The sequence below is a fragment of the Synechocystis sp. FACHB-383 genome, assembly GCF_014698605.1.
Lineage (GTDB): Bacteria > Cyanobacteriota > Cyanobacteriia > Cyanobacteriales > Microcystaceae > Synechocystis > Synechocystis salina.
In genome coordinates this window covers 1-54,878 of sequence record NZ_JACJTJ010000012.1, presented here as the reverse complement: position 1 = coordinate 54,878, position 54,878 = coordinate 1, and the positions used below count along the sequence as shown (strand labels likewise).

Here is a 54,878-nt window from a genome sequence, read left to right as displayed (position 1 = left end):
TGGTTGATTCCATTACCTGCGACCGTCTTTTGGTGCACTGATGCAGAGCTGTTAAGCTTGACTAACTTGGATGCCTTTGGCCAACTTTTAATCTATCCTCTTGGCCTTCCCACTCAAGCTCCGATTGGGGTGGGTAGACTGTGAACTTTTCTGCCCTCAGCGGTGAGTTCTCTGCAACCAGTCTAAAAACGGGGAATTTTGGGGGCTCTTCAAACCTATTTTTATTTACATTTATCTCAATTAACTGTTGATACTTTAATGGATGCTTTAGCCATTCTTCCCCCCACCAGAACCCTTTGTCCTTACTGCGGGGTTGGCTGTGGCTTGGAAGCCGTTGCTAGTCCCCAGAAATCAACGGTTCAGTCCCACAATAGCTATAAAATAAGAGGCGATCGCCAACATCCTTCTAGCCAAGGCATGGTCTGTGTCAAAGGGGCTACGGTAATGGAGTCGATGGATAAACAGCGCTTACTTTACCCCATGTTTCGGTCAAGTTTAGACCAGCCTCTGCAAAGGATTAGTTGGGAAAAGGCTCTGGAAATTATCGTCGATAAAATTCAGCAGGTTAAGCAGACTTTGGGTGTGAGTGGCTTATGCATGTATGCCTCTGGGCAAATGCAAACAGAGGACTACTATATCGCCCAGAAGTTATTTAAAGGTTGTTTGGGTACTAATAATTTCGACACCAACTCCCGTCTTTGCATGTCTTCAGCGGTCTCAGCCTATGGTTTGAGCTTTGGTTCCGATGGCCCTCCCTGTTGTTATGAAGATTTAGAATTAACCGATTGCGCTTTTTTAATTGGCACCAATACCGCCGATTGCCATCCCATTATTTTTAATCGTTTACGCAAACATCATAAACAAAATCCCCACGTCAAATTAATTGTGGTGGACCCCCGTTGTACTGCCACCGCCGAAGTGGCTGATTTGCATTTAGCGATCAATCCAGGCACTGATATTTCTTTGCTCCATGGCATCGCTTATTTACTAAAAAAGTGGAATTTAATTGACCAGGAATTCATTGATAATCATACCCAAGATTTTGAGCAGTATTGTCAAGTTATTAGCCATTATCCCCCGGACAAAGTTACCCAAATTTGCGGTATTAGTTTGGAACAATTGGAAACCGCTGCTCGCTATTGGGGCAATGCCAGAACAGTGCTTTCCCTTTGGTCCATGGGTCTAAATCAATCATCCCAAGGCACCGCTAAAGGTCGTTGTTTAATTAATCTCCATTTACTTACTGGTCAGATTGGCAAACCAGGCAGTGGGCCTTTTTCCCTCACTGGCCAACCCAACGCCATGGGAGGTCGGGAAGCTGGGGGACTATCACATTTATTGCCTGGTTACCGTTCCATTCAAAATGCCCAACATCGCCAAGAAGTGGAACAACTCTGGCAAATTCCCCTCGGCCGCATTGATGCTCAGCCTGGTTTGTCGGCCTGGGAAATGTTTATGGCACTGGAAAATCAACAGGTTGGTTTGCTATGGATTGTGGCCACCAACCCAGTTGTCAGTATGCCAGATTTAGAAAGAGTTAAAAATGCCCTGCGGCGATCGACCTTTACAATCCACCAAGATGCATATTTCCCCACTGAAACGGCGGCATATGCCCATTTAGTCCTGCCAGCGGCTCAATGGAGCGAAAAAACGGGTACAATGACCAATTCAGAACGGAGAGTTACCCTTTCTCCTGCGTTCCGTTCTCCCCCAGGGGAAGCCAGACCTGACTGGGAAATTTTTGCTGAAGTGGGGCGTAGACTAGGTTTTGAAGAGCAGTTTAACTTTTCCGATTCAGCGGCTGTCCATTCAGAATATGTGCAATTAACCGCCGGTAGATTGTGTGACCAATCGGGCATTAGTTACGGCGCTTTGGAAAGATTTGGCCCCCTACAATGGCCCTGCCCTAGTGCTGAGCATGAAAAGGAAGTCTCAAGTCCCAAAAGACTATACACGGACCATAAATTTTGCACAGAAACTGGTCGGGCGAACTTTTGCTTAGACCACAGTCAAGGATTAGCTGAACCGGTCGATCCTGACTATCCTTTTGTCCTCACCAACGGTCGTCTTTATGGTCATTGGCACACCCAGACCCGTACTGGCCACATTGAGAAAATCAAAAAAATGCATCCCAAACCCATATTGGAAATGCATCCTAGGGACGCAGAAAAATTGGGCATTAAAAGCCAAGATCTAGTGGCGATTAAGTCTCGGCGGGGTTCCGCTCAGCTAGAAGTTTTAGTTACTAAGGCCATTGCCCCTGGTACGGTTTTTATGCCCATGCACTGGGGCTTCTTATGGCAAGATAACGCAGAGGTTAATAGTTTGACCCATCCCATTGCTTGCCCCATTTCTAAACAGCCGGAACTGAAAGCCTGTGCTGTTAATGTGACGCCGATTTATCGTTAGTTGAGGTCGAACCTCTGCAAGATAATCTGCTGTCAAGTGTTCCAATGGAGCATTTTATTTTACAATCTTACACAACTTCATTTTAATCTAAGTTAAATTAACTAATAAATTTAGCTTTTTAACCATAACCTAAAGATTGATCAGTTATCGGGGTAAAAATCTAAGTTTAAAATTTGGTCAGGAACGTATGGACATTGTTGGGGAAATATTTCTTCTGGCAAGTTAGTTTCTCCCATGGCTAGATCTCTACCATTGTCATAAGCATCTAGTATGGTCTCTAATAAATGGGCTTTTAAGCTAGGATTTTCCTTAATCAACTTTAAAATATCCCGTCGTTGTACCCGAATTGTTGCCAGCCAACTACGACTTCTTTGTTCCGATTGATATTGCCATTTGAGGAGGTGACCAAGCAAAATTGCTAGACGGCTTCTTAATTCCTGACGTTGTTGTCTCCCCAAACTCTCTATTTCCTCGATCAAATTTTCAACATCTAGTTTATGCCATTGCTGGTTACTTAGTATTTCAGTTTGTTCTTTTGTCCAGGCATAAAAATCGCTGTGATAAGTACTGGGGGAAGACATTGAATTATATCCTTGCTCAACATCAAATGTTAACATTATAGGCTAAATTAATTTAACTGCAACAACAATGTTTTTTCAATTTGAAACTGATTTTGTCGACTCCCTCCGCTGTATTCCCATGGTTGTCCGCTATAAACTAGACACCTGTGGTGTTAAATTAAAACTAAGTCATTGGCATCAACTGAGTTTGGACCAAAGGCAGTATTTAACCGAAGCTAGCTGTGAAACAACGGCAGAAGTTAGCCAATATGGTGAAAAGTTGCAAAACTGGGTGACGGAATTAACTGGTCAGCCGGCTTCTACATTGTCAGTCCCGGCCTTACCCGAATGGTTAAATGCTGATCAAATTCCAGTTCAGATATTAACGGAGTTAGGTAATAAGTTACCCTCTCTAGCATCTCCCAGCATAACCCTGAGTCAATGGCAAAGTCTCACTCCTTTACAAAGATTTGCGCTGATTAAACTAAGTAGAACTGGGCACGAAAATCGTAACTTCCTACCGGCAATCAAAGAGTTTGGTCTTATGCCAAGTCAAGAAAAAGTTACAATTAGTTAATTTGCTTCTCATTAAGTTAGTTAAGATCAACTAGTGCGTATTGAGTTACCTATTTACTTGTAAATTCCTTGCTCCGATTTGCGTGGATAAAATTTCAAGGCGATCGCCGTAATGATTAATGCTAACCAAGCAAGAAAACTGATCAAGTTGGCCCAGATTAGGCCGGTGAATTTGACTCGGATTTGGTGTTTGCCCGGACTTAAATTAAGGCTGAGTAAATTAAAGTCTCGATAATTAGTAAAAAATCCTGCCGTCGGTTGATTGTCTACTACAACTTGTTGCATTGCAGGATAGTACAAAATGGGTAGCTGCACTGTGCGAGCTTCTGCGGTCATTTCAACTTCGCAGTTAGTCACAATTCCCTTTTGGTTACACATTTCCTTAGTTGCATGGACAGGTAGAAGGGTATTTGCGGCGGAAAAATCATCAAAGTATAGATGGTCCATTCTGATATAGAGAGGATTCCCATCTGTGGTTTCCCCATCGACAATGAATTTTAACTCAAAGGCATTGCCAGCCAATTTAACGTCAGTGAAAGGAATTTTTACTTTTAATTCTTCCTGGGTCAACGGAATGGAAGTTAGGGGCTGTTGATCAACAAAAATGATCAAATTAGCTTGGTTTTTAATTTTATCCATGGGAACTCTACCCTGTAAAACGAGAGTGGGTTTTTCCGTTTCTGGCCAGGCAGGATAGGGAATATCTACGTCAATGGGTAGGGGACCATTAATGAACACATCCCAGGAAAGATAACCAGGAATCCAGTCGGGATGGAGCAGTTGCAACTCAGCTTTACCATATATATTTTCCACCGCTGGTTGGGATTTTGTGCTCACGGGAACGGATTTGTTGGGCAAGCGATAGAGATAATCCAAAGCGCCGGAATAACGAAAGAGGGGATCTTGTAATAACTCTTCCACCGTCACTGTGCCCCGGGGAATGGGTAACCAAGGACGGCTGGCAATCACAATAATTAATATTCCTAAAATTAAATGGCGACTGCGTAATCTTTCTCGGAAAATTAGCATAATGGCCAATGTAGTTAACAGTGCGCCAGACCACATCACATGGGTCAAAAAACGGAAAGTAAATTGGGTGACCCACAACTGTCTGGGTAAAAGATTCCAAATGTTAATGGGACTCCAAGTGAGAAATAGGGCTAGTATAAATACGCTCAGTAGAGGAGTCAGCCAGGGTTGCGATCGCCATAGGCGTCGGGGTAAGGATTTACCAGCAAAAACAAAGTAAATTACCGTGCCAAAACCAGCCAAAAGGATCCAACCGACAGCGGGATGGAAACCGTAGGTGGGGGCGATGCCCAGTTCCGTTGGTTGATGGGGGAGGGAGTCCGGGGCTAGTAAATTGGCGATCGGGGTGATATCTGTGGTGTTGAAAGGATTAATGGCTTGAATTTGACGACGAATGGCCAAACTACTAGATTCCAGAGCCACAGGAGCTAAAAAGTACAGCGCCAGCAACCAGGCCCAGATGTAACTTAAGCTAATGTAAATAGTTCCCTGTTGCCAATGGCTTGGCCTACTTTTGACTAAGAAAATACCGCCCAATAAAGCAATGAAAATAGTCGTATAAACAAAGGTAATAATGTGGGTTAATCCCAGGGCACACCAGGCTAAAGCCCCCAAAATTAAATGGCGATAATGGGGATAATAAAAAGTTTGAATAACGTAAAATAAAACGATGGCTAAAATTCCCTGGGCGATCGCCTCGGTGAAGGCTCCCCTAGCATGGACATTATTGAGAAAGTAGGGGGCAGACATATAGGCCACTCCCCCCAAAATGGCAGCAATTTGGGAACGGGTGAAGAAGAACCCCAGACGATAGATGAAAATCCCCCCCAACCAAAGGGCAGACCAAAGCAAAATTTTATAGGCAGTGTAGGGATTGGTGGGAGTCAAAAACTTGTAAATTATTGCTCCAAAAAAATAGGGCAGTTGACTATAAAATTGAAAACCAGGATAGCGGAAACCAAAATTTTCTAGGGGGGCCACCAGCAGGGGAAATTGTCCTTCCTCTAGGGCCATTCTGCCTTGGACAATGTAACCAATGTGGGAAGTGTGGTCATTAATGGAAAAAATTATCTTTGCCGATGCCATGGGGGCCATCCAAGCCAAGGCAATCAGGGCGAACAAAATATAAGTGAGAATGGCAATGCGATTTCTATAGTTAAAACCGCGAATTTTTCGCCAAATTGCCATGGTGGTAACGGGCTTGAGCCAATTAAGCAAATACTGACGAAAAGTTACTCCGAAAAGTAATAGGCTGAGAATAACTAAGTTACGTCTTAAAGCTTGCAAATCCGCCGCACTGAGCTTCGGTTCTAAAATGCCCCAATAGCCTACTAATCCCAAGGCTAGTCCTAAAACAAGGCATAATAAAGCCAGGATAAAAAAGGGATTATTTTTCTGAATAATAAGGAATTTTAAGTTTTTAAAAATGCCAACTTCCTGATAGAGCAAAAAAAATCCAATCAATAAAATAACAGCTAAACCAAAGCCGATTACAGGAATTAGCATTAGATCCAAGAATGACTCAGTTGGGGGTATTTGGGGCGACCAATAACGCCACATAATATCACAGGGGATTGCATTTTTTAGCTGGCCCTAGATGGGGCTGATTTTTGTGGGAGAATGTTAGCCAACCTGAGGATAAACCATCGGATTTTTTGGGAAACGCCCCTATGCAAAAATTTTTCAAACAATTACGTCGCAAGCTTTTTGGCCTAGATGAGCAGGAAGCGGCCATGATCAAAGCCATTGCCGACACCAACGATTTAATTGCCGGTTTGCAAAAATCCTTTGACCACCTCCATCTGGACTACAGCCGTGCTTTGGTGGAAGTTGTGGCCCAAGCCCAACCTCAAACTACCCTAAGCTGTGAAATCAATGGGGTCCCCCTCAGGATACCGGTGGAAATTTTACGGGCCTATGCCCATTGTTTGGAAACTTCCCAGGAGTTTAGTTTCACCTATTGCATAGAAAGTCACTGCGTCCATTGGTTGGGGCAACATCTACGGCCGGGGGATGTGTTTTTCGACGTGGGGGCAGCCTATGGGGTAATTAGTATTCCTTTAGCTGAAATTGTGGGTAGTACGGGGCATATTTACGCCTTTGAACCGGCTCGTCAAACCCGCCATAGCCTGGAGCAAATTATTAAGGGTAATCATCTGGACCAAATCACGGTACTTCCCCTGGCGATCGCCGACGAAACGGGAGAAGCGGAATTCATTGAATACAGCACGGATAACCGTTTTTCCTGGGCGGCGGACACATCTACCCTAGCTAAGGACGTGGAGCCGAGCTTGGATAACTATGCCACCTATGCGGTGGAAATCACCACCATTGATAAATTTGCCAAGGAAAATAATCTTCGTCCCAAGGCGATCAAAATTGATATTGAAGGCTTTGAACTGTACGCCCTCCAGGGGGCCATGGAAACCTTGAAAACCTGCCGCCCCTACCTTTGCATTGATATCCATGCCGATGTGAAAACCAAAAAATCAGCCCTATTAGGGGTTCGACCGTTGTTGGAAGGCCTGGGTTACCGTTGCGACAGCGATGGCCATACCCTTTTCGCTAGTCCGGCGTGATGATGGCATCTCGGCAAGACGTGGGGTCCATATCCTTTGTATGCGGGGCAAACTTGCGGAGGGACAACCGGCCAGATAGAATTAGCCCCAGTTCTGAGAACCGCCTCAGCAGGCCTTAATCAATACCCTAAATTGTCCGGGTTGGGGAAAATTGGCACTCTGCGACGTTCTCTCAGCCCATTTTTACCAAAATTTTAGCTAAATTAACGGTGTCAACCTCCTTTTCCAGTGCCTATCGTTTGGCGGTGCTAGTTCCTTGCCGTAATGAAGCGTTGACCATCGCTCAGGTTGTGACTGATTTTCGCCAGCAGTTGCCCAATGCCGCTGTCTACGTTTATGACAATTGTTCCACCGATGACACCGCCACCGTCGCCCAGCAAGCAGGGGCCATTGTCCGTTACGAAAAACAACCGGGCAAAGGCAATGTGATCCGCCGCATGTTCGCCGATATTGAAGCGGATATCTACATTTTGGTGGATGGAGACAATACCTACGAAGCCGGCGCGGTGGGTCGCCTAGTCGATCGCCTGATTAATGAGCAATTGGATATGGTGGTGGGGGCCAGGCGATCGGAATTTAAGGATAAGGAAGCCTACCGTTTTGGTCATCGCAGTGGCAATCAGTTCCTTAAGGGCATTGTGGAGTTACAATTTGGAGCCCGGCTGGACGATATGTTATCGGGCTACAGAATTTTTTCCCGTCGCTTCGTCAAGTGCTTTCCGGCCATTTCTAACGGTTTTGAAATTGAAACGGAATTAACCATTCATACCCTGGAGTTACGGTTGCCCTTCGCTGAGGAGCCGGTGTTGTACCAATCCCGCCCTTCCGGTTCTGAAAGCAAGTTAAACACTATTAGTGATGGTTTTCGGGTTTTGGGCACTTCATTTTTGTTGATGAAGGAAACCAGGCCGTTCTTGTTTTTTGGTGTTTTCTTTGCCCTATTTTCCGGAGCGGCGATCGCCTTAATGTTACCGGTGTTGTGGACTTATCTAGAAACGGGGCAAGTGCCTCGATTTCCCACTCTGATCATTGCCGCTTCTCTGATGTCCCTAGGCTTTGTATTTTTTACCTGTGGCTTAATTTTAGATTCCGTTGCCCGAGGACGGCGGGAACTGAAGCGCATGGCCTATCTCAGAATTCCCAGGGTGGAAATTAAGGAAATTTAGGGGCCAATTAGTTAACCAAATCACCTCAGCCATTAGCCCCTAAGAAAAAATTGCGTTGGCCAGAGATCAATCCTCAGCGCTGGCTTCCTGATTTTTCAATAACGGGAAAGCAATGACATCCCGAATGCTGGGGGAATCCGTTAGCAACATCACCAGGCGATCGATGCCAATGCCCAAACCACCGGTGGGAGGCATGCCATATTCCAAAGCAGTGAGGAAATCTTCATCGACGCTGTGGGCTTCTAAATCCCCTGCCGCTTTTTTGGCCGCCTGAGCTTCCAAGCGTTGACGTTGATCAATAGGATCTGTCAACTCAGAAAAGCTGTTGGCCAATTCCCGACCGTAAACAAATAACTCAAATCGTTCCACTAGCCCTGGCTTACTGCGATGGGGTTTGGCCAAGGGGGAAATTTCCACCGGAAAATCGGTAATGAAAGTTGGTTGCATTAACGTTCCTTCCACTTTTTGCTCAAAGGCCTGGTTTAACAAATGCCCCAGGGAAGGACAATCTTCGGCCACGCCAATGCCTGCTCCGGCGGCGGCTTTTTTAGCCGTTTCCAAGTCAGTGAATTGACTAAAATCTACCCCCGTTGCTAACTGCACTGCTTCGTGCATAGTGATGCGTTTCCAGGGAGGGGTGAGGTCGATTTCTTCCCCTTGGTAGGTAATTTTCAGTGTGCCTAGTACCGATTGGGCGGCGGTGGTAACGAGGGCTTCCGTCAAAGCCATCATCTCGTTATAATCCACATAGGCTTGATAGACTTCGATGGAAGTAAATTCAGGATTATGCCTGGTGGAAATCCCTTCGTTGCGAAAAATACGACCGAGTTCAAAAACCTTTTCAAAGCCCCCTACTACCAGTCTTTTCAGATGTAATTCCGTGGCAATGCGGAGATACAGGGGCATATCCAGGGTGTTGTGGTGGGTGATGAAGGGTCTTGCTTCTGCGCCGCCCGATTCCCCTTGCAAGACTGGAGTTTCAATTTCAATAAAGCCCTGTTCATCTAAGTAACGGCGGATGACGGCAGTAATCTGGGCCCGACGACGGAACGTTTGACGCACGGTGGGGTTAACAATTAAATCCACGTAACGTTGACGATAACGCTTTTCCGTATCGGTTAAACCGTGCCATTTGTCCGGTAGGGGCAATAGAGATTTAGTGAGTACGGCATAGGTTTGCACATAAACTGATAATTCTCCTTTCTCCGTGCGCTTCAGGGTGCCCGTCACCCCTAAAATATCCCCCACATCGGTGATTTTCTTCAGCAAATTAAAAGCGTTTTCCAACTCCGGCATATTTTCCGTCAGCCGTTGCTTTTCCAAATAAAGTTGGATAGTGCCGCTCTCGTCCTGGAGGGTAAAAAAGGCCAATTTTCCCATGACCCGCCGCGCTAAAATTCGACCGGCGATCGCCACTTTGAGGTCTACTTCTTCACCATTGGCCAGGTCTTGATAGGCTGCTTGAAGTTCCTTTGCTTGGTGGGTAACATCCCAGGTGTAGGCGTAGGGATTAAGGCCGAGTTGTCGTAATTGTGCCGCTTTTTCTAGGCGGGTGGCACGGATTTCTTCGAGGCTGGAGTGGGAATGGGAATCGGCCATGGTGACGCAAACGGGAAAAATTAGAAATTAAATACTTTTGAGCTATTTGTTGGTTATTTCATGTTGGCCCTGGTGTCCTGCACCGCAATCCAAAAGAAGATGGCCGTCAGGGGAATGCTACCCAGCAAAATGGCCGTGGTGGTGGCACTGCCTAATTCCGGTTGCCCCGATGACAGTTCAAATACGCAGCCCACAGCGGCGATCGCCGACACGCAGGAAAGGAGCAAAAGAATACTACTTTTGGGAGTCATAGAAAATCAACCTCCGGGACGAATGAACAGTCAACAGTCCAGTTTACCGTTAAGGGGTTGTCGGAAAGGTCTTAAATTTCCCCTCTACGCAGCGGTCAGATCTCCGGAAAGAGGGTAAATTCCCATCGGCTTCCCTCCCTATCTAAAGTTACGGAGGCCTGTAAAAATAGACCCCCAGACAAAATGGAGTCCATTAGGCTATGTTTACAGGGCCAGGCTAGGCCATGGGCTTCACAGCCTGCATGGAAAAACCTTCTTTCTTCAAAGATTCTGCCAAAGCCAGGGGATTGTCCACCCGGTCCACAAACATAACACCATTGAGGTGGTCCATTTCGTGTTGAATTACCCTAGCGGTTAGCTCAGCAAAAAGGCGTTTTTGGGGGCGGCCATGCTCATCCTTGTAGGTCACTTCGATCGCCCTGGGTCGGGTAACATCCATATAAACATTGGGCACACTCAGACAACCCTCTTCCACTACACAAAGTTCTTCGCTAGTGCGGGTAATCTGGGGATTGATCATAATGAGGGGCGGTTCATCAGGCTTATCCTGTTCACAATCCACCACCAATAATTGTTTGTTAACCCCCACTTGGGGCGCAGCTAAACCAATGCCGTTAGCACTGTACATGGTCTGCAACATCTCCTTGGCCAATTTGCGGATACTGTCATCTACCTTGGCAATGCGCTTGGCCGGTTGTCGGAGCACCTTATCTCCCAGGTAATGGAGTTCCAAAGGGGGATGATCAACTTTTTGCTTTTCAACGAGGAGGGTGGCAGTCATGGACGTTCTACGGGCCTATCTCAACAATGGGGTCTCAGACTACATCTTAACAAAATCACGGCCTGGACAATTTTCGCTATGGTTTAAAGGGCTTGTTTAGCTTTGCCAGTTTGATTAGTGCTTTATCCTATGAATTTTTTGCTCACCAATGACGATGGCATTGATGCCCCTGGTATTGAAGCTCTCTACGAAGCCCTTGGTAAACGGGGTGTGTGGGTGGCCCCAAAAAATCAACATTCCGGCTGTGGCCATAAGGTGACCACAGACCAGGCGATCGCCGTGGAGCAGAGGGGCAAAGACCGTTACGCAGTGGACGGCACTCCGGCGGACTGTACCCGTTTAGGGGTGGTTCATTTTTATCCAGAAGTGGACTGGGTCATTGCGGGCATTAATGCGGGGGGCAATATGGGCATCGACTCCTATCTCTCCGGCACAGTGGCGGCGGTACGGGAGGCCGCGATCCTTGGCCACAAGGCGATCGCCATTTCCCATTGGATCAACAAACCCCGCACCATTGATTGGGTCTGGGCTTCCCACTGGGCCAATGCTGTCTTCAATACCCTTTGGCAACAGGATTTACCCCCCCAACATTTTTGGAACGTTAACCTACCCCATTGGCAAAGCGGCGATCCGGAACCGGAATTGATTTTTTGTGAACCCAGTCGAGATCCCCTGCCCGTAGCCTTCACCATAGAAGGGTCAAATTTCTTTTACCGGGGAGAATACAGCCAGCGACCACGACAACCTGGATCCGACATTGACGTTTGCTTTTCCGGCAACATTGCCATCACCCAGCTCAAAATTTGATTGGGTCAGTCCCAATATCGAGAAAATGGTCAACGTATTTGGATGGGAACTTGTTGAGTGAGTTGTGCCCAGCCCCTTAAATTTTTGTCCTAAAGCTCTAGGCTACTCTGGGGTTTTCCCCTTTGAATTAGGGGTCAGGGGAATTCTTGAAACACATTCTGGATAAATTGCCAAACGCGGCTCCTAGGGATTTCTGAGTAAAATACAGGGGAAGTTGCCCGTTTTAGGAAACTTAAGCAAATGGTTATAGCTCCCCATCGCACCATTATTTATGCCGACAGCGACGGCCAACCCATGGCGGATAATACAGAACAGTTTCAATGGATTGTTTTACTCAAGGAAAATCTGGAATGTCTTTTTGCCCAAGATGCCAACATTTTTGTGGCGGGGGATTTACTCTGGTATCCGGTGGAAGGACATCCCGAAATTCGTGTGGCCCCCGATGCCATGGTTGCCCTAGGGCGACCCAAGGGAAAACGAGGCTCCTATCGGCAATGGGAGGAAGATAATACTGCTCCCCAGGTGGTCTTTGAAATCCTCTCTCCCGGTAATCGTGCCAAGGAAATGATTCGCAAATTACAATTTTATGAACGCTACGGAGTGAATGAGTATTACGTTTATGACCCTGATGACAACGAATTAACTGGACTGCAGCGGGGAGAAAACGGATTAGAGATGATTGAGACCATAGAAGATTGGACTAGCCCCCTCCTGGGCATTCGTTTTCTACTTACCCCCGATACCCTAGAAATTTATTATCCTGACGGCCGCAAATTCCTGACTACGGTGGAGTTTAATCAAGAGATGGCCAAGGAAAAGCAACGGGCTAACGAGGAACAACAACGGGCCGATCGCCTGGCGGCCAAACTAAAGGAATTGGGCGTTGATCCTGAAGAAATTTAAGTTCTTGGCCGTGATTTTCCCTCCCATAAAGAGATTAACTTCTAGTGAACTTAGCCTGTCCCATCCCCCTTGAACGTTATCCCCAGGTGCTGTTGGCCCACGGTGGGGGCGGTAAGTTGAGCCAACAATTACTCAAGCAAATTTTTCTACCGGCCTTTGGCGCTTCCGAAACAGGCAGCCATGACGCGGCGGTGTTTACAGTTAACCCTGGATCCTGGGCCTTCACCACCGATTCCTACGTAATCAATCCCCTCTTTTTCCCTGGGGGCGACATCGGTTCTTTGGCAGTCCACGGCACTATTAATGACCTGGCCATGGCCGGCGCTACTCCCCGTTACATTAGCGTTGGTTTTATCCTGGAAGAAGGATTGTCGATGGAAACCCTCTGGCGGATAGCCCAATCCCTGGGGCAAGCGGCGAAAAATTGTGGCGTGGAAATTATTACTGGCGATACCAAAGTGGTGGACCGGGGTAAGGGGGACGGCATTTTCATCAACACTAGTGGCATTGGTTCCCTTGACCATCAACAAACTATCCATCCCAATCAGGTACAGGTGGGCGATCGCCTAATTATCAGTGGGGATTTGGGTCGCCACGGCATGGCCATTATGGCGGTGCGTCAAGGATTGGAATTTGAAACCACCATTGAGAGTGATTCAGCCCCGGTTCATCGGCAAGTGGAAGCTTTATTGTCAACAGGAATACCGATCCATTGTCTGCGGGACTTGACCAGGGGGGGGCTGGCCAGTGCGGCGAATGAAATTGCCCAAACCGCGGGAGTGACCATGGCTTTGCGGGAAAATTTGATTCCGGTGGAGACAGAAGTGCAGGCCGCCTGCGAACTATTGGGTTTTGACCCCCTTTATGTAGCCAATGAAGGACGATTTTTAGCCATTGTGCCCCCAACAGCAGAGCAAAAAACCCTAGAAATTTTGCAAACTTTCCATCCCCAAGCCACGGCGATCGGTACAGTTACAGGCAAAAGTGCACGGGCTTTGGGGTTAGTCACCCTAGAGAGTCGCATTGGTGCCCCCCGTTTACTGGACATGATCAGTGGGGAACAATTGCCCCGTATTTGCTAGATTGCCAGCCCCCAAACCCTAGGCTGAAAGCCATAGCGCAGAAATATCACCTTGGGTTAGGGATATGATGGGGAAAGGCCGATTGACTAGATCGCCAGATTTTTTTGTTTAGTTACTCTCCTCCAAACCCATGGCCATCAAACCCCAACCCCAATGGCAACGTCGCCTTGCTAGCGTTTTGCTGTGGGGTGCCACCATTTACCTATTGGTGAACCTGCTTGCCCCAACATTATTTGGTTCCCAACCCCCCCAAGTACCCTACAGTCTTTTCATTGACCAGGTGGAAGGGGACAAAGTTGTCAGTGTTTATGTGGGCCAAAACGAGATTCGCTACCAACTTAAGCCGGAGTTAGGGGATGAGGGCAAGGAAAAAGCGGCCGATGGACAGATTTTAAGAACCACTCCTATTTTTGATCTGGAGTTACCCAAGCGCTTGGAAGCCAAGGGCATTGAATTTGCCGCCGCTCCCCCAGCAAAAAATTCTTGGTTTGGCACCCTTTTAAGTTGGGTCATTCCCCCGCTGATTTTTGTTGGTATCTGGTCATTTTTCTTGAACCGTAATAATAATGGTGCCCCCGGCGGGGCTTTGGCTTTTACTAAAAGTAAGGCAAAAGTCTATGTGGAAGGGGATTCCACCAAAGTTACCTTTGACGATGTGGCCGGGGTAGAAGAGGCCAAAACAGAACTGAGCGAAGTGGTGGATTTTCTCAAATTTCCCCAACGTTACACTGCCCTGGGGGCAAAAATTCCTAAGGGTGTCTTGCTAGTGGGGCCTCCCGGCACAGGTAAAACCCTGCTCGCTAAGGCCGCCGCGGGGGAAGCAGGGGTGCCATTTTTTATCATTTCTGGTTCAGAATTTGTCGAACTCTTTGTGGGGGCAGGGGCCGCCCGGGTAAGGGATTTATTTGAGCAAGCCAAAAAGCAAGCCCCTTGCATTGTCTTCATTGACGAATTGGACGCCATCGGTAAATCCCGAGCCAGCGGTGGTTTGATGGGGGGCAACGATGAGCGGGAACAGACTCTGAACCAACTGCTGACGGAAATGGATGGGTTCAGTGCGGCGGGGGCGACGGTGATTGTGTTAGCGGCTACTAACCGCCCAGAAACTTTGGACCCAGCTTTACTCCGTCCTGGGCGTTTCGATCGCCAGGTGTTGGTGGACCGGCCAGATTTGGCAGGCAGGCTGAAAATTTTAGAAATTTATGCCAAGAAAATTAAATTAGACAACGAGGTGGAGCTAAAAAATATTGCCACCCGTACCCCTGGTTTTGCCGGGGCTGACTTGGCTAATTTAGTCAACGAAGCGGCACTGCTAGCCGCCCGCAATAAGCAAAATAGCGTTATTGAAGCCGATTTCCGCGAGGCGATCGAACGGGTGGTGGCCGGCTTGGAGAAGAAAAGTCGGGTGCTGTCGGATAAGGAGAAAAAAATTGTTGCCTACCATGAAGTGGGCCATGCGCTAGTGGGGGCAGTGATGCCCGGCGGTGGTCAGGTGGCGAAAATTTCCATTGTGCCCCGGGGGATGGCCGCCCTGGGTTATACCCTCCAAATGCCCACAGAAGACCGCTTTTTGTTAAACGAGTCCGAACTACGGGATCAAATTGCCACCCTGCTAGGGGGAAGGGCCGCCGAAGAAATTGTTTTTGACAGCATCACCACTGGCGCGGCCAATGATTTACAACGGGCCACGGATTTAGCAGAGCAAATGGTCACCACCTACGGCATGAGCAAGGTTTTGGGACCCCTCGCCTACGATAAGGGTCAGCAAAATAATTTTCTGGGGCAGGGCATGGGCAATCCCCGGCGTATGGTCAGTGATGACACTGCCAAGGAAATTGATCTAGAAGTCAAAGAAATCGTTGAGCAGGGCCATAACCAGGCTTTGGCAATTCTCGACCATAATCGCGATTTACTGGAGGCGATCGCCGAAAAAATCCTCGAAAAAGAGGTCATCGAAGGGGAAGAACTGAATCAGTTTTTAGGCCAGGTACAAGCCCCCGCCACCGTAGCGGTGTAAAAAATTTTCTTGCTTGCCATCTTTAACCTTTACAGGCAAACACTCTCCTTCCTCATCGGCAGATTTGCTGCTACAAGCAGGGAGGAGTAGTTCACCACTGGTTAAAGATCAAAGTTTATTGTCCAAATTACCCTGGGAAAATAGACGACCAATGATTTCTTCGATGGGAGGGTCAGACACGCTTAAGTCTGATACCGGCAACTCTGCTAACAGCTTGGCGATCGCCGTGGTGAGGCTTTCCCGTTTGAGCAAAAAGCGCACCAGTAAACCCTCCACACTCTCCACTTCCCCATAGATCTCTAATTTTTCCAGAGTTATGGGAGTAGATAATTCCACTGCCACTTGCCGGTAAGGGGAAAATCTTTCTACCAGGGCTTCCAGATCACCGTCATACATCAATTGTCCCTGGTGAATCAATAGCACCCGCTCACAAAGGGCGGTGATGTCTGCCATGTAATGGCTGGTCAGTAACACGGTGGCCTGGTAACGCTGGTTGTATTCCTGTAAAAACTGCCGCACCGCCACTTGGGCATTAACATCCAGCCCCAAAGTGGGTTCATCCAAAAATAAAACGGTGGGGTGGTGGAGCAGGGCGGCTAACAATTCCGCTTTCATCCGTTGCCCCAGGGAAAGTTTCCGCACTGGTTGTTTTAATTCCGTGGTTAAATCGAGCATTTCGCTCAATTCCCCCAGCCGTTGTTCAAAGATTTGGTCAGGAATTTCGTAAATTGCCCCATTGATGCGGAGGGAATCCAGGGTAGGTAAATCCCAGATTAATTGTTGCTTTTGCCCCATTACTAAACTGGTGCGCCGTAAAAAGGCCGTTTGTCGACGGAAGGGATCAAAGCCCGCCACCCGCACTTTTCCTCCGGAGGGCTTAATCAGCCCTGTAAGCATTTTCAATGTGGTGGTTTTGCCGGCTCCATTGGCACCGAGGAAGCCCACCATCGCCCCGGGGGGAATGGTAAAGGAAATATCCTGCACCGCAAGAATTTGGCGGTAACGTCTTTGCCAAAAATGTTGCAATGTTCCCTTCAGACCAGGGGATTTGAGGGCAATGGGATAAACCTTGCTCAAATTTTCCACCACAATGGTGGGGGCAGACGTTGATACCAATGGAGTTGCTAACCTGGACAAAGCGCTGTCACCTATGCCAAAAGTTCTAAATTGGTGAAGCTGAAATCGGTAAAGGTTTTTTCTCCACCAGCGGCGATCGCCTCTACGGTCTGTTGGGTGGGTAGATAATAACCCCCTAGTTCCACATAGGCTTCGGTGAAGTCCCTTTTACCTTTGAGGGTATCAGTTTTAGGATCTTTGAAAATAGCGTTATATTTAACGGCAATGTAGCCGGAGCCGGTATCCAAACTTTCTTCAGTGTTAATGGTGAAAGCCACAGGCCCCATCACTCGGCTGACCTGGCAAATTTCCGTACCCCGGATTTTATAGTTCGATCCCATGGCATCTCCCTTCACATCAATGGCGATCGCCCCGGAAGCATCGGTTTCCCCAAAGCTAAACTGATTCTTACCATGGGACTTTTCAAAATTTCCCTGTTTACGGTGGGTAACAATGTCTCGCATTTGGTTATAAACGCTTTCCTGCACAGTTTCGTCGCTGAAACCAGTTACGGTAACGGTGTAGTCCGCCTTCACTTCCACTTCCCCTGTGTAGCGTTCATCCCCTTGGGTAACGGTGAGGTGGGCTCGATAACCGGGAAAATCTTCGTTCCAGGTGTAGCGGTTTTCATAGGCAGCTCGGAAAGCTTCTTGGGCAGTAACAGTGGCAGTCATAGGATGAGGTAAGAGATTAATTAAGCTATAACCAGCATTACATAGGAGCCGGTACTTTGTGCAAAGGGATGCAAAAACAGTATATTTTTGTCTTCAACTACCGCCAGGTCTGAAATTAGAGTAATCCGACTAAATTATTGATTGCGTAAATACTTTCAGCCATAGCCTCGACATTTCATTGAAATTTTTAATTAAATCCTTCCATTTAGCACAAACTGAACTGTTCAATTTGGCTACAAGACAAAAAGTTTCGTTTTCTAAAGACATTACTGTTTCCTTTAATTTGCTCAATAAACAACGGAAACTATTCAACAGCTGAGAATCAGGGAATGATCACAGAATTGTTCCTAGACTGGCTGAAAATCTGGATTTTCCCTTTTCAACACCCTGGTTTACAGAAAAATCCGACCACTCCCGAGGATCATGGCCAGTTAAAACTAACTCCGGAATAGTCTAGTGTATTGACTTTCATGGCCCATGCTAGCCAGAGCCAACCCCCAACTGCAACTGTACAGATCATCATCCCCCAGTAATAAAATTCTCTGCCATTGATGCAAAATGGTGGGTGTTAAATGCAACAACAGTTTTTGACCTGTCGTCTGTCCCAACGGAATCAGTCTTATCCCGGCTGAAATCAAGTTATTAGCCCAACTGTGGAGATAGCCCAACCCACTCTGATGGAGATCAATGCCCCAAAAAGCGGCCCCTACTCCAAAGGCGATCGCATAGTTACAGGGTTGTGTGGAGGGAATCGGCTCAAACCAAGCCTGCACAGCCGGGTCTAAATCCACCAACAATTTTCGCAGGGATCCTCCCATTTGCAAGCTCTGCTCTCTTAGTTCTCGACTCTCCCTAGTGGCCGTTAACCATTGATTCCAATAAGATAAATTTTTAACAGTGGGGTTGGGTGCAATATCGGTTTTGGCAAGTTGGCCAGTAAGCCGATGGGCCCGAGCCATGATAGCTGTGTCCACTGCAATGGAACCCTGGCCTAACTCTTGGGTAATCCATGCCCCCAGGGTATCAGCATTAGTAATATTTCCCCGTTCGATTAACCATTCCAAGCCTTCAGAATAGTTGTAGGCTCCCACCGGCAAGGTAGGGCTGACCAATTGCAATAGTTTTAACTGGGCAGATCCTGACAGCAAAGGTAAAAAGTTATCAGCCAAAATGATTGCTTAATCCATTGTTGAAGGGGTTAGAAAAAATCTCTTCCGCCTCAAAGATCATAGCCCGAAGCCACAATCATCGAACCAATGCCCAAATCAGTGAATACTTCCAGCAACAGGGCATGGGGCAAACGGCCATCAAGGATATGGGCTGCTCTCACCCCTTGGGCTAGGGATCGCACACAACAGTTGACTTTGGGAATCATGCCCCCCGCCACTATGCCGGAGCCAATCAATTCCCGCGCCTGTTGAATATCTAACTTGTGGATTAGGGTGGAGGGGTCTTGATAATCTCGCAAAATACCTCTGGTATCGGTGAGGAGGATTAATTTTTCTGCCCCTAGGGCCGCCGCTAATTCCCCAGCACAGGTATCAGCATTAATATTGTGGGCTTGACCGAATTCATCCGCCGCCACACTGGAAATGACGGGAATGTAACCGCTTTTTACCAAGGTTTCCACCACCCGAGCATCAACGGAACTCACCTCCCCCACAAAACCAACGTCTTTATTGGTCATGGTGCGGGCAGTCATTAATTGGCCGTCTTTGCCGCAAAGTCCCACCGCTTTACCGCCGGCTTGGTTAATTAAATTGACCAATTCTTTGTTAACCCTACCCACCAGCACCATTTCAACAATATCCATGGTGGCCGCATCGGTGACCCTTAATCCATCTTTAAATTGGGGTTGAATGCCTACCTTATCCAACCAAGTGTTAATTTCTGGCCCTCCGCCATGGACCACCACCGGGCGAATGCCAACGGAGGCCATAAAGACGATATCGCGGATCACCTTGTCTTTGAGGTTGCTGTCCTTCATGGCAGCTCCCCCATATTTGACCACCACAGTGCGGCCAGCAAAGTGTTGAATGTAGGGCAAAGCTTCACTAAGGATTTTGACTCTGGTGGCGGCTTCCTCGCCGATATAATCTTGGGTACTGCTCATGGCGATCGCTAGGTGAATGGTCGAGATGGGCTTTAGCTCCGGGGAGCAAAACTGCCTGTCAGTTTAAATGCTAAAGGCAATGTGAAAACTGTTCAGGGCTAACAGTTGCCTTGGAGGGGCGAAAATTTTTGGCCATACCCTTGGGGATCGGGCCGGGTTATAGGTAATCAATCGGTGCAGCAGATGTGCATGCTGATTATTTCCTTCTATCCTGATCAACATGACAGGTAGATAGCAACAACGACTGACCAATGCGGGGCATCGACTGCAACTACCCTGGTCTAGCCTTTCAAGTTATCGTTCCAGACTTGTTCCGCATCCTGTAGGGCCTGGTCTACAGTTTTGTTGCCCACCATTGCCGCCCCAAGGTTTTCGTAGATGATGCGCTTGAGCTGATTGAGGTTGGCCATGGGGGGAATTAAAACCTCCGCTGTGGGCAATTGTTCCAATGCGACCCGACGGGCATTTTCCAAGGAACTGGCGTTGCTGATTTTTGCCAACTCTTCTCGATACTTATCGACGGCACCAATGGTGGAGGGTAAGACATTGGCCTGTTTGATAAATGTAAATTGATTGTCCGTGTTGGTGACAAATTCGGCAAATTTAATTGCTCCGGTGGGATTTTGGGTGCTCCGGGGAATGACTAGATTCATCACTGCCACATTTCTTTTACCAGTTTCCCCGACAATTTGGGGCGCGGCCGCGGAAACTTTCGCAATGCTGGGGGCATTTTTTTCCAAACTAGCTAATAGCTCTGGCCCCGCTGATAAAAAGGCGATCGCCCCGGACTGATAAAGGTCTCCGGCCCGACGATGTCCTTCGGTTAAAACTTCCGGTGGCAGTAATCCCTGCTGATACAGATCTACCCAATATTGAAAGGCCACTTTGCCGGCGGCACTGTTAAAGGCGGCTCGGCCGTCATCGTCCACCAACCGCACTCCCATTTGCACTAGACTTTCTAGGGCCTCGGCGGAATCGGAGGGGGAAAAAGTGATGAAAAAACCATACTTACCGGTGGTTTCCCGAATTGCTTTGGCTGCCACAGCTAACTCCGCAAAGGTGGCTGGAGGGGCGGACAACCCCGCCTGTCGTAGTAGATCCTGGTTATAGATGGTGATGCGGGTGGTGAGATACCAGGGGAAACCAAACACCTCCCCTTCCCTAAGACTGTTGGCTTGCCAAATACTAGGCAGATAGCGGGCCTTAACTTCGGGCCTCACCTCCTGTTCCAAATTGAGCCAGGCATTTTTACTGGCTAATAAAGAAGCAAAAGTGGGGTTGAGGTTGACTACGTCGGGGGCTGTGTTAGCCGAGACAGCGGTGAGAATTTTGCTCTCCATGGCATTCCAGGGAATATCCACCCAATTTACCTGCTCCGGTGGATTTTCTCGCTCAAAGGTACCAATCAATTCGTCAAAATACTGGTTAAATTTTGGTTGTAGTTGCATGGTCCAAAAGCTGACTTTCCCCTCCATGCTCTGGGGTTGTCTGCCCTGGCAACTGATTAACCCACTGAGCAACAGTCCCAGACACGCAAACAGAAACCAACGTCTTGGCGATCGCCATCGGCACCATGAAACCATCGTAAAAGCTGGGGAAATTATAAAAAAACGGTGGGCTAGGAATGGGACTGCCATGGCCCCTCCACAAACCTAGCCAATTCTAGCTTGACCGTAACTTTGACAGATTGTCTTTTGACTTTGTCTTGATCGCCTCCCATAATACCTTCGCGTCTTGAAGACTTTATCCTTGAAAGGAGAACTAATGTTTAAATTGTTCAACCAAGCTAGCCAGATTTTTTGGGGCATTGCCCTTCCTTGTCTAATTTTCCTGGGGGGTATTTTTTCCCTAGGTAACACCGCCTTAGCCGCTGACCTAGCCCATGGTAAAGCTATTTTTGCCGGCAACTGTGCCGCTTGCCACAATGGGGGGCTTAATTCCATCAACCCCAGCAAAACCTTGAAAATGGCCGACTTGGAAGCCAATGGCAAGAACTCCGTGGCAGCAATTGTTGCTCAAATCACCAATGGTAATGGAGCTATGCCCGGCTTTAAGGGTCGCATCAGTGACAGCGACATGGAAGATGTGGCGTCCTACGTGCTTGACCAAGCAGAAAAGGGCTGGTAGATATCCCAGTTTCTAATGGTTTGATCAGGGAGAATCGGGGGCTGGGGAGCGGAATGGGTCTCCCTGGCCCATTTCTTTGTCAATGCAATGGGAGCTCGTGGATAGCCATGTAACTGAGCAACCAATTAACCGCTGTGGCTCGGCGGGTGTGGCGGGGGGTGAACTCGCCAATTTTATAACCAGTAAAACCCAACTGTTCCTTGAGCAATTGTTTATTTTCCGGGGGAATAGACCGGGTCAGCTTGACTGTGGGGGGACGATTTTCGATGAAATTGGGAGGTTCGGGATACTCCTGGGCCCAGCTTGACTCCACTTCTCCCAGTTCCCACCGTTGGCGATCGCCGTCGAATCGATAACCGAGATAATAGGCTAGGAGGGCGTTGACCACCTCATCACTGATTTCCTGGTGAATGATGGCACAGAAGGTGGCTTTGTTGAGGGGAGGGAGATTGTTGGGGGTAACGGCAGCCATGGTCTGAAAGAAAATCGGCAAGTCTGGGGACAAATTCCCATGGTAGTTTTAACTGGCCATTGATGACTAACCATCCCCACTACTCAATTGCTTACCTAACATTGCACAGGGTCGAGCCCAAACTTGCGCCACAGGCCTGCTGCTCCGCTGGGGTCAAATTTGCTTCCCTCAGGTCTCGGCGGATTACCCGGCCATTATGGCCCAAGAGAAACCGGGGTAAGGATTCCAGTCCCACAGGGCTCAAATCCTTCATATCGTAGGTGGTGTATTGCACTTGATCCGGTTGATCAAACGTGAAATCTAAAATGGTTAACGTCTTTGGCGATCGCCGTTCTTGGCCAATTAAAGCTCTGGGGCCCGCCCCCAGTAATCCTGTGTGGAGTAATTCTAAGTTCCCTCGCCGGCCAGGATAGTAAGCATGTTGGTGCCCACTGATATAGGTATGAACTTGGTACCTTTCCAACAAAGCTCTTAACTGTTCAGCATTGGCCATCACTTCCCCCGGTTTATTGCGACCTTCCGCCACCCCATAGAGGGGTAAATGGCCGATCGCCATTCGTAACTTGGCATTTTGGGCGGGCGCACTGGCCAGGGCCCTTTCCACCCAAGCCAACTTTTCTGGGGGAATTTGGTGGGTAGAACCATCCCAAACTAGGAAAAAAACACCATTTTGAGTAAAGGTGTAGTAGAAAGGAAAATCATTTTTATCCAGGAAAGTTATGCCGGGATCGTGGGCTGGATTGCGCCAATAACCGGCGGCCAAATCCCGTTCATTTTGGAAACGAAAACGACGATTTTGATCCAGAGCACCGGAAGCATCATGGTTCCCCATAGTGAAACCAAAGGGAATCTGGGCCTGTCGTAGGGGCCTAGCTACCACCTGGTCAAAGGCGTTCCACATGGCTTGAATTTGGGCATTGGTTAACTTAGGACTCTGCCCCGCCACCATGTCCCCACTACAAAGAACAAGGTCTGGTTGCAAATTGGGGATAAGCTCCAACGCTTTGTGTACCTCTGGCTCATAGCTGGTAGAACCATAGGCGCTGTTGAGGTCACTAATCACGGCTATGCGCAAGTCCCCCCTGGGTGGAAGGGTTTGTCCCAGACCCACTGATTCCCCTGGAGAAGTCAACCATGACCCGGTAATGATCCCAACAAAAACGGCGATCGCCAGGAAACAGAAAGCCCACCTCCTTAGCTTGAGTTTGTTATCATCGAAAAAGTCACGAAAATGTAAAGTTTTGTAACGCACAGGCAATTCCCCTTGAACCTCTCTCCGGCCGTTTCCCCTTCCCTTGCTTGGCATTCACTGGACCTACTCTGGCAGGGGGATCAACACGACGTTAGGCATGGTTTGCCCCACAGCATCCTGCCCCCCCCATGGCAAATCCTCATCCTTGGGGACGGTTCCCCCACCAGGCACCTGCAACTACTCACCGGGGAGAAGACAGAGGTAGATGTGATTGACATGGCCCCGGTGGGCCCCAGGGATGACGGCGCCCCCCCCCAAATTAACACTGTACCCAGTCCCCATCTGCGGCGACAGGTGTGGCTGAGGACCCAATCTGGCCAAAGGCTAGCCTATGCCGTTTCCTGGTGGGATGCCAGCCATGTGGACGAATATTTGCAAAATCGCAATTTACCCATATGGGACAGCCTTTCCCGATTACATACCGAGTTGTATCGGGATATCCAGGCCATATACTGTGGCCACAACCGTGCCTTAGCCGATGCCTTTGGCCAGGAAGGGCCTTTTTGGGGTCGACATTACCTTTTCTGGCATGACCGTAAACCCCTAACCCTAATTTACGAAATTTTTTCTCCCTACCTATCCCGCTACCTGGGGGAATTGCCCAGGGCGAAATTCCAGTAAAGTTTCAGCCAGGAATAGGTAAAACTGCAGCCTATTTATTCATGGCACGCAACATCCAAGCCGTCTTCTCATGGACCCGCATCCGGTCCGAAGCCAAGGCAATGGTGGATTCATCATCAGCGGGTTGGGAAAACTTGAGCACATCTCGACAGGACTGGACAATGGTTTCGTGGCCCTTGGTCAAAATGTCGACCATTTCTTTGCTGGTGGGGATGCCATCCACTTCTTGAACAGAACTCAGCTTGCTAAATTCCTTATAGGTGCCGGGGGCAAAAACATCCAAACTGCGGATACGTTCAGCAATGTCATCCACCGCCAGAGCCAACTCATTGTACTGTTCCTCAAACATGAGGTGTAGGTCGCGGAATTGGGGGCCGGTAACATTCCAGTGGAAGTTATGGGTTTGTAGATAGAGGGTGTAGGTATCGGCCAACAGTTTTTTGAGGGACTCGGCAATTTTGACGCGGTCCGCTTCAGGAATGCCGATATTAATCGTAGCCATACAGGAATATCTCCATTTAACAAAATTTAACACAGTACCATTTTAACGAAATTTGCGCGTCAGCGAAAGAATGCTTGTTCTTACACCTCCGAGGGGATGCCCTGGCAGGAAAATTAGTTTGACGGGGGTTCCCTTTATGGCTATGATGGTTAATCGCGGTCAAAACTGGATATTAGATCGAGTAATATCAAAACGTTAAACTGCTATTTTTGAAGACCCCCTGCAGATACTGGAATGCCATAGGGTTTCTAAGTCTGACCAGGAACTAGGGTTATCCACCTTCTGGGCCCATGTAGGACTAACTCTCCCTACCGCTAGGACACAAGGTGGTCTCTCAAGCCAAGCTTGATTGAAACGCTCCATCGACGTAACTAAATCAGTTATTTATCGGGCTCAAAGCCATTGACCAGAGGCATTTGTCTGGGGTCTCTGCTTTATGTCTGGAGTGTTTCCTGTTTGTTTATTCACATTAATTATTTAGTGCAGAGGGTTGACCGTGTCTATCGGTATTTTAGGAACTAAGCTGGGCATGACCCAGATATTTGATCAAGAAAGCGGCATTTCCATTCCTGTGACGGTGGTGCAAGCCGGGCCCTGTCCCGTTACCCAGGTTAAAACCCAGGACACTGATGGCTACAATGCCGTACAGGTGGGTTTTTTGCCCGTTAAAGAAAAGGCCTTGTCCAAACCCGAACTGGGCCATTTGAAAAAATCCAACACTGACCCTGTCCGCCATTTGAAGGAGTACCGTTTGACGGAAGCTCCCAGTCTACAGGCTGGGGATGCGGTCACAGCGGACATTTTCCAAGCTGGAGACCTGGTGGATGTGGCTGGCCAGAGCATGGGTCGCGGTTTTGCCGGTTACCAAAAGCGCCACAATTTCCGTCGGGGTAACATGACCCACGGTTCTAAAAACCACCGCTTGCCCGGTTCCACTGGGGCTGGTACCACCCCTGGTCGGGTCTATCCCGGTAAAAGAATGGCCGGTCAGTATGGTGCGTCCCAGGTTACGGTGCGCCGTTTAACGGTGGTGCGAGTGGATGCGGAACGGAACTTGCTGATCATCAAAGGGGCCCTGCCCGGTAAGCCCGGCACTCTTTTGAATATCACCCCCGCTAAAACCGTTGGTCGGGGCTAGGTTGCCTTTTCTATCCGTCACTGCTGAAGGAACAAAACTATGGTTGATTGTATTGTAAAAAACTGGCAGGGGGAGGAGGTAGGTAATGCCTCCTTGACCCTCAAGGTTGCTAAGGAAGAAAATGCGGCCCACATTGTTCACCGGGCCTTGGTGCGACAACAAAATAATGCTCGTCAAGGTAATGCCTCCGCCAAAACCCGAGCTGAAGTCCGGGGGGGCGGTCGCAAACCCTGGAAGCAAAAAGGTACTGGTCGGGCCCGGGCGGGTTCGATCCGTTCTCCCCTCTGGCGGGGTGGTGGGGTAATCTTTGGTCCCAAACCCCGGGACTATAGCCAAAAAATGAACCGCAAGGAGCGGCGTTTGGCCCTGAGAACGGCGATCGCCTCTAAGGCAGAAAGCTTTGTGGTGGTGGAAGCCTTTGGGGACCAGTTCAGCCAACCCAAGACTAAAGAGTTGGCTACGGCCTTGACTCGCTGGGGTGCTAAACCGGAAAAACGGGTGTTGTTAATCCTGGATGAAATTCCGGAAAATGTGTTTCTTTCTGGGCGCAACATTCCCTATTTGAAAATTTTACGGGCAGATAACCTCAATATCTACGACATCCTCGTTGCAGACACCATTGTGGCCACCGCCACTGCCCTCGAGAAAATCCAGGAGGTTTACGGTGAGTAAGGTAATTGACCAACGTTGTTTGGCGGACTTAATTATTAAGCCGATTGTGACGGAAAAGGCCACCCTACAGCTCGAAGACAATAAATATGTCTTTGACGTGCGCCCCGAAGCCACCAAGCCGGAAATTAAAGCGGCGATCGAGCTACTGTTTGACGTCAAAGTAACAGGCGTTAATACGGCTCGCATGCCCCGCAAACAAAAACGGGTGGGTCGTTTCATGGGTTTTAAAGCCCAAGTAAAACGGGCCGTTGTCACCCTCAAAGAAGGGGACAGCATCCAACTGTTCCCCGACGTGTAAGCCACGTTTAGACCACCACTGCATTAACTGTTATCTAAACCCATGGGTATTCGCAATTATCGGCCAATGACACCAGGAACTCGGCAGGCAAGTGTCTCCGATTTCACTGAAATTACTAAAAGTACGCCGGAAAAGTCATTAACCACTAACCGCCACGACCATAAAGGTCGCAATAATCGCGGGGTAATCACCAGTCGGCACCGGGGGGGAGGCCATAAACGGCTTTACCGGATTATCGACTTCAAACGCAATAAGCAAAATATTCCGGCCCGGGTGGCGGCGATCGAATACGATCCCAACCGCAATGCCCGCATCGCCCTGCTGTTCTACACCGATGGGGAAAAGCGCTATATCCTCGCCCCCGCTGGACTACAGGTGGGTATGACCGTGATTGCCGGAGAAGATGCTCCCTTTGAAGTGGGCAATACCTTGCCCCTAAGCCGTATTCCCCTGGGTAGTGAAGTACACAATGTGGAATTGGTAGCCGGTCGGGGTGGCCAAATGGTGCGCTCCGCTGGAGCTTTTGCCCAAGTGGTGGCTAAGGAAGGGGACTATGTGACTATTAAGTTGCCTTCTAAGGAAGTGCGCATGGTTCGGAAAGAATGTGTGGCTACCCTTGGTCGGGTGAGCAACGCCGAATTCCGTAACCTCAAACTTGGTAAAGCCGGTCGTAAACGTCACCTAGGTCGTCGTCCCCATGTCCGGGGTAGCGTGATGAACCCCTGTGACCACCCCCATGGTGGTGGAGAAGGCCGGGCTCCCATCGGTCGTTCTGGCCCCGTATCCCCCTGGGGTAAACCGGCTCTGGGTGCTAAAACCCGCAACAAGAAGAAGCGCAGTAGTGCTCTGATTGTCCGTCGCCGCACCAAATAATTATTTTTGTTTTTATTCGTTGGAACTGAACTATGGGTCGTTCACTGAAAAAAGGTCCTTTTGTGGCAGCTTCCTTGCTCCGCAAAATTGACAAGCTCAATGACAAGGGGGATAAGCAGGTGGTTAAAACCTGGTCCCGGGCTTCGACAATTCTTCCCCAGATGGTGGGCCATACCATCGCCGTCCACAACGGTCGCCAGCATGTGCCAGTGTTTGTCTCTGAACAAATGGTGGGGCATAAGTTAGGGGAATTTGCGCCGACTCGCACCTTCCGCAGTCATTCTAAAAGCGATAAAAAAGCGCGTAAGTAACCAGAGGTAAGCAGTATGACAAAACTTGATACGACGGCCGAGGTCAAGGCGATCGCCCGTTACGTGCGGATGTCTCCCCTAAAAGTGCGGCGGGTGCTAGATCAGATCCGGGGGCGCTCCTACCGGGAAGCCCTCATCATCCTGGAATTTATGCCCTATAAAGCCTGTGAGCCGGTGCTAAAAGTACTGCGTTCCGCCGTGGCCAACGCTGAGCATAACGAAGGTTTGGAACCCACGGATCTAGTTGTCAGCCAGGCCTTCGCCGACGGTGGCCCCAGTTTGCGACGTTTTCGCCCCCGAGCCCAGGGTCGTGCCTACCAAATTCGCAAGCCCACTTGCCACATCACCGTTGCCGTTGCCCCGGCCTTGGCAGATAACTAACATCGCTGTTCACGTCACGCATACAAAACATGGGACAAAAAATACATCCAGTTGGCTTCCGCCTCGGCATTACCAAAGACCATAAATCTTGCTGGTATGCCGACCCCAAGCGCTACCCAGAGCTTTTGCAGGAAGACTACAAAATTCGTCAATATATTGAGAAAACCCTCAATAATGCTGGTATTTCTGATATCCGCATTGAACGTAAAGCCGAACAGATCGAATTAGGCATCCACACCGCCCGCCCTGGGGTAGTGGTAGGAAGAGGTGGCTCCGGTATTGAGCAACTACGTACCGGTCTGCAAAACCTCCTTGGGGGAGCCCGGCAGATTCGGGTCAACGTCATTGAAGTACCCAATGCTGATGCCGATGCGGCTTTGATGGCCGAGTACATCGGTCAACAGTTGGAGCGTCGGGTTTCCTTCCGCCGAGTGGTGCGCCAAGCATTGCAAAGGGCAGAAAGGGCTGAAGTTAAAGGTATCAAAATTCAAGTTAGCGGTCGCCTGAACGGGGCAGAAATTGCCCGGACAGAATGGGTACGGGAAGGTCGGGTGCCCCTTCATACTCTGCGGGCGGACATTGACTACGCCTATCGTACGGCCCTCACCACCTACGGCATTTTAGGTATTAAGGTCTGGATTTTTAAAGGGGAAATTATCCCTGGGCAAGAAGCGGCCGTGGTCGCTCCCCCCAGCCAACCCCGTCGTAAATCCCGTCGACAACAGTTTGATGACCGTTCCAACGACGGTTAAGCTCCATTCCTTTGGCGATCGCCAATCATTAACGCCTATTCGTTAACGCACTATGTTAAGTCCTAGAAGAACAAAATTCCGTAAACAGCAACGGGGCAGGATGCGGGGTCTAGCGGAGCGGGGCAGTACCCTCAACTTCGGTGATTTCGCCCTCCAGGCCACCGAACCCTGTTGGATCACCTCCCGGCAAATCGAAGCCGCCCGTCGAGCCATGACCCGTTACATCCGTCGGGGTGGGAAAATCTGGATCCGTATTTTTCCCGACAAACCCGTCACCATGCGTCCTGCTGAAACTCGGATGGGTTCCGGTAAGGGTTCCCCGGAATATTGGGTAGCGGTGGTTAAACCCGGTCGGGTCATGTTTGAACTAGCCGGAGTCTCCGAGGAAGTGGCCCGGGAAGCCATGCGCCTCGCCGCCCAGAAATTGCCCATTAAGACTAAATTTATTACCCGTCAGGAGGATTACATTTAACATGGCTCTTCCCAATATTGCGGACGCAAGAAAACTCGGCGACGAAGAACTGGGCACGGAAATCCTCGCTACCAAGCAAAGATTATTCCAACTCCGGTTCCAACAGGCCACCCGTCGTCCCGAAAATCCCCATGAATTTAAACATGCCCGCCATCGCTTAGCCCAACTATTAACGGTGGAAAGGGAACGACAACTTGAGAACAGTCCTTCCGAGGAGGAATAGAAACACCATGGCGATTAAAGAACGTGTGGGCATTGTGGTCAGTAACAAAATGGATAAAACCGTCGTTGTTGCTGTGGAAAGCCGTTCTCCCCACCCCAAGTACGGCAAGATTGTCGTCAAAACCAAGAAATTTAAAGCTCACGACGAAGAAAACCAGTGCCAAGAAGGGGACAAGGTTCGCATCCAAGAAACCCGCCCCCTGAGCAAAACTAAGCGCTGGCAAGTAATCAACATTATGAGCCATTCATCCTAGTCTGATTTTTTTAGGAAAACGCCGTGATTCAACAACAAACCTATCTCAACGTCGCGGACAACAGTGGGGCTCGCAAGCTCATGTGTCTGCGGGTTCTGGGCACGGGGAACTGCACCTATGGTGGTATTGGCGACCAAATTATTGCCGTGGTGAAGGATGCCCTGCCCAACATGCCGATCAAAAAGTCCGACGTGGTACGGGCGGTGATTGTCAGAACCAAACAGCCTTTGCGCCGAGCCAGTGGCATGAGTATCCGCTTTGACGACAATGCCGCTGTGATCATCAACGCTGAAGGTAATCCCCGGGGTACCAGGGTATTTGGCCCCGTGGCCCGGGAACTGCGGGACAAAAACTTTACCAAAATTGTTTCTTTGGCTCCGGAGGTGCTCTAAATGACTAAAACCAAACAAGCTCCCCACCGGGTGAAGATGCACGTCAAAAAAGGCGACACCATCCAAGTAATTTCCGGCAAAGATAAGGGCAAAGTGGGGGAAGTCCTGCAAACCATTCCGAGCCAAAGTCAAGTGGTGGTCAAAGGAGTTAATATCCGCACCAAGCATGTTAAACCCCGTCAAGAGGGGGAATCGGGGCAGATCAGTAGCTATGAAGCTCCCATCCATAGCTCCAAGGTGATGCTCTATTCCACTAAGGAAAAAATTGCTAGTCGCATTTGCTACACCGTCACTGACGATGGTCGTAAAGTGCGGATGCTGAAAAAAACGGGAGAAATCATTGACTAAAGGCTGGTGTAGTTGCCCCCTGGCCGACCCCAGACTTCAGCTTGATGTGCCCGGTTCATTTATTCTCTGACCAAGCCCAGAGACCCTGTAAATACCATGACTCAACGACTTAAAACCCTCTACCAAGAAACCGTTCTTCCTAAGTTAAAGGAGGAGTTTGGCTACAAAAATATTCACCAAGTTCCCAAATTGACCAAGGTTACTGTCAACCGGGGATTAGGGGAAGCTTCCCAAAATGCCAAGGCTTTGGAGTCTTCCCTGGCGGAGTTGGCCACCATTACAGGGCAAAAGCCGGTAGTGACCAGGGCCCGCAAGGCGATCGCCGGTTTTAAAATCCGGGAAGGTATGCCAGTGGGGGTGATGGTTACCCTCCGTTCCGAGCGAATGTATGCCTTTTTGGATCGCTTGATTAACTTAGCGTTGCCCCGCATTCGGGACTTCCGTGGCATCAGCCCCAACAGCTTTGACGGCCGGGGTAACTATAGCTTAGGCATTCGCGAACAACTGATTTTTCCCGAAATTGATTACGACACCATCGATCAAATCCGGGGCATGGACGTTTCCATCATTACCAGCGCCCAAACTGACGAAGAAGGCCGTGCATTGCTTAAAGCTCTGGGCATGCCCTTTAGAAGTTAATTTAGTCGCGGCTCAGGGTGATTGATCAGTAACAAGTTTCCATCAATCCACCTGAATCATCATCCCTTAGGAGAATCTACCAGCAGGAATAATGGCTTCAACAGACACAATTTCCGACATGCTCACCCGCATCCGCAATGCCTGTGCGGTGAGACATAGCACTACCCAGGTGCCCACCACTAAAATGACCCTGAGCATTGCCAAGGTGCTCAAAAGCGAAGGGTTTATCGAAGACTATGCTGAAACCGGCGAAGGCATTAGTCGTACTTTAGTGCTCACTTTAAAGTACAAAGGCAAGACCCGCCAGCCCCTGATCAATACCCTCCAGCGGGTTAGTAAGCCCGGTTTGCGAGTGTATGCCCCTTCCAAAAAAATTCCCCGGGTGTTGGGCGGCATTGGCATCGCCATTGTTTCCACCTCCCACGGCATCATGACCGATAGGGAAGCCCGTCGCCAGGGCATTGGGGGCGAAATCCTTTGTTACATTTGGTAGTTCTGGTCGAAGGCTACTATTGTATTACTACTTAAACTTAACTTTACAGAATTAATCCTATGTCCCGTATCGGAAAACGCCCCATTCCCATCCCAGCGAAGGTCAGCGTAGATATTCAAGGCACCCATCTGAGTGTGAAAGGCCCCAAGGGTTCCCTGGCAAGACATTTACCGGAAAAGGTAGTTGTGGCCCAGGAAGGGGAAACCATCACCGTCACCCGCCAGGACGAGTCCCGCGCTGCCCGGGAACGCCACGGTCTGGTGCGTACCCTCGTTGCCAATATGGTGGATGGAGTGGCCCAGGGCTTTGAGCGTCGTCTCGAAATCCAAGGGGTGGGCTATCGAGCCCAGGCCCAGGGCAATAAGTTGACTCTGAATGTCGGCTATAGTAAGCCCGTGGAAATGACCATGCCCGCAGGCATTGAAGTCAAAGTTGAAAATAACACCCAGGTAATTGTCTCCGGCATTGACAAGGAACTCTTGGGGAATACAGCGGCCAAAATCCGGGCTGTGCGGCCACCGGAACCCTATAAGGGTAAAGGTATCCGCTACCAAGGTGAATATGTCCGTCGTAAAGCTGGTAAGACAGGGAAAAAATAAACCATGAAAAGTACTCGTAAATCTGCCACCCAACGTCGTCACCGTCGGCTGCGTCGCCACTTATCTGGTACCAGCGAGCGGCCCCGTTTGGCGGTTTTTCGGTCCAATGACCACATCTACGCCCAGGTGATCGATGACGTGGCCCAGCACACCCTTGCGGCGGCTTCCACCCTCGACCCCGATTTGAAAAAGTCCCTCAGTTCCAGCGCCACCCAGGATGCTTCCGCAGAGGTGGGCAAGTTGGTAGCCCAACGGGCGATCGCCAAAGGCATTAACCAAGTAGTTTTTGACCGGGGTGGTAAGTTGTATCACGGACGGGTAAAAGCTCTGGCGGAGGCGGCCAGGGAAGCCGGTCTCGATTTCTAACAACGTTAACCAAACCCATTAACATCCAAGGAAATTACTATGGCAAAGCGTCGTAAAACCAGCCGTGAAAAAAAAGAAGACACCAACTGGCAGGAACGGGTTATCCAAATCCGCCGAGTCAGTAAGGTGGTCAAAGGCGGTAAAAAACTTAGCTTCCGGGCGATCGTGGTAGTCGGTAACGAAACTGGCCAGGTCGGCGTAGGAGTGGGCAAAGCTGGGGACGTAATCGGAGCCGTCCGTAAAGGGGTGGCCGATGGCAAAAAACAACTGATCGAGGTGCCCCTGACCAAATCCAATTCCATTACCCATATCACCAATGGGGTTTCCGGGGGAGCCAAAGTGGTGGTTCGTCCCGCCGCCCCTGGTACCGGGGTAATTGCCGGTGGCGCTGTTCGTACTGTGCTAGAGCTGGCCGGAGTTAAGAATATCCTAGCTAAACAACTAGGCTCCAATAATCCTCTCAACAATGCCCGGGCTGCCATCAACGCCCTGGAAACTCTGCGCACTTTCTCGGAAGTGGCGGAAGAGCGGGGAGTTGCCGTGGAGCATCTCTACACCTAAGCCCAAGGTCCTAAGCCTTTGGTAGGTGAAAATTCCATCTCCTGTGAACTTAATTTTTGATATTAGCCATGAATTTGAGCGAACTCTCTCCCAATGACGGTGCTAAAAAACGCCGTCGCCGTGTTGGCCGGGGTATTGCGGCAGGGCAAGGCGCTAGCTGTGGTTTTGGTATGCGGGGCCAAAAATCCCGTTCCGGTACCGGTACCAAAGCTGGTTTTGAAGGGGGACAAATGCCCCTCTACCGTCGTCTGCCTAAATTAAAACACTTTCCCCTCTACAACCCTAAGCATTTTACTGTGGTTAACGTCGGTAAGTTGGCCGGTCTAGCCCCCAACACCGTGGTCACCCTGGAAAGCTTAATGGAAGCGGGTATTGTCACTAGTAACGACGGCCCTTTAAAAATCCTGGGCAACGGAGAATTAGCCGTAGCTCTCACCGTCCATGCTCCCTGTAGCAAAGCGGCCCAAGCCAAAATTGAAGCAGCCGGTGGCAGTGTGGTGGCGCAGGGCTAACAATGGTAACCAAAATCCTTCCCCATCGCCGGGGAGAAGGGGATAATAGGTTAATTCATTGTTTTGCTTCATCCCTCGCACTTTTACTCAGGTATAAATAAATGGTCGTAAGTCGAGACAAAGCCCCCTCTGCCCAGGAAACTTTCCTGCAGATGGCCCAAGCGGCTGGCCTTAGGGGTCGGCTGCTTATTACTATTGGGCTACTAATTCTAGTCCGGGTGGGAATTTTCATCCCGGTACCGGACATTGATCGCCAGGCCTTTAGCCAGGCCATCAACGATAACTCCGTTATTGGTTTTTTAAATATTTTTACCGGGGGTGGTTTATCCACCGTGGGAATTTTTGCCCTGGGCATTTTGCCCTACATTAACGCTTCCATCATCATGCAACTGCTAACAGCGGCCATTCCGGCCCTGGAAGATTTGCAGAAAAATGAAGGGGAAGCAGGGCGGCGGAAAATTTCCCAATACAGCCGTTATATTGCCTTTGGTTGGTGCATTATCCAAGGTTTGGGTTTGACCATTGGTTTACTGCGCCCCTATGCCAACAACTATGGGCCCCTATTTATTTTTCAAACGGTTTTAGCCATCACCGCCGGCTCCATGTTTGTGATGTGGATTTCGGAGTTGATTACAGAAAGGGGTATTGGTAACGGTGCTTCCCTGTTGATTTTTGTCAACATTGTGGCCACCCTACCCCAAACCTTGGGTCAAACCATTGAGTATGCCCAGTCCGGGGGCAGGCAGTCCATCACTGCGGTGGTACTGTTGATGCTGGTTTTCCTGGTCATGATTGTGGGTATCGTCTTTGTACAGGAAGGCACCAGGCGCATTCCGATTATTTCTGCCCGTCGTCAGGTGGGTAAAAAGCTCTATCGGGAGCGCACTAGCTATTTGCCCCTACGCTTGAACCAAGGGGGGGTAATGCCGATTATTTTTGCCTCCGCTGTGCTGATTTTGCCTTCTTCCCTGGCTGGTTTTGCCACTGGCAATGAAGGTTTAGGAGGGTTTGGGGAAATTCTCGTCCAAATTTCCAACGCTTTGCGCCCCGGTACTTGGGTCTATACCGTGGTTTATTCCTTGATGATTTTCTTCTTCAGTTATTTTTACGCCAGTCTGATTGTTAACCCAGAGGACGTATCAAAAAATCTGAAAAAGATGGGTTCTAGTATTCCTGGTATTCGCCCTGGGAAAAAGACTGAGCAATATCTAGAAGGAGTGCTTAACCGTCTCACCTTTTTAGGGGCAATTTTTCTCAGTTTTGTGGCTACTCTGCCCATTTTTGTGGAGCAGGCTACCGGAGTGACTACTTTCCAGGGTTTGGGGGCCACATCCCTGTTGATTTTGGTGGGGGTCGCCATTGATACGGCAAAACAAATCCAAACCTATGTCATTTCCCAGCGTTATGAAGGGATGATCAAACAGCCCTAGGGTGTCCTTGGGCATTGATGGGAACGAATTGGTAACGATGGATCGTGCATCAATGGAGCAATTTTGTTGATCACATCGTTAAACAAATGGTGCGGTTGGGGGAAGTTGACACAGACATTTCCTTGACCGCTTTTTAATAGTAATTTTCTGGAGTTTTTAAGGACTATGGCCATGGCTAAAGGTTTAATTTTTCTAGGGGCCCCTGGCTCTGGTAAAGGTACCCAAGCGGTGGGTTTGGCGGACACCCTTGCTATTCCCCATATTTCCACTGGGGATATGTTGCGCCAGGCGATCGCCGATGGCACAGGGTTGGGGAACCAGGCCAAGGGTTATATGGATAGGGGGGAACTGGTGCCCGACCAGCTAATCCTGGGGTTAATTGAAGAGCGATTGGGTCATAAAGATGCCAAAGCTGGCTGGATTTTGGATGGCTTTCCCCGTAACGTTAACCAAGCAATTTTTCTCGATGAGTTGTTGGTTAATATTGGTCACCGCACCCATTGGGTCATTAACCTTAAAGTTCCCGATGAAGTGATTGTGGAACGCCTGTTGGCCCGGGGGCGGGCGGATGATAACGAAGCCACCATTCGTAATCGGCTGCTGGTTTACACAGAGCAAACTGCTCCCCTCATGGCCTATTACCAGGAACAAGGCAAACTTTATTCCCTCGACGGCAACCAGCCGGTGGAAGCCATCGCCGCCAGCCTAGAAAAACTGGTCAAACCCTAGGAAGAAAATGTCAAGCCAAGCATAGGTTGGCCAATGGAGCAACCTAGATTTGTTATGATTAAAGATGGCGCTTTTTTCGATATTTTATTCCATTCTATTTTTAGGAGGTCATTAACCGCTTGTCTAAACAAGATTTAATTGAGATGGAAGGCACGGTGATGGAGTCATTGCCCAATGCCATGTTTAGGGTCGACCTTGACAATGGTTTCAACGTTTTGGCCCACATCTCCGGCAAAATTCGTCGTAACTACATCAAAATTCTCCCCGGCGATCGGGTCAAGGTGGAATTAACCCCCTACGACCTCACCAAGGGGCGTATAACCTATCGTCTTAAAAATAAAAAGTAATCATTAATTTGACGATGGCAAAGGCTAAAAATTAATGCCTCCCCTCGGCGGGGAAAGCTGATTTAATATTTGCCATGACACGGGCACGATAACTTGTTATAATTAAGAGCTTGCAGTGTTGCCAAAGAAAATCAGGCATGAAAGTTAGAGCTTCCGTTAAGAAAATGTGTGATAAGTGCCGCGTTATTCGTCGGCGCGGTCGTGTGATGGTCATCTGTTCCGCCAACCCCAAGCATAAACAGCGTCAAGGTTAGCAGTTCCCCTAGTGATTACCATTCTGGTCTGTCTTAAACCCTACTCCATAAATTTATTGAACTTATTTAGAGGAAAATCAACGTGGCACGCATAGCTGGTGTTGACCTGCCTCGGGATAAGCGTGTGGAAATCGCCCTCACTTATCTGTACGGTATTGGTCTGTCGCGCTCCCATGAAATTCTGGACGCAACCGGGGTTAGTCCCGATGTCCGAGTCAAAGATCTCAGTGATGAAGATGCGCTGAAGTTAAGAACCTACATCGACGAAAATTATGAGATCGAAGGTGATCTCCGTCGTTGGGAGGCCATGAACATCAAACGTCTTGGAGACATCGGCACCTATCGTGGTCGTCGGCATCGCCAAGGCTTACCAGTGCGGGGACAGCGTACTAGAACCAACGCCTGTACCCGTCGGGGCCGCCGCTTGACCGTTGCCGGCAAGAAAAAGACCCCAGCGAAGAAATAATCTTCCCCCCATCCCTGTCCTGTTTATTGAAGCTTTCAAGCAATCATTATGGCGCGTCCTACCAGAAAAACTGGGCCCAAAAAAGCAAAAAAGAATGTCCCTAGCGGGGTGGCCCACATTCAATCTACTTTCAACAACACCATTGTTACCATTTCCGACATTCGCGGTGATGTGATTTCCTGGGCTTCCGCTGGTTCTAGCGGTTTCAAAGGAGCTAAAAAAGGCACTCCCTATGCCGCCCAAACCGCTGCTGACTCCGCCGCCCGTCGGGCCATGGAACAGGGCATGCGGCAACTGGAGGTAATGGTGAGTGGCCCCGGCGCTGGTCGGGAAACTGCCATCCGGGCCCTCCAGGGAGCTGGTTTGGAAATCACCCTGATCAGGGATGTTACCCCCATCCCCCACAATGGTTGTCGTCCCCCCAAACGCCGTCGGGTCTAGGACAGTTAGATTTTTTGCTAACAGCTTTTTTGAGCAAATCGTAATTTCCTCTGACTGAGATAGCGTCGGTCAAGCTATTTACACGGAGATATAAGGGAGGTCGCGTTAGTGGCGCAGTTTCAAATTGAGTGTGTGGAATCCAGCACCAGAAAAAATCAACAGCAGTACAGTAAATTTTCCCTTGAACCCTTAGACCGGGGCCAGGGAACGACGGTGGGAAATGCTTTGCGACGGGTGTTGTTGTCCAACTTGCCCGGAGCCGCGGTAACGGCTATCCGCATTGCGGGGGTTAACCATGAGTTCGCCACTATTCCAGGGGTCCGGGAGGATGTTCTGGAAATTATGCTGAACATGAAGGAACTTGTGCTCAAAAGCTACACCGATCAGCCCCAGATTGGCCGTTTAACGGCGATCGGTCCGGGGACGGTGACAGCGGCCCAGTTTGAGGTGCCTTCGGAAGTGGAGGTTATTGATCCCAACCAATACATTGCCACTTTGGCAGAGGGAGCCAAACTGGAAATGGAATTCCGGGTGGAACGGGGCGTCGGTTATCGGATTATCGAGCGGGGCAAGGACGAAAATTCATCCCTGGATTTTCTCCAAATTGACTCGGTGTTTATGCCGGTGACCAAGGTCAATTACACGGTGGAAGATATCCGAGCCGATGGCATGAGTCCAAAGGATCGGCTGATTCTAGACATTTGGACCAATGGCAGTATTCAGCCTCGGGAAGCGCTGTCGGAAGCCTCTGACATTATTGCTAATCTTTTTATCCCCCTTAAGGATCTCAATGAGCTGGAAGCGGCCCATAGCGATTACCAGGACGAGGTTAACCCAGAAAGTCAAATTCCCATTGAGGAGTTGCAACTTTCTGTCCGTGCCTATAACTGCCTGAAGCGAGCCCAGATTAATTCCGTGGCGGATCTACTGGAATATAGCCAAGAAGATCTACTGGAAATTAAGAATTTTGGTCTCAAATCCGCGGAAGAGGTGATTGAGGCACTGCAAAAACGTTTGGGTATTACCCTGCCCCACGAAAAGGCTAAAGCTTAACAAGCTCAATGGGTTTGACTACTGCTTCTGGCCTTGGAGTAACCCCCTGTTGTTAATTTTTTAGGAGTTCAGTTACCATGCGACACAGATGTCGAGTGCCTCAGTTGGGGAAGCCCGCTGACCAAAGAAAGGCCCTCCTACGGGCTTTGACCACGGAGTTAATCCGCCACGGACAAATCAAGACTACTAAGGCTAGGGCTAAGGCGGTGCGTTCTGAGGTGGACCGCATGATTACCTTGGCTAAGGACGGTTCCCTGGCTGCCCGTCGTCGGGCCCTAGGTTACATGTACGACAAGCCCACAGTCCATGCTCTATTTGCGGATGCTCCCAGCCGCTATAAGGATAGAGATGGTGGCTATACCCGCATTATCAGGACTCTGCGTCGCCGGGGTGACAATGCGGAAATGGCTGTGATTGAATTGGTCTAATTAGACGGTTTGTATTGATGCCTTCTTCTCCGTCTGCTGGTAAACAAAGGGTGGCCTTGGTGATGCAATATCTGGGCACCCGTTTCCATGGCTGGCAACGTCAACCTAATTTTTCTTCTATTCAGGAGGAAGTGGAGTTGGCGATCGCCAAAGTGGTGGGTCAGCCCGTCACTCTCCATGGTGCCGGTAGAACGGACGCCGGGGTCCATGCGGCGGCCCAGGTGGCCCATTTTGATGACCCGGTGGGACAAATTCCTCCCCACCGTTGGAGTAAAGTCCTGAATGGTCATCTTCCCCAGGACATCTTAGTGAGAGGGTCAGCGGCGGTGGATAGCCGTTGGCATGCCCGCTTTTCTGCCCTGTGGCGACGGTATCGTTACAGCATCTATACGGATCAGTGGCCCAATCTGTTCACCGATGCTTACAGTTGGCACTACTACCGTTTTCCCCTCCAGGAGAAGACCATGCAGGCGGCCATGGAACCACTGCTAGGAAAACATCACCTAGCGGCTTTCCACCGAGCCGGGTCAGCCCGGACCCATTCCTGGGTGGAGGTGCAGGAGGTTGACTGTTACCGTCGAGGGCCCATGGTCTATCTAGAAATCCAAGCCAATGGTTTTCTTTACGGCATGGTGCGCTTACTGGTGGGCCTGCTGGTGGAGGTGGGCTCTGGACAACGAAGTCTGACTGACTTCAATAATATTTGGGTTAATCAGCGGCGGGATTTGGTTAAATATGCTGCCCCCGCCAAGGGTTTATGCCTACTGCGGGTCGGTTATGAAAATTTTCCCTTGCCTGATTCCCTTTGGTTTGATAGTCAGCCTCTGTGGCAATTCACTGGCTAGCCGAACCAAATTAGCAAGGCAAATAATTATGCCCCGTTATTAAGCGGGGGTATTTTTGAAAACTATGAACAAAACTGTATTACCAACCATCGACAACCTAGACCACAAATGGTACGTAATTGATGCTGAGGGTCAACGCCTTGGTCGTCTTGCTACCGAAGTGGCCACCATTTTACGGGGTAAAAATAAGCCCACCTTTACCCCCCACATGGACACCGGTGATTTTGTCATTATTATTAATGCGGAAAAAATAGAAGTTACCGGCAGAAAACGGGAGCAAAAGTTGTACCGTCGCCATTCCGGCCGCCCCGGTGGCATGAAGGAGGAGACCTTTGAAAAACTCCAAGTTCGTTTACCGGAAAGAATTGTCGAAAGTGCTGTCCGGGGAATGTTGCCCAAAAATAGCCTCGGCCGTAAGTTGTTCACTAAGCTGAAAGTCTATGCTGGCCCTAGCCATCCCCACGCAGCTCAACAACCCGAAACCCTTGTTATCAACACTATTCCTGCAGGAGCTAACTAATGCAAGCCAACGATTCCAGCAATAAAGTCGTCTATTGGGGCACCGGCCGTCGTAAAGCGGCGATCGCCAGGGTTCGTCTTGTGCCCGGTCAGGGGGAAGTAATTGTTAACGGTAAGCCTGGGGAAATTTACTTCAACCGCATTGCCAACTACATCCAAAGCTTGAAAGCGCCCTTAGAAACCCTTGGATTGGAAGGGGAATACAATATTTTGGTCAATGCCCACGGTGGCGGCCTAACAGGGCAAGCAGATGCCGTGAAGCTAGGTGTGGCCCGGGCCTTGTGCCAACTTTCCCCGGAAAATCGTCAACCCCTAAAAGCGGAGGGCTATCTCACCAGGGATCCCCGAGCCAAAGAACGGAAAAAATACGGTCTCCATAAAGCCCGTAAGGCCCCCCAGTACTCCAAACGTTAATTGGAGATTTGGATTTACCACTCTATTGGAATTATTAGGACTGACCATGCCCAAAGCTGACATTCACCCCACCTGGTATCCCGATGCCAAAGTCACCTGTAACGGAGAGGTGATTATGACCGTTGGTTCCACCAAGCCAGAAATCAACGTAGAGATTTGGTCCGGTAACCACCCCTTCTACACTGGTACCCAAAAAATTATTGATACGGAAGGCCGTGTTGACCGCTTTATGCGTAAGTATGGCATGAAGGAAAAAACTGCCGAAGACAAACAAGATAAGAAAAAGAAATAAGTAAGCCAACTTTTTCTTTACTGCCAAATTCCCTCTGGGTATGCCTTTGGGAAAACTAAACCTTGACTTAATAACTTTTTTGAGTCTTTTTGAGCCAGGCCTTTTGACGGTCTGGCTTTTTGCTGGCCAGAAAAGAGCTGCCCAAGGTCGGTAAATACCCCATTGCAGATTATGAGAGGAACCGATAGGATTGTTAACATAAGTTTACAAAGTGAATTGTATGTTAATTGCCGTCTGCGCTTTCTTGGTCCTAGGTTTTGCCCTGCTCCAACAACTCCAGCCCAGTTCCGCCCCCGAGGCGATCGCCGTTAGGGTAAGACACACTGACCGTCGTTACTAGAGTTGTGAACAAAAATTAATTCTTTCCCCGGGAGCAGTCCATGGTAGTGTCCAAAAATCTGATTCAACTATTAAAAAAGGAATTTTCACTGTCAGCGGATCAAATTGCCTGGGGACTGAAACAAACCGAGGCTATGCCCTCCTATCTGCCAGTTATTTTTTGGCAGTATGGTCTGATTGATACATCCCAGTTGGATCGTCTTTTGGATTACTGGGGTTAGTGCCCCACTGCTGGGTGCAAGTTACCAGAGATTTTCCAGAGTGCTGCCCGGCCCTTACCATGGGCAAGCGTTAAAATAAGAATGGGATGGACTGTCTGCATTAACTCGATTATTTGGTAGGTTCTACGTTTTTTTGTGTCAATTTAAATTAAAGTCGGCACAATCTTTCTCATTAGACCTTGGTTGTAGTTAAGGAACAAGGAGATTTATCTGTAAGGAGAAGACCGTAAATATTGACACCAGCCCCCGAAAGTGCAATAGTGATAGTTTGTGTGAACTTTCTTATAATAAAAGCTCTTGGCTAACGTTATTGTTATCGGCGCTCAGTGGGGCGACGAGGGAAAAGGTAAAATCACCGACTTATTAAGTCGATCAGCGGATGTGGTGGTGCGGCCCCAGGGGGGCGTAAACGCAGGCCACACGATTGTAGTTAACGATCAGACTTTTAAGCTCCACCTCATTCCTTCGGGTATTCTCTATCCAGATACAGAATGTATCATCGGTTCGGGGACGGTCATTGACCCCAAAGTCCTACTGCAGGAATTTGACCAGTTGGAAGCGTTAGATGTTTCCCTCGATCGCCTGTATATTTCCCAGACTGCCCATGTGACCATGCCCTTCCACCGCTTGCTAGACCAGGCATCGGAAGAAAAAAGGGGAGAACATAAAATTGGCACCACTGGGCGAGGCATTGGCCCCACCTACGCTGATAAATCAGAGCGCATGGGAATTCGGGTGGTGGATTTAATGAATCCCGAAATTCTCCGGAAAAAATTGCTTTGGACCGTTGAGTATAAAAACGTTGTTTTAGATAAACTCTACGACCTGCCTCCCCTGGATCCGGAAACGGTGATTGCGGAATACACCACCTATGCCAATCGCCTGCGGTCCCATGTGGTGGACAGTTCCCTGAAAATTTACGAGGCCATACATCAAAGGAAAAATATTCTCTTTGAAGGAGCCCAGGGCACCCTCCTGGACCTAGACCACGGCACCTATCCCTACGTCACCTCCTCCAACCCCATCGCAGGGGGAGCCTGTGTGGGCGCTGGCATCGGCCCCACTATGATTGACCGAGTCATCGGTGTCGCTAAAGCCTATACCACCCGAGTGGGGGAAGGCCCCTTTCCCACAGAATTGGATGGGGAACTAAACCAACATCTCTGTGACCGGGGAGCGGAATTTGGCACCACCACTGGTCGGCGGCGACGCTGTGGCTGGTTTGATGGGGTGATTGGGCGCTACGCTGTGCGTATTAACGGTTTAGATTGTTTGGCCATTACCAAACTGGATGTGCTGGACCAACTGGAGGAAATTAAGGTTTGTGTTGCCTATGAATTAGATGGCAAAACCTGTGATCATTTCCCCGGCAACGCAGCGGAATTTGCCCGGTGTCAGCCCATTTATAAAACCCTCCCTGGGTGGCAGTGTTCCACAGAGGAATGTCGCACCCTGGAGGATTTGCCTCCCCAGGCCCTGGATTATTTAAAGTTCCTGGCGGAATTGATGGAGGTGCCGATCGCCATCGTTTCCCTAGGGGCCAGTCGGGATCAGACAATTATTGTCGAAGACCCCATCCATGGGCCAAAACGAGCCTTGCTCCATGCCAACGGCGACCCAGTGGCTTAGGTTTGCCCCTTTGTTAACCCTGATTATTATTTTTACGAGTATTACCATGGCCCTCTCCATTGAATGTCAACAACGTCCCGAAAAAGTCAACCCTAGAGCTTTGCGTCGGGAAGGTTTAATTCCCGCCACCCTCTATGGTCACAATGGCGCTGAGTCCATTTCCCTGGTGGTAGACCACAAAACCGCCATCACCATGTTGCGGAGTGTCACCGTCAAGGAAACCCCCATCGAAGTTAAAATTCCCCATCTTTCCTGGGAAGGGGAAGCGGTGGTGCAGGAAATTCAGTGCCATCCCTGGCGCCGCAATCTTTATCATTTAGCTTTCTTTGCTGGCAAAAAGTAACGATATTACCTCAACCTCTGGGGATAGGGAAACACTTTAGAAACCAATGGTTGGGGAGATTAGCGGACTTTGTCCAAATTTAAATTTCGCCCCTGAATTTGAAACTCTCCTTAGTCGACTAGATTTAAGGAGAGCTTTTTATTGGTATAGCGGATTCAATGAAAAGCACAGCGGAGCAGTACACTAAAATACTTGCAACACAATCCTTTTACAAAAGATTGCCACCTCAATTTTATTTTAAGTAGCTACAACTTATTGATTTTTGAAAACATTTTGGTTGCGCAGAACAATGAAGCCGTGCCAAACCAGACCACCTAGGAAAGGCTAAGAAAGGAATGGTTTCTGGGAAAAAGATCACCGGTCGCAAAGGTCCCTCAAGCCCATGTTCGTACTTGGACGGGCACGATGAAAGGAGAGGTGCCCTATCCATAGTGCCCATACCTTGGTTTAGTCTTCGCCCATCATGGATTGGAGATAATTTTCCAGTCCAGAATTGCTAATTAGCCATTGCTGGGACTCTAACCAATCAATTTGTTCTTCGGTTTCCTCAAGAATTTCCGACAAGACATCTCGGCTTACATAATCCCGCTGGGCCTCAAAAAAAGCAATACTGCTAAGTAAGCCCGCCCTAATGCCCTGATTTAGGGTCAGATCATTGGCCAGGATTTCCGGTACCGTTTCGCCAATGAGAAGTTTTTCCAAATTCTGGAGATTGGGCAGTCCTTCTAAAAATAAAACGCGCTCGATCAGGCTATCAGCCTGTTTCATTGCCTTAATTGATACCTTGTATTCGTACTTATTGAGGTGATTCAGCCCCCAATTTTTGCACATGCGGGCATGGAGAAAATACTGGTTAATGGCGGTAAGTTGTAGTTTCAGCGCTTGGTTGAGATGTTGTCTGACTTCTAGGTTGCCTTCCATACTGTTATCCTCTGATGTGGAGTTTTGTTTGATGTTGTTGTTTCCATTCTTACCTATTCACGGCACAGTGACAGTCTTATTGACCCCAACAGCAACAAATTGTTTAAATTATTCTAATGTTTTGCCCCCGGAAAAATTGCCTTACCTTCCCAACCCATGGCTGCCTCTAAGCCTTAACCCTAAACTGAATCGATTATGGCTGATTTGTTTGTCGGTGCCCCAGTTCGTTTAATTGCCCGTCCCCCCTATCTGAAAACCGCTGACCCCATGCCCATGCTCCGGCCCCCGGATTTGTTGGCGATCGCCGCGGAGGGAATGGTGGTGGATCGTCGACCGGCGGGGTATTGGGGGGTGAAGTTTGATCGGGGTATTTTTCTTTTGGAAAGTCAGTATTTGGAGGTAATTACGCCCCAAGAAGAGCAAACTGAAGTTTCTGGTTAAATGATGCGGATAAATGCCCAAATTTAATCTAAAGATATGACTTTAAGTGCGAATCACTTTTTTGGGACGATTTTAACCATATCTGGCTTCAGCCTTAGTGGAGGTTATGGCCAGGTTCCTGGGGCGATCGCCGCTCAGCCTTGGCCATCGACAGCGCCAGTAACTAATGCTTTGGACAAAATTCAATTTCCCCTAGGAGTCATTGACGTCCATGGATTGATTGGTCCAGAGGATGGTAAACGTTCCCAGGGCTATGAGTTTTGCATTGTACCCACGAAAAAAAGTGAAGTTTTGATGATTGATCCTTCATTAACATTTTCCTCCAGCCCTGGCCGCATCGGCTGCCCCCAGGGACAATTACTTTCCCTAGGAAACACTCAGCAAAAAAATTGGCTGGCCATTCTGTTTGCCCTGGCTCGATTGAGCTACATAGAAAAAATTTTGCCCCACTGGGGAGAATAGGACCCCTTGTTAGGAACTGTTTTGTGCCCATGGGCAAGGAAAGCATCTAGTGCAAGGGATACCTTTCCGTTAAGATAGTTAACGCTGAACAATTGAGTGCATTGCTAACCGAGCGGCCCTGCGACAGCCCCCAAGCTGTCCCCCGTTTTGCTGGCGATTGGCCGTTGACCCAGCCCGAAAACTCTTCTTCTATAGTTAAAGGTATTGTAATGAATCAAGAAATTTTTGAAAAAGTAAAAAAAATCGTCGTGGAACAGTTGGAAGTGGATCCCGATAAAGTGACCCCCTCCGCCACCTTTGCCGAAGATTTAGGAGCTGATTCCCTCGACACAGTGGAATTGGTCATGGCCCTAGAAGAAGAGTTTGATATTGAAATTCCCGATGAAGTGGCAGAAACCATTGATACCGTGGGTAAAGCCGTTGAGCACATCGAAAGTAAATAAATTTCGGTCATAGCCCCGACTCCCCCATAGGCCTTTGTAGCCCAGTTCCCAGACAGTTTAAGCTACTGTTTGGGGCGGTTCCGATACCGGTTTGGGACCGGCTGGTTTGCTCCCTGGGCCAGGCCCCGACCCCATCGCTATATCGTTGCGGAGAACCCTAGGGGAGTCCCTTCCCCGATTTTATCTATTAAGTACCATGGCAAATTTGGAAAAGAAACGTGTTGTTGTAACGGGATTGGGAGCCATCACCCCCATTGGTAATACCCTCCAAGATTATTGGCAAGGCCTAATGGAGGGTCGTAACGGCGTTGGCCCCATTACCCGTTTCGATGCCAGTGACCAAGCCTGTCGCTTTGGGGGGGAAGTTAAGGGCTTTGACGCGACCCAGTTTCTTGACCGCAAAGAAGCCAAGCGCATGGACCGGTTTTGTCATTTTGCCGTTTGTGCCAGTCAACAGGCCGTTAATGATGCCAAGTTGGTGATTAACGAGCTCAATGCCGATGAGATTGGGGTGTTAATTGGCACGGGCATTGGTGGTTTGAAAGTGTTGGAAGACCAACAAACTATCTTGTTAGATAAGGGCCCTAGTCGTTGCAGTCCCTTTATGATTCCGATGATGATCGCCAACATGGCTTCGGGGTTAACTGCCATTAACCTAGGTGCCAAGGGTCCCAATAATTGCACTGTTACTGCCTGTGCAGCGGGCTCCAATGCCATTGGGGATGCATTCCGTCTGGTGCAAAATGGCTATGCCAAGGCGATGATTTGCGGTGGTACGGAAGCAGCGATTACTGCCCTAAGCTATGCTGGCTTTGCTTCGGCTCGGGCTTTATCCTTCCGTAACGATGACCCCCTCCATGCCAGTCGTCCTTTTGACAAGGATAGGGATGGCTTTGTGATGGGAGAAGGATCGGGCATTCTAATTTTGGAAGAATTGGAATCCGCCTTGGCCCGGGGAGCAAAAATTTACGGGGAAATGGTGGGCTATGCCATGACCTGTGACGCTTACCACATCACAGCGCCAGTCCCAGACGGTCGGGGGGCCACCAGGGCGATCGCCTTGGCCTTAAAAGATGGGGGCTTGAAGCCGGAAGCAGTAAGTTATATCAATGCCCATGGCACCAGTACTCCAGCAAACGATGTGACGGAAACCAGGGCCATTAAACAGGCTTTGGGCAATCATGCTTACAATATTGCTGTTAGCTCTACCAAATCCATGACCGGCCACCTGTTGGGCGGCTCCGGGGGCATTGAAGCGGTGGCCACTGTGATGGCGATCGCCGAGGATAAGGTACCTCCCACCATTAACTTAGAGAATCCTGACGCGGAATGTGATTTGGATTATGTGCCCGGTCAGAGTAGGGTCCTAAAAGTAGATGTGGCTCTGTCCAACTCCTTTGGCTTTGGGGGCCATAACGTCACCCTAGCCTTCAAAAAATATCAATAGCCCACCGAAAAATTTCCCGAACCGTGGGAAGATGGTAGCAATTTGGCCTGCCTTGGCCCCTACCATTACCGCCCCCCGGTGGATATTGACCCAATTATTGCTAGTTTATTTTTCCAAACATTATGGTCGTTGCTACCCAGTCCTTAGACGAACTTTCTATTAATGCCATTCGCTTTTTAGCCATTGACGCCATCGAAAAGGCCAAATCTGGCCACCCTGGTTTGCCCATGGGAGCGGCTCCTATGGCCTTTACCCTGTGGAACAAGTTCATGAAGTACAATCCCAAGAACCCGAAATGGTTCAATCGGGACCGCTTTGTGTTGTCCGCCGGCCATGGCTCCATGTTGCAGTATGCTCTGCTCTATTTACTGGGCTATGACAGTGTGACCATAGAAGACATTAAACAGTTCCGTCAATGGGAATCTTCTACCCCCGGTCACCCGGAAAATTTCCTCACTGCTGGGGTGGAAGTCACCACCGGCCCCCTGGGTCAAGGTATTGCCAATGGTGTTGGTTTGGCCCTGGCGGAGGCCCATTTAGCCGCCACCTACAATAAGCCCGATGCCACCATTGTGGACCATTACACCTATGTGATTTTGGGGGATGGTTGCAATATGGAAGGTATTTCCGGGGAAGCTGCTTCCATTGCCGGCCATTGGGGCTTGGGTAAACTAATCGCTCTTTACGACGATAATCATATTTCCATTGATGGCTCCACCGATGTGGCTTTCACCGAGGATGTGAGCAAACGCTTTGAAGCCTACGGCTGGCACGTGCTCCATGTGGAAGATGGCAACACTGACCTAGCGGCGATCGCCAAGGCCATTGAAGAAGCCAAGGCGGTAACCGATAAGCCCACCATGATTAAAGTCACTACCATCATTGGTTATGGCGCCCCCAAGAAATCTGGTACTGCGGGCATTCACGGGGCGGCGTTGGGGACTGATGAAGTGGCCGCCACCCGCAAAAACCTGGGTTGGGACTACGCTCCCTTTGAAGTGCCCCAGGAAGTGTTGGACTACACCCGTAAGGCGATCGACCGGGGAGCCAGCTACGAAGCGGAATGGAACCAAGCCTTTGCCCAATACAAAACCAAATATCCCGCTGAAGCGGCCGCCTTTGAACGGCAACTGAGCGGCAAACTACCCGAAGGTTGGGACAAAAACTTAGCCAGTTTTACCCCGGACCAAAAAGGTTTGGCCACTCGGAAATACTCTGAAGAGTGCCTCAACGCCTTGGCCCCCGTGTTACCGGAATTGATCGGCGGTTCAGCGGATTTGACCCACTCCAACTTGACAGAACTCCACTGCTCAGGCGATTTCCAAAAAGGAGCTTACCAAAACCGTAACGTCCACTTTGGGGTGCGGGAACACGCCATGGGCGCCATCTGCAACGGCATTGCCCTCCACAGCTCTGGGTTACTGCCCTTCGGTGCTACTTTCCTAATCTTCACCGATTACATGCGGGCCGCCATTCGCCTTTCTGCCCTTTCCGAAGCGGGGGTAATTTGGGTGATGACCCACGACTCCATTGGCCAAGGGGAAGATGGTCCCACCCACCAACCCATTGAAGTGTTGGCTTCCCTGCGGGCTATTCCCAACTTGACCGTCATTCGTCCCGCCGATGGCAATGAAACCTCCGGGGCCTATAAAGTGGCGATCGCCAAAGCCAAGGAAAATGCCCCTACTCTCCTGTCTCTCACCCGGCAGGCCGTGCCCAATCTAGCGGGAACTTCCCTGGATGGAGTGGCCAAAGGAGCCTACACCATTGTTGATTCTGAAGGGACTCCTGAGTTAATCTTGATAGGTACGGGTTCCGAAGTACAACTTTGTGTGGCCGCCGCTGAAAAGTTGGCCGCCGAAGGCAAAAAAGTCCGGGTAGTTTCCATGCCCTCCTGGGAACTGTTTGAAGCCCAAGACGCCGCCTACAAAGAGTCAGTGTTACCGAAGGCTGTCACCAAACGTCTCTCCGTAGAAGCCGCCACCAGCTTTGGTTGGCACAAATATGTGGGCACGGAAGGAGATACAGTCAGTATTGAAACATTTGGTGCCTCAGCGCCCGGCGGGGTTTGCCTAGAGAAATTTGGTTTCAGCGTTGATAATGTGCTGGCCAAAGCTAAAACTCTCCTGAGCTAAGTCCTCGCCCCCAAGCTTAAAACTCCTCACTGTCCCCTCTCCTCATTGTTAGGGGGCTTTTTTTTGTCCAGAAAAGATCGACCAGTGTGAAAATTTAACGGAGGCAATACCTTAAAATAAGGTAAACAACTGTGAAGAAACTTAAAGAAAAACTCTATGGCTGTCCATTTGCCGTCGTCTGCTACCCGTTTCAGCAAAAATTTTGCCTGGCTTTTGGCCGCCAGTTTATCTTTAGTGTTGTGGTGGGCACCGGTAAGCCCTGCCCAGGCGGTGAATAACCCTGAGTTGTTGCCAGAGGAAAAAACTCCGGTGGTGGACCTGGCCAACTTTTTACCGGAAATCCAAGAAGCTCAGTTAATTGATGATCTAAACAGCTTTGAGGTGGAAACGGGATGGAAATTGCGGGTCTTAACCCAATACGACCGTAGTCCGGGACGGGCAGTGATTCCTTTTTGGGGTCTGGATGATAAAAGTATTTTATTGGTGGCCGATGGCAGGGGGGGGAACCTATTGGCCTTTAGCATTGGAGATGAGGTGTATGAGTTGATGCCCCGCACCTTTTGGATTGAGATGCAGGCTCGCTTCGGAAATATGTACTACATTCGGGACAACGGAGAAAATTTAGCCATCACCGAAGCATTGAATACCGTTAAGGGCTGTCTGGTCAAAGGGGGTTGTAACGTTGTGCCGGGATTACCCAGGGAGCAGTGGATTTTAACCCTGGTAACTTCCATTGTGGGGGGCTTAATTTTTGGTTTTGCGGCCATTCCCCGATCGCCGAATCAGACTTTTGCGTGGCAATGGGTATTGATTATGTCTCCCCTGTGGGGAATTTTAGTGATCGCCTTTGGGATTGGCCCTGTGGTCACCCGCACCAGCGACTTTTTACCTCTGTTCCGCAATTTAATGGGCTTTAGTCTCGGGGTTTTAGTAGCTTACCTTTCCCCTATGTTTAGTCAAATCAACAATAATCCCCAAACCTAACCATTCAACTAGGGTGACTATGATGGAAAAAACGGAAGTTATGGCGCATTCTCCCATGGTCACCACCAATTCCCCCGCTCCCATTGCAATCCTTGAAAATGGCGATCGCCTCAGTCGTCAAGAATTTGAACGAATTTACACAGCTTCTGGCATTAAGAAAGCTGAGCTAATTGAAGGAATTGTCCACGTGGCCTCTCCCCTCCGTCATACCTACCATGGTCAACCCCATAGTGCCATAATCACCTGGCTAGGAACTTACCAAGCCCAAAGAAATGACCTGGCCGTTAGCATTGAAGCCACAGTGCGACTAGATGACGAAAACGAACTCCAACCCGATGGGATATTATTTCGACTAGAGGGTAGCGCCCACATAGATGAAGATGAATATATTAGCGGTGCTCCAGAATTAGTGGTGGAAATTGCCGCTAGCACTGCCTCCTACGACCTCCATAGCAAAAAACGGGTTTATGAAAGTCATGGGGTAAGAGAGTATATTGTTTGGCGTACCCTCGACCGAAAAATCGATTGGTTTGTGTTATCGGATGGGAAATATGAACGCCTGAGTCCAGACGATAATGGCTTAATAATCAGTCAGGAATTCCCAGGCTTAGTGCTTAATACTCCAGCTATGCTAGCCAATAATATGGCAGAGGTTATTGCCACCATTAACAACTTTTCCAGTTAGGCTAGACAGTAAAATTTCAGTAACTAAAAGACTTATACCCCTAACCCTCAAGGACAATTATTGCCTTTTTAAACAGGGAAAAATTAAGGGCAAAGTTGTCCCGGCTCTGCCCAAAAACGCCCCCGACAATGGCTTCTTTCCCCTACCCAATCCACCTGCCATCGATCGCCTACCGGAACAAGATCTACCCTGGTTTGGTGCCCACTGACGGAATCATCACAACTCCCCATTTGGGTGAGCAATACAGTCACGGATTCCTGCCCCAATAGCGTAGCCGTAGCACTCTTGGAACGAAAACAACCAAAATCCCCTTCCCCTAAGTGCTGGGGCAACAGGGGCTGGCTATAAAACTGTTGAATAAGCTGGTTTGGGTTAGTCAGGGTGTTGAGATTAGACCACTGCCAAAATGTCCGCCGGGGTAGTTCCGTAAAGGGAATCACAGCAAACGCTTGGCGATCAGGAAGACTGATTTGCCCATCCCATTGGTTGCCGGGGCTTTGGTCAGCTTGGGCAACCGGGGTTAAAGACAGGGCAAATATACTGGTCAGACCAAGGGAAAGCAATGGTTGGGAAAGGGTAAAAAATTTCATATCCATGGCAATGATTGGACAATTTCACTGAATTTGTCGGAAAATTCATCAACAAAGTCAGTGGTGTACCAATGATGATACCAGGGAAATTCCCGATGGGATAATTAGCCCCCCAGCATTTGTAACTGGTACAGACTGGCGTAGAGTCCCTTCAGGGTTAACAGTTGGTCATGGTTTCCGGTTTCAACAATTTCCCCATGTTTAAGCACAAAAATGCGGTCCACATTGCGGATAGTGGATAAACGGTGGGCGATGATGATGGAAGTGCGATCTTGGAGCAAGTGTAACAACGCTTCTTGAATGGCCGCCTCGGTGCGGACGTCCAAACTAGCGGTGGCTTCATCCATCACCAACACGTAGGGTTCCCGGATGGCCACCCGGGCAAAGGCTAACAATTGTTTTTGTCCACCGGATAGGTTACTGCCCCGTTCCCGCAGTTGGGTGTGGTAACCCTGGGGCAATTCTTCAATCAGGCGATCGACACTGGTTAACTGGGCCGCCCGTTGCACTTCTGCCAAACTGTATTCTTCCCCTAGGGTAATGTTGCGTTTCACGTCCCCCGCAAACAGGAAACTGTCTTGGAGAATGACGCCAATGAAACGACGTAGCTGTTGTTGGGACAGTTCGCGAATGTCAATGCCATCCACCAAAATACGACCCTGGGAAGGATCATGGAGACGACAAAGGAGGCGAATAATAGAGCTTTTGCCAGCTCCCGTGGGCCCCACTAGGGCGACTTTTTCTCCGGGTTTGATGGTGAAGTTCAAGTTTTTGAGCACATATTCGTCTGGTTTATAGCCAAACCAAACATTTTCAAAGCAAATTTCCCCGTGACTGCCCCGCAGAGCGCTGTTGATTTCAATGGGGGTGATAACCGCCTGGTCTTTGATTTCCACCGGTTCTTCCATTAATTCCCCAATGCGCTCGATCGCCGTAAAGCCGGATTGGAACATGGTGAATTTATCCGCAAACTGCCGCAGGGGATTGAATAGCCGTTGTCCGTAGAGAATGAACGCCGCCAGCACCCCAAATTCCATGTTATTGCGCAAAATTAGCCACCCCCCCAGACCTAAAACTCCGGCGATCGCCACTAAACTAATCCATTCCAAGGTGGCCGACACAGCGGAGTCGTGGAAGATGGTCTTATCCACTGCCCGACGATACTTCTCATTCACCCGACGAAAAGAACGACTGTTCAACTCTTCTCGACGGAATAATTGCACCACATTAATGCCGGCCACATTTTCCTGAAGCTGGGAATTAAGGTGGGACAATTCCTCCCTAGCTTGGTAGTTAGCTTTGCGATATTGTTGCTGGAAATAAATGATTAACACAGTCACAGGCACCAACATCCCCACCAGTAGTAGCGCCAATTGCCATTGCACCCAAAAAATGGTCACGATAATGGCCAGAATGGAGACAATGTCACTGACCACACCGATCGCCCCACTGGCAAATACTTCTCCCAAGGCCTCCACGTCACTGGTGATGCGGGTGACCAAACGACCAACAGGGGTGCGATGGAAAAAATTTACCGACAAAGAAGTGACGTGCTCAAATAAGTCCTGGCGCACATCGGCGGTGATTTCTTGCCCCATTTTTTGCACAATGAAGCCCTGTAGCCCCAAAAACAGCAACCGAATGACAATGGTGACGGCCAGGATAATCACTAGGGTATGCAAAGCCCGATCCAACGGCATGGCCTGCAAAAAGCCCCAGGCCCTCTCCTCCCGCAACAAGGAAACGGCTTGCCCAATAATGAGAGGTTGCACTGCCCCCGAAAAAGCCACCGGGACAAGCAAAATCAAGGCCGCCGCCAGTTCCCTGGGATAGCGCTTGACGTAGGGCAGCAGACGCAATAACAAGCGCCAATCATTATCGGATGGGGGAGCAGCGGGGGAACGGGTCATGGAGGAATAAATAATCGACAGGAAAACTGACTAATGCGTTCAAATGGAGAGATTTCGTTGGGAGAAACCCCGATTTACCCTTGGTCAAAAAAGTTACACAGGCCCTAAAAACAAGCGACTATGGCCTAAGTATCCATGACTCAGGCAATGGTTGAGCAAGGCAAAAGGCCATTGTACCTTCACAAATCTAACCCATCTTTCCCCCTAGGGGTGGAGGCGATCGCCCAACGTTACTGCTGAGCTGCTGCAAATAGCCCCCGCAACACAACCAAGATCTCATGCCAGTTCACTCCAGCCAGGTTGTTAGGTTGCAACATATATATTGACCTAGTACTCATCGGCATAGGCAATTTCCAAAATGTTTGAGGCGAAGTAAATTTTGGGATGAATTTCTCGAATCAAGTTCAGGCTGAGAGGTCTTACTTCTAGAAGGCGTAAGGCTAATTTTAATACTCTGATATAGTTTCAAACCTGCTGTCAAGAGTTTACTGGGTCGTTAATTGACTTTGGCTCTCTAGGTTCAATTTCAAACAACAGTAGCTGCTGGGGAATAGTATGGGTGCCCTCCAAGCTGGATGACCGCAATGCTTCGCGCCTCTGCAATGGACGCAATAACAAGATGTAATTTGGCATATACCTGCCAACTCCATCCAATCTAGCTAACTCTTCTTTTGCCTGAAGCAACAAAGCCCAAATATCCCTCTTCCATCAATCTAGGCAGATGAATGGCAGAATATGTCCCATGAATTGACCAAATATCTTAATCGATCTAGCTCATTAACTTTATTAAAAAGCTTGGTCAACTCATCTAAAACATGGGTAAATGAAAATACTTTTAACCAATTTTTGATAAGATTTATTGCATTAAGTACAGCAACAACTAATCGAATATTGTTTAACCAGTTCTTCCAGCCGCCTTCTTTGTTCCATTTTTCATGATTTTGATGATGTTTTGGCATTGAATTTAGTGTCGAATTGAAATCTTCCTCGTAAAGGCAAACCATGCAATATGCACACATTACTAACTCCCACCATTTTTGGATCTGCTTATAGTGAGTTACCCTAAAATCAGCCCATCCCAGAAACGTTGAATGGTATTTATGTGCCACCGAAAAATAAGCAGAATAACCCTATAGCAAAGCAAATTCATCACCTTAGTGCTAACTCCCTTAGCCAGTGTACATAGCTTAT

68 protein-coding genes (1 of these 68 running past the window's edge) are annotated in these 54,878 nt (G+C 49.2%); 51 read left to right on the top strand and 17 right to left on the bottom strand.

Annotated features, from left to right (window positions below):
• Both H6G45_RS02205 and H6G45_RS02200 read left to right on the top strand, forming a co-directional pair.
• Nucleotides 1-41, top strand: partial view of a DUF1830 domain-containing protein gene (locus tag H6G45_RS02205; RefSeq protein WP_190596171.1) — the 3' end only. Its footprint begins 229 nt before the window's first position; the window shows 41 of its 270 coding nt (coding positions 230-270); its start codon lies beyond the left edge, outside the window; the stop codon is at nt 39-41.
• A 217-nt stretch (nt 42-258) separates the two neighbouring features.
• Complete coding sequence (locus H6G45_RS02200; RefSeq protein ID WP_190596169.1) at nt 259-2,409, top strand: nitrate reductase; 2,151 nt, start codon at nt 259-261, stop codon at nt 2,407-2,409.
• A gap of 140 nt (nt 2,410-2,549) precedes the next feature.
• Here the strand turns inward: H6G45_RS02200 and H6G45_RS02195 are convergent, their stop codons facing one another.
• The gene (locus H6G45_RS02195; RefSeq protein ID WP_199309527.1) at nt 2,550-2,990 is read right to left on the bottom strand and encodes a DUF29 domain-containing protein; all 441 of its coding nucleotides are present in this window, start codon (nt 2,988-2,990) and stop codon (nt 2,550-2,552) included.
• Nucleotides 2,991-3,057: 67 nt separating this feature from the next.
• Between H6G45_RS02195 and H6G45_RS02190 the strand changes: the two genes are divergently transcribed.
• Nucleotides 3,058-3,546, top strand: coding sequence for a nitrate reductase associated protein (locus H6G45_RS02190; protein WP_190596165.1), 489 nt, complete (start codon nt 3,058-3,060; stop codon nt 3,544-3,546).
• Between the two features lie 53 nt (nt 3,547-3,599).
• Here H6G45_RS02190 and H6G45_RS02185 read toward each other — a convergent pair whose 3' ends face one another.
• Nucleotides 3,600-6,080 carry a hypothetical protein gene (locus H6G45_RS02185; protein ID WP_242018007.1) on the bottom strand — a complete coding sequence of 827 codons (2,481 nt, stop codon included), beginning with the start codon at nt 6,078-6,080 and terminating at the stop codon, nt 3,600-3,602.
• A gap of 164 nt (nt 6,081-6,244) precedes the next feature.
• On the opposite strand from H6G45_RS02185, the gene H6G45_RS02180 reads away from it, so the two are divergent.
• Nucleotides 6,245-7,153: an FkbM family methyltransferase gene (locus tag H6G45_RS02180; RefSeq protein ID WP_190596161.1), complete on the top strand. Its 909-nt coding sequence runs from the start codon at nt 6,245-6,247 to the stop codon at nt 7,151-7,153.
• Nucleotides 7,154-7,362: 209 nt separating this feature from the next.
• A complete protein-coding gene (locus H6G45_RS02175) occupies nt 7,363-8,319 on the top strand; it encodes a glycosyltransferase (RefSeq protein WP_190596158.1) in 957 nt (318 codons plus the stop codon).
• 66 nt (nt 8,320-8,385) lie between these two features.
• Here H6G45_RS02175 and lysS read toward each other — a convergent pair whose 3' ends face one another.
• From lysS to def, 3 genes are all read right to left on the bottom strand, one after another.
• Nucleotides 8,386-9,918: a lysine--tRNA ligase gene (lysS, locus tag H6G45_RS02170; RefSeq protein ID WP_190596156.1), complete on the bottom strand. Its 1,533-nt coding sequence runs from the start codon at nt 9,916-9,918 to the stop codon at nt 8,386-8,388.
• 53 nt (nt 9,919-9,971) lie between these two features.
• Nucleotides 9,972-10,169 carry a hypothetical protein gene (locus tag H6G45_RS02165; protein WP_190596155.1) on the bottom strand — a complete coding sequence of 66 codons (198 nt, stop codon included), beginning with the start codon at nt 10,167-10,169 and terminating at the stop codon, nt 9,972-9,974.
• 217 nt (nt 10,170-10,386) lie between these two features.
• Nucleotides 10,387-10,950 carry a peptide deformylase gene (gene def, locus H6G45_RS02160; protein ID WP_190596153.1) on the bottom strand — a complete coding sequence of 188 codons (564 nt, stop codon included), beginning with the start codon at nt 10,948-10,950 and terminating at the stop codon, nt 10,387-10,389.
• Between the two features lie 129 nt (nt 10,951-11,079).
• On the opposite strand from def, the gene surE reads away from it, so the two are divergent.
• From surE to ftsH4, 4 genes are all read left to right on the top strand, one after another.
• A complete protein-coding gene (surE, locus tag H6G45_RS02155; protein WP_190596151.1) occupies nt 11,080-11,757 on the top strand; it encodes a 5'/3'-nucleotidase SurE in 678 nt (225 codons plus the stop codon).
• Nucleotides 11,758-11,997: 240 nt separating this feature from the next.
• Nucleotides 11,998-12,660, top strand: a complete 663-nt coding sequence (locus H6G45_RS02150) for a Uma2 family endonuclease (protein WP_190596149.1) — start codon at nt 11,998-12,000, stop codon at nt 12,658-12,660.
• Nucleotides 12,661-12,704: 44 nt separating this feature from the next.
• The gene (gene hypE / locus H6G45_RS02145; protein WP_190596147.1) at nt 12,705-13,742 is read left to right on the top strand and encodes a hydrogenase expression/formation protein HypE; all 1,038 of its coding nucleotides are present in this window, start codon (nt 12,705-12,707) and stop codon (nt 13,740-13,742) included.
• Between the two features lie 130 nt (nt 13,743-13,872).
• Nucleotides 13,873-15,759, top strand: a complete 1,887-nt coding sequence (gene ftsH4, locus H6G45_RS02140; RefSeq protein ID WP_190596145.1) for an ATP-dependent zinc metalloprotease FtsH4 — start codon at nt 13,873-13,875, stop codon at nt 15,757-15,759.
• Between the two features lie 108 nt (nt 15,760-15,867).
• Here ftsH4 and H6G45_RS02135 read toward each other — a convergent pair whose 3' ends face one another.
• The 5 genes from H6G45_RS02135 to H6G45_RS02115 all read right to left on the bottom strand — a co-directional run bounded on the left by H6G45_RS02135 (nt 15,868) and on the right by H6G45_RS02115 (nt 21,245).
• Nucleotides 15,868-16,848 carry an ATP-binding cassette domain-containing protein gene (locus H6G45_RS02135; protein WP_190596202.1) on the bottom strand — a complete coding sequence of 327 codons (981 nt, stop codon included), beginning with the start codon at nt 16,846-16,848 and terminating at the stop codon, nt 15,868-15,870.
• 59 nt (nt 16,849-16,907) lie between these two features.
• Entirely contained in the window at nt 16,908-17,549 is a 642-nt protein-coding gene (locus H6G45_RS02130) for a DUF3386 domain-containing protein (protein WP_190596143.1), read from the bottom strand.
• A gap of 437 nt (nt 17,550-17,986) precedes the next feature.
• A complete protein-coding gene (locus H6G45_RS02125; protein ID WP_190596200.1) occupies nt 17,987-18,640 on the bottom strand; it encodes an urease accessory protein UreF in 654 nt (217 codons plus the stop codon).
• Between the two features lie 128 nt (nt 18,641-18,768).
• A complete protein-coding gene (gene argB, locus H6G45_RS02120; protein ID WP_190596141.1) occupies nt 18,769-19,662 on the bottom strand; it encodes an acetylglutamate kinase in 894 nt (297 codons plus the stop codon).
• 281 nt (nt 19,663-19,943) lie between these two features.
• Entirely contained in the window at nt 19,944-21,245 is a 1,302-nt protein-coding gene (locus H6G45_RS02115) for a sugar ABC transporter substrate-binding protein (RefSeq protein ID WP_190596139.1), read from the bottom strand.
• Between the two features lie 181 nt (nt 21,246-21,426).
• Here H6G45_RS02115 and H6G45_RS02110 point away from each other — a divergent pair, with 181 nt between their 5' ends.
• Nucleotides 21,427-21,789 (top strand): c-type cytochrome, encoded by a 363-nt coding sequence (locus tag H6G45_RS02110; protein WP_190596137.1) that lies wholly within the window; start codon nt 21,427-21,429, stop codon nt 21,787-21,789.
• A gap of 79 nt (nt 21,790-21,868) precedes the next feature.
• On the opposite strand, the gene H6G45_RS02105 is transcribed toward H6G45_RS02110, so the two are convergent.
• Both H6G45_RS02105 and H6G45_RS02100 read right to left on the bottom strand, forming a co-directional pair.
• A complete protein-coding gene (locus tag H6G45_RS02105; protein ID WP_190596135.1) occupies nt 21,869-22,261 on the bottom strand; it encodes a DUF1823 family protein in 393 nt (130 codons plus the stop codon).
• 91 nt (nt 22,262-22,352) lie between these two features.
• On the bottom strand, nt 22,353-23,513 hold the full coding sequence (locus H6G45_RS02100) for a metallophosphoesterase (protein ID WP_347338235.1): 1,161 nt from the start codon (nt 23,511-23,513) through the stop codon (nt 22,353-22,355).
• Nucleotides 23,514-23,525: 12 nt separating this feature from the next.
• On the opposite strand from H6G45_RS02100, the gene H6G45_RS02095 reads away from it, so the two are divergent.
• On the top strand, nt 23,526-24,134 hold the full coding sequence (locus tag H6G45_RS02095) for a chorismate lyase (RefSeq protein WP_190596132.1): 609 nt from the start codon (nt 23,526-23,528) through the stop codon (nt 24,132-24,134).
• 31 nt (nt 24,135-24,165) lie between these two features.
• Here H6G45_RS02095 and H6G45_RS02090 read toward each other — a convergent pair whose 3' ends face one another.
• Nucleotides 24,166-24,636: a Dps family protein gene (locus H6G45_RS02090; protein WP_190596130.1), complete on the bottom strand. Its 471-nt coding sequence runs from the start codon at nt 24,634-24,636 to the stop codon at nt 24,166-24,168.
• A 496-nt stretch (nt 24,637-25,132) separates the two neighbouring features.
• Here H6G45_RS02090 and rplC point away from each other — a divergent pair, with 496 nt between their 5' ends.
• The 33 genes from rplC (at nt 25,133) to rplY (ending at nt 43,669) form a co-directional block, all read left to right on the top strand.
• Nucleotides 25,133-25,774 carry a 50S ribosomal protein L3 gene (gene rplC / locus H6G45_RS02085; protein WP_190596128.1) on the top strand — a complete coding sequence of 214 codons (642 nt, stop codon included), beginning with the start codon at nt 25,133-25,135 and terminating at the stop codon, nt 25,772-25,774.
• Nucleotides 25,775-25,813: 39 nt separating this feature from the next.
• A complete protein-coding gene (gene rplD, locus H6G45_RS02080) occupies nt 25,814-26,446 on the top strand; it encodes a 50S ribosomal protein L4 (RefSeq protein WP_190596127.1) in 633 nt (210 codons plus the stop codon).
• On the top strand, nt 26,439-26,744 hold the full coding sequence (locus H6G45_RS02075) for a 50S ribosomal protein L23 (protein WP_190596125.1): 306 nt from the start codon (nt 26,439-26,441) through the stop codon (nt 26,742-26,744). Before rplD ends, H6G45_RS02075 begins: the two co-directional genes overlap by 8 nt.
• Before the next feature lie 42 nt (nt 26,745-26,786).
• The gene (rplB, locus tag H6G45_RS02070; RefSeq protein ID WP_190596123.1) at nt 26,787-27,617 is read left to right on the top strand and encodes a 50S ribosomal protein L2; all 831 of its coding nucleotides are present in this window, start codon (nt 26,787-26,789) and stop codon (nt 27,615-27,617) included.
• A gap of 32 nt (nt 27,618-27,649) precedes the next feature.
• Nucleotides 27,650-27,928 (top strand): 30S ribosomal protein S19, encoded by a 279-nt coding sequence (rpsS, locus tag H6G45_RS02065; RefSeq protein ID WP_010871975.1) that lies wholly within the window; start codon nt 27,650-27,652, stop codon nt 27,926-27,928.
• Between the two features lie 15 nt (nt 27,929-27,943).
• Complete coding sequence (gene rplV, locus H6G45_RS02060) at nt 27,944-28,309, top strand: 50S ribosomal protein L22 (RefSeq protein WP_190596121.1); 366 nt, start codon at nt 27,944-27,946, stop codon at nt 28,307-28,309.
• A gap of 29 nt (nt 28,310-28,338) precedes the next feature.
• Nucleotides 28,339-29,061: a 30S ribosomal protein S3 gene (rpsC, locus tag H6G45_RS02055; protein ID WP_190596119.1), complete on the top strand. Its 723-nt coding sequence runs from the start codon at nt 28,339-28,341 to the stop codon at nt 29,059-29,061.
• Nucleotides 29,062-29,113: 52 nt separating this feature from the next.
• Nucleotides 29,114-29,533: a 50S ribosomal protein L16 gene (gene rplP / locus H6G45_RS02050; protein WP_028947555.1), complete on the top strand. Its 420-nt coding sequence runs from the start codon at nt 29,114-29,116 to the stop codon at nt 29,531-29,533.
• 1 nt (nt 29,534) lies between these two features.
• The gene (rpmC, locus tag H6G45_RS02045) at nt 29,535-29,756 is read left to right on the top strand and encodes a 50S ribosomal protein L29 (RefSeq protein ID WP_190596117.1); all 222 of its coding nucleotides are present in this window, start codon (nt 29,535-29,537) and stop codon (nt 29,754-29,756) included.
• Between the two features lie 7 nt (nt 29,757-29,763).
• Nucleotides 29,764-30,009 carry a 30S ribosomal protein S17 gene (gene rpsQ / locus H6G45_RS02040; RefSeq protein WP_010871970.1) on the top strand — a complete coding sequence of 82 codons (246 nt, stop codon included), beginning with the start codon at nt 29,764-29,766 and terminating at the stop codon, nt 30,007-30,009.
• A gap of 23 nt (nt 30,010-30,032) precedes the next feature.
• Nucleotides 30,033-30,401 carry a 50S ribosomal protein L14 gene (gene rplN, locus H6G45_RS02035; protein WP_010871969.1) on the top strand — a complete coding sequence of 123 codons (369 nt, stop codon included), beginning with the start codon at nt 30,033-30,035 and terminating at the stop codon, nt 30,399-30,401.
• Entirely contained in the window at nt 30,402-30,749 is a 348-nt protein-coding gene (gene rplX, locus H6G45_RS02030) for a 50S ribosomal protein L24 (protein WP_190596115.1), read from the top strand. It abuts the gene before it with no gap.
• Between the two features lie 96 nt (nt 30,750-30,845).
• A complete protein-coding gene (gene rplE, locus H6G45_RS02025) occupies nt 30,846-31,388 on the top strand; it encodes a 50S ribosomal protein L5 (RefSeq protein ID WP_190596113.1) in 543 nt (180 codons plus the stop codon).
• A 91-nt stretch (nt 31,389-31,479) separates the two neighbouring features.
• On the top strand, nt 31,480-31,881 hold the full coding sequence (gene rpsH / locus H6G45_RS02020) for a 30S ribosomal protein S8 (RefSeq protein ID WP_190596111.1): 402 nt from the start codon (nt 31,480-31,482) through the stop codon (nt 31,879-31,881).
• A 59-nt stretch (nt 31,882-31,940) separates the two neighbouring features.
• Nucleotides 31,941-32,480: a 50S ribosomal protein L6 gene (rplF, locus tag H6G45_RS02015; protein WP_190596110.1), complete on the top strand. Its 540-nt coding sequence runs from the start codon at nt 31,941-31,943 to the stop codon at nt 32,478-32,480.
• 3 nt (nt 32,481-32,483) lie between these two features.
• Nucleotides 32,484-32,846: a 50S ribosomal protein L18 gene (gene rplR / locus H6G45_RS02010; protein ID WP_190596108.1), complete on the top strand. Its 363-nt coding sequence runs from the start codon at nt 32,484-32,486 to the stop codon at nt 32,844-32,846.
• 39 nt (nt 32,847-32,885) lie between these two features.
• Nucleotides 32,886-33,407: a 30S ribosomal protein S5 gene (gene rpsE / locus H6G45_RS02005; RefSeq protein ID WP_190596106.1), complete on the top strand. Its 522-nt coding sequence runs from the start codon at nt 32,886-32,888 to the stop codon at nt 33,405-33,407.
• A gap of 68 nt (nt 33,408-33,475) precedes the next feature.
• Complete coding sequence (rplO, locus tag H6G45_RS02000) at nt 33,476-33,919, top strand: 50S ribosomal protein L15 (protein ID WP_190596104.1); 444 nt, start codon at nt 33,476-33,478, stop codon at nt 33,917-33,919.
• A gap of 101 nt (nt 33,920-34,020) precedes the next feature.
• Nucleotides 34,021-35,349, top strand: a complete 1,329-nt coding sequence (gene secY / locus H6G45_RS01995; RefSeq protein ID WP_190596102.1) for a preprotein translocase subunit SecY — start codon at nt 34,021-34,023, stop codon at nt 35,347-35,349.
• Nucleotides 35,350-35,520: 171 nt separating this feature from the next.
• Nucleotides 35,521-36,078 carry an adenylate kinase gene (locus H6G45_RS01990; RefSeq protein WP_199309525.1) on the top strand — a complete coding sequence of 186 codons (558 nt, stop codon included), beginning with the start codon at nt 35,521-35,523 and terminating at the stop codon, nt 36,076-36,078.
• Between the two features lie 119 nt (nt 36,079-36,197).
• Nucleotides 36,198-36,425 carry a translation initiation factor IF-1 gene (gene infA / locus H6G45_RS01985; protein ID WP_010871959.1) on the top strand — a complete coding sequence of 76 codons (228 nt, stop codon included), beginning with the start codon at nt 36,198-36,200 and terminating at the stop codon, nt 36,423-36,425.
• A gap of 137 nt (nt 36,426-36,562) precedes the next feature.
• Nucleotides 36,563-36,679: a 50S ribosomal protein L36 gene (gene rpmJ / locus H6G45_RS01980; protein WP_010871958.1), complete on the top strand. Its 117-nt coding sequence runs from the start codon at nt 36,563-36,565 to the stop codon at nt 36,677-36,679.
• Between the two features lie 82 nt (nt 36,680-36,761).
• Nucleotides 36,762-37,145, top strand: a complete 384-nt coding sequence (gene rpsM / locus H6G45_RS01975) for a 30S ribosomal protein S13 (RefSeq protein ID WP_190596098.1) — start codon at nt 36,762-36,764, stop codon at nt 37,143-37,145.
• Nucleotides 37,146-37,193: 48 nt separating this feature from the next.
• Nucleotides 37,194-37,586, top strand: a complete 393-nt coding sequence (gene rpsK / locus H6G45_RS01970; RefSeq protein WP_010871956.1) for a 30S ribosomal protein S11 — start codon at nt 37,194-37,196, stop codon at nt 37,584-37,586.
• A 108-nt stretch (nt 37,587-37,694) separates the two neighbouring features.
• The gene (locus H6G45_RS01965) at nt 37,695-38,639 is read left to right on the top strand and encodes a DNA-directed RNA polymerase subunit alpha (protein WP_190596096.1); all 945 of its coding nucleotides are present in this window, start codon (nt 37,695-37,697) and stop codon (nt 38,637-38,639) included.
• A gap of 77 nt (nt 38,640-38,716) precedes the next feature.
• Nucleotides 38,717-39,067, top strand: a complete 351-nt coding sequence (rplQ, locus tag H6G45_RS01960; protein ID WP_010871954.1) for a 50S ribosomal protein L17 — start codon at nt 38,717-38,719, stop codon at nt 39,065-39,067.
• Nucleotides 39,068-39,084: 17 nt separating this feature from the next.
• Nucleotides 39,085-39,912: a tRNA pseudouridine(38-40) synthase TruA gene (gene truA, locus H6G45_RS01955; RefSeq protein WP_190596093.1), complete on the top strand. Its 828-nt coding sequence runs from the start codon at nt 39,085-39,087 to the stop codon at nt 39,910-39,912.
• Between the two features lie 64 nt (nt 39,913-39,976).
• Nucleotides 39,977-40,432, top strand: coding sequence for a 50S ribosomal protein L13 (gene rplM, locus H6G45_RS01950; protein WP_010871952.1), 456 nt, complete (start codon nt 39,977-39,979; stop codon nt 40,430-40,432).
• Nucleotides 40,432-40,845, top strand: a complete 414-nt coding sequence (gene rpsI / locus H6G45_RS01945) for a 30S ribosomal protein S9 (protein ID WP_010871951.1) — start codon at nt 40,432-40,434, stop codon at nt 40,843-40,845. Before rplM ends, rpsI begins: the two co-directional genes overlap by 1 nt.
• Before the next feature lie 46 nt (nt 40,846-40,891).
• Nucleotides 40,892-41,137, top strand: coding sequence for a 50S ribosomal protein L31 (rpmE, locus tag H6G45_RS01940; RefSeq protein WP_190596091.1), 246 nt, complete (start codon nt 40,892-40,894; stop codon nt 41,135-41,137).
• 380 nt (nt 41,138-41,517) lie between these two features.
• Nucleotides 41,518-41,697, top strand: a complete 180-nt coding sequence (locus H6G45_RS01935; protein WP_190596090.1) for a DUF2949 domain-containing protein — start codon at nt 41,518-41,520, stop codon at nt 41,695-41,697.
• Between the two features lie 297 nt (nt 41,698-41,994).
• Nucleotides 41,995-43,326 carry an adenylosuccinate synthase gene (locus tag H6G45_RS01930; RefSeq protein ID WP_190596088.1) on the top strand — a complete coding sequence of 444 codons (1,332 nt, stop codon included), beginning with the start codon at nt 41,995-41,997 and terminating at the stop codon, nt 43,324-43,326.
• Nucleotides 43,301-43,669, top strand: a complete 369-nt coding sequence (gene rplY / locus H6G45_RS01925) for a 50S ribosomal protein L25 (protein ID WP_242018006.1) — start codon at nt 43,301-43,303, stop codon at nt 43,667-43,669. The genes H6G45_RS01930 and rplY overlap by 26 nt, the downstream gene beginning before the upstream one ends.
• A gap of 447 nt (nt 43,670-44,116) precedes the next feature.
• Here the strand turns inward: rplY and bfr are convergent, their stop codons facing one another.
• A complete protein-coding gene (gene bfr / locus H6G45_RS01920) occupies nt 44,117-44,590 on the bottom strand; it encodes a bacterioferritin (protein WP_190596086.1) in 474 nt (157 codons plus the stop codon).
• 195 nt (nt 44,591-44,785) lie between these two features.
• Here bfr and sipA point away from each other — a divergent pair, with 195 nt between their 5' ends.
• From sipA to H6G45_RS01885, 7 genes are all read left to right on the top strand, one after another.
• Nucleotides 44,786-45,031, top strand: a complete 246-nt coding sequence (gene sipA / locus H6G45_RS01915) for a regulatory protein SipA (protein ID WP_190596084.1) — start codon at nt 44,786-44,788, stop codon at nt 45,029-45,031.
• 36 nt (nt 45,032-45,067) lie between these two features.
• Nucleotides 45,068-45,493 (top strand): hypothetical protein, encoded by a 426-nt coding sequence (locus tag H6G45_RS01910; protein WP_190596082.1) that lies wholly within the window; start codon nt 45,068-45,070, stop codon nt 45,491-45,493.
• Nucleotides 45,494-45,702: 209 nt separating this feature from the next.
• Entirely contained in the window at nt 45,703-45,936 is a 234-nt protein-coding gene (gene acpP / locus H6G45_RS01905) for an acyl carrier protein (protein WP_190596080.1), read from the top strand.
• A 196-nt stretch (nt 45,937-46,132) separates the two neighbouring features.
• Nucleotides 46,133-47,383 (top strand): beta-ketoacyl-ACP synthase II, encoded by a 1,251-nt coding sequence (gene fabF / locus H6G45_RS01900; RefSeq protein ID WP_190596078.1) that lies wholly within the window; start codon nt 46,133-46,135, stop codon nt 47,381-47,383.
• Nucleotides 47,384-47,505: 122 nt separating this feature from the next.
• On the top strand, nt 47,506-49,518 hold the full coding sequence (gene tkt / locus H6G45_RS01895; protein ID WP_190596076.1) for a transketolase: 2,013 nt from the start codon (nt 47,506-47,508) through the stop codon (nt 49,516-49,518).
• Between the two features lie 156 nt (nt 49,519-49,674).
• The gene (locus tag H6G45_RS01890; protein ID WP_190596075.1) at nt 49,675-50,502 is read left to right on the top strand and encodes a TPM domain-containing protein; all 828 of its coding nucleotides are present in this window, start codon (nt 49,675-49,677) and stop codon (nt 50,500-50,502) included.
• Between the two features lie 40 nt (nt 50,503-50,542).
• Nucleotides 50,543-51,187: a Uma2 family endonuclease gene (locus H6G45_RS01885; protein ID WP_242018005.1), complete on the top strand. Its 645-nt coding sequence runs from the start codon at nt 50,543-50,545 to the stop codon at nt 51,185-51,187.
• Nucleotides 51,188-51,270: 83 nt separating this feature from the next.
• Here the strand turns inward: H6G45_RS01885 and H6G45_RS01880 are convergent, their stop codons facing one another.
• The 3 genes from H6G45_RS01880 to H6G45_RS01865 form a co-directional block, all read right to left on the bottom strand.
• A complete protein-coding gene (locus H6G45_RS01880; protein ID WP_190596071.1) occupies nt 51,271-51,783 on the bottom strand; it encodes a hypothetical protein in 513 nt (170 codons plus the stop codon).
• A 98-nt stretch (nt 51,784-51,881) separates the two neighbouring features.
• On the bottom strand, nt 51,882-53,687 hold the full coding sequence (locus H6G45_RS01875) for an ABC transporter ATP-binding protein (RefSeq protein ID WP_190596069.1): 1,806 nt from the start codon (nt 53,685-53,687) through the stop codon (nt 51,882-51,884).
• A 713-nt stretch (nt 53,688-54,400) separates the two neighbouring features.
• The gene (locus tag H6G45_RS01865; protein WP_242018004.1) at nt 54,401-54,796 is read right to left on the bottom strand and encodes a transposase; all 396 of its coding nucleotides are present in this window, start codon (nt 54,794-54,796) and stop codon (nt 54,401-54,403) included.
• Nucleotides 54,797-54,878 lie beyond the last annotated feature (82 nt).

Bases quoted from the DNA above. Each gene is read 5' to 3' on its own strand.
- rplV (WP_190596121.1), top strand. From the start codon at position 27,944: ATGACAAAACTTGATACGACGGCCGAGGTCAAGGCGATCGCCCGTTAC.
- rpsQ (WP_010871970.1), top strand. From the start codon at position 29,764: ATGGCGATTAAAGAACGTGTGGGCATTGTGGTCAGTAACAAAATGGAT.
- secY (WP_190596102.1), top strand. From the start codon at position 34,021: ATGGTCGTAAGTCGAGACAAAGCCCCCTCTGCCCAGGAAACTTTCCTG.
- truA (WP_190596093.1), top strand. From the start codon at position 39,085: ATGCCTTCTTCTCCGTCTGCTGGTAAACAAAGGGTGGCCTTGGTGATG.
- H6G45_RS02165 (WP_190596155.1), bottom strand. From the start codon at position 10,169: ATGACTCCCAAAAGTAGTATTCTTTTGCTCCTTTCCTGCGTGTCGGCG.
- rplM (WP_010871952.1), top strand. From the start codon at position 39,977: ATGAACAAAACTGTATTACCAACCATCGACAACCTAGACCACAAATGG.
- H6G45_RS02185 (WP_242018007.1), bottom strand. From the start codon at position 6,080: ATGCTAATTCCTGTAATCGGCTTTGGTTTAGCTGTTATTTTATTGATT.
- rplE (WP_190596113.1), top strand. From the start codon at position 30,846: ATGACTCAACGACTTAAAACCCTCTACCAAGAAACCGTTCTTCCTAAG.
- lysS (WP_190596156.1), bottom strand. From the start codon at position 9,918: ATGGCCGATTCCCATTCCCACTCCAGCCTCGAAGAAATCCGTGCCACC.
- H6G45_RS01910 (WP_190596082.1), top strand. From the start codon at position 45,068: ATGACTTTAAGTGCGAATCACTTTTTTGGGACGATTTTAACCATATCT.
- rpmE (WP_190596091.1), top strand. From the start codon at position 40,892: ATGCCCAAAGCTGACATTCACCCCACCTGGTATCCCGATGCCAAAGTC.
- rplY (WP_242018006.1), top strand. From the start codon at position 43,301: ATGCCAACGGCGACCCAGTGGCTTAGGTTTGCCCCTTTGTTAACCCTG.
- fabF (WP_190596078.1), top strand. From the start codon at position 46,133: ATGGCAAATTTGGAAAAGAAACGTGTTGTTGTAACGGGATTGGGAGCC.
- H6G45_RS02180 (WP_190596161.1), top strand. From the start codon at position 6,245: ATGCAAAAATTTTTCAAACAATTACGTCGCAAGCTTTTTGGCCTAGAT.
- H6G45_RS01935 (WP_190596090.1), top strand. From the start codon at position 41,518: ATGGTAGTGTCCAAAAATCTGATTCAACTATTAAAAAAGGAATTTTCA.
- rpmJ (WP_010871958.1), top strand. From the start codon at position 36,563: ATGAAAGTTAGAGCTTCCGTTAAGAAAATGTGTGATAAGTGCCGCGTT.
- H6G45_RS01875 (WP_190596069.1), bottom strand. From the start codon at position 53,687: ATGACCCGTTCCCCCGCTGCTCCCCCATCCGATAATGATTGGCGCTTG.
- H6G45_RS02150 (WP_190596149.1), top strand. From the start codon at position 11,998: ATGGTTATAGCTCCCCATCGCACCATTATTTATGCCGACAGCGACGGC.
- rplB (WP_190596123.1), top strand. From the start codon at position 26,787: ATGGGTATTCGCAATTATCGGCCAATGACACCAGGAACTCGGCAGGCA.
- rplO (WP_190596104.1), top strand. From the start codon at position 33,476: ATGAATTTGAGCGAACTCTCTCCCAATGACGGTGCTAAAAAACGCCGT.
- rpsK (WP_010871956.1), top strand. From the start codon at position 37,194: ATGGCGCGTCCTACCAGAAAAACTGGGCCCAAAAAAGCAAAAAAGAAT.
- rpsH (WP_190596111.1), top strand. From the start codon at position 31,480: ATGGCTTCAACAGACACAATTTCCGACATGCTCACCCGCATCCGCAAT.
- rpmC (WP_190596117.1), top strand. From the start codon at position 29,535: ATGGCTCTTCCCAATATTGCGGACGCAAGAAAACTCGGCGACGAAGAA.
- rpsE (WP_190596106.1), top strand. From the start codon at position 32,886: ATGGCAAAGCGTCGTAAAACCAGCCGTGAAAAAAAAGAAGACACCAAC.
- argB (WP_190596141.1), bottom strand. From the start codon at position 19,662: ATGAGCAGTACCCAAGATTATATCGGCGAGGAAGCCGCCACCAGAGTC.
- H6G45_RS02105 (WP_190596135.1), bottom strand. From the start codon at position 22,261: ATGGCTGCCGTTACCCCCAACAATCTCCCTCCCCTCAACAAAGCCACC.
- rplF (WP_190596110.1), top strand. From the start codon at position 31,941: ATGTCCCGTATCGGAAAACGCCCCATTCCCATCCCAGCGAAGGTCAGC.
- H6G45_RS01880 (WP_190596071.1), bottom strand. From the start codon at position 51,783: ATGGATATGAAATTTTTTACCCTTTCCCAACCATTGCTTTCCCTTGGT.
- tkt (WP_190596076.1), top strand. From the start codon at position 47,506: ATGGTCGTTGCTACCCAGTCCTTAGACGAACTTTCTATTAATGCCATT.
- rplR (WP_190596108.1), top strand. From the start codon at position 32,484: ATGAAAAGTACTCGTAAATCTGCCACCCAACGTCGTCACCGTCGGCTG.
- rplP (WP_028947555.1), top strand. From the start codon at position 29,114: ATGTTAAGTCCTAGAAGAACAAAATTCCGTAAACAGCAACGGGGCAGG.
- H6G45_RS02130 (WP_190596143.1), bottom strand. From the start codon at position 17,549: ATGACTGCCACTGTTACTGCCCAAGAAGCTTTCCGAGCTGCCTATGAA.
- ftsH4 (WP_190596145.1), top strand. From the start codon at position 13,873: ATGGCCATCAAACCCCAACCCCAATGGCAACGTCGCCTTGCTAGCGTT.
- H6G45_RS02195 (WP_199309527.1), bottom strand. From the start codon at position 2,990: ATGTCTTCCCCCAGTACTTATCACAGCGATTTTTATGCCTGGACAAAA.
- rpsC (WP_190596119.1), top strand. From the start codon at position 28,339: ATGGGACAAAAAATACATCCAGTTGGCTTCCGCCTCGGCATTACCAAA.
- bfr (WP_190596086.1), bottom strand. From the start codon at position 44,590: ATGGAAGGCAACCTAGAAGTCAGACAACATCTCAACCAAGCGCTGAAA.
- H6G45_RS02115 (WP_190596139.1), bottom strand. From the start codon at position 21,245: ATGGTTTCATGGTGCCGATGGCGATCGCCAAGACGTTGGTTTCTGTTT.
- H6G45_RS01990 (WP_199309525.1), top strand. From the start codon at position 35,521: ATGGCTAAAGGTTTAATTTTTCTAGGGGCCCCTGGCTCTGGTAAAGGT.
- rplX (WP_190596115.1), top strand. From the start codon at position 30,402: ATGACTAAAACCAAACAAGCTCCCCACCGGGTGAAGATGCACGTCAAA.
- rplD (WP_190596127.1), top strand. From the start codon at position 25,814: ATGGTTGATTGTATTGTAAAAAACTGGCAGGGGGAGGAGGTAGGTAAT.
- sipA (WP_190596084.1), top strand. From the start codon at position 44,786: ATGGCTGATTTGTTTGTCGGTGCCCCAGTTCGTTTAATTGCCCGTCCC.
- rplQ (WP_010871954.1), top strand. From the start codon at position 38,717: ATGCGACACAGATGTCGAGTGCCTCAGTTGGGGAAGCCCGCTGACCAA.
- H6G45_RS02090 (WP_190596130.1), bottom strand. From the start codon at position 24,636: ATGGCTACGATTAATATCGGCATTCCTGAAGCGGACCGCGTCAAAATT.
- acpP (WP_190596080.1), top strand. From the start codon at position 45,703: ATGAATCAAGAAATTTTTGAAAAAGTAAAAAAAATCGTCGTGGAACAG.
- rpsI (WP_010871951.1), top strand. From the start codon at position 40,432: ATGCAAGCCAACGATTCCAGCAATAAAGTCGTCTATTGGGGCACCGGC.
- def (WP_190596153.1), bottom strand. From the start codon at position 10,950: ATGACTGCCACCCTCCTCGTTGAAAAGCAAAAAGTTGATCATCCCCCT.
- H6G45_RS01890 (WP_190596075.1), top strand. From the start codon at position 49,675: ATGGCTGTCCATTTGCCGTCGTCTGCTACCCGTTTCAGCAAAAATTTT.
- rpsS (WP_010871975.1), top strand. From the start codon at position 27,650: ATGGGTCGTTCACTGAAAAAAGGTCCTTTTGTGGCAGCTTCCTTGCTC.
- H6G45_RS02200 (WP_190596169.1), top strand. From the start codon at position 259: ATGGATGCTTTAGCCATTCTTCCCCCCACCAGAACCCTTTGTCCTTAC.
- H6G45_RS01885 (WP_242018005.1), top strand. From the start codon at position 50,543: ATGGCGCATTCTCCCATGGTCACCACCAATTCCCCCGCTCCCATTGCA.
- surE (WP_190596151.1), top strand. From the start codon at position 11,080: ATGAATTTTTTGCTCACCAATGACGATGGCATTGATGCCCCTGGTATT.
- H6G45_RS02110 (WP_190596137.1), top strand. From the start codon at position 21,427: ATGTTTAAATTGTTCAACCAAGCTAGCCAGATTTTTTGGGGCATTGCC.
- H6G45_RS02190 (WP_190596165.1), top strand. From the start codon at position 3,058: ATGTTTTTTCAATTTGAAACTGATTTTGTCGACTCCCTCCGCTGTATT.